This window comes from Enterobacter cloacae complex sp. OE43NF, from assembly GCF_023544405.1.
Taxonomy (GTDB): Bacteria; Pseudomonadota; Gammaproteobacteria; order Enterobacterales; family Enterobacteriaceae; genus Enterobacter; species Enterobacter cloacae.
In genome coordinates this window covers 1-57,261 of the sequence record NZ_JAMJFW010000033.1, presented here as the reverse complement: position 1 = coordinate 57,261, position 57,261 = coordinate 1, and the positions used below count along the sequence as shown (strand labels likewise).

Genomic DNA, 57,261 nt, shown 5'->3' with positions numbered 1-57,261 from the left:
TGGAGCAACTGGTTATCTCGTTCAATCATATGATTGGAAAGATTGAGGATGTCTTTACCCGCCAGGCCAATTTCTCTGCCGATATCGCGCATGAGATCAGAACGCCCATCACCAATCTGGTGACGCAGACTGAAATCGCACTGAGTCAGGATCGAACACAGAGGGAACTTGAGGATGTCCTCTATTCCAGTCTTGAAGAGTATAACCGGATGACCAAAATGGTCAGCGATATGCTGTTCCTGGCACAGGCAGATAATAATCAGCTGATACCTGACAGGGTCATGTTTGACCTCAGAGCGGAAGTCATGAAAGTCTTCGAGTTTTTCGAAGCCTGGGCCGAAGAACGCAATATCACGCTCAAATTTAACGGGATGCCCTGCCTGGTTGAGGGAGATCCACAAATGTTCAGAAGGGCGATCAATAATCTGTTATCCAATGCCCTGCGTTATACCCCGGAGGGACAGGCAATCACCGTCTCAATAAGAGAGCAGGAGAGCTTTTTTGACCTTGTGATTGAAAATCCGGGGAAACCAATCCCTGAAGAGCATTTATCAAGGTTGTTTGACCGTTTTTATCGGGTGGATCCGTCCAGACAACGAAAAGGAGAAGGCAGCGGCATCGGCCTTGCGATTGTGAAGTCAATCGTGGAAGCACATCACGGAAGAGTGCAGGTGGAATCGGACGTACACTCAACGCGTTTTATCTTATCCGTGCCCAGACTGGAGAAAATGATTCCGGACACCCAGTGCTGGGAATAAAGATTTAAATGACAAAGATGTCATTAGCCTGTCATGCAGCAAACAGAAGCCATTCGATATAATTAGTGCAACTTATCAGGAAGGCTGGATTGCTTTATCAATATCCGGCGTCAGTGGACGCCAGGAAATGAATATCCAGTCCCCTCCCGGAGAAATAAACACTTCCGAACCTGTTTCAGTTATGGAACTGAAAACACCGGTTGTACTCCCCCGGACATCACTAATTAAGAAATGGAGAGTTATCATGAAAAATATCGTATTAGCATCCTTGCTGGGCTTTGGCTTAATTTCTTCGGCCTGGGCCACTGAAACCGTGAATATCCATGAGCGGGTCAACAATGCACAGGCACCTGCTCACCAGATGCAGTCTGCTGCGGCTCCTGTCGGGATCCAGGGGACTGCACCTCGTATGGCCGGTATGGACCAGCATGAACAGGCCATTATTGCTCATGAAACCATGACGAACGGGTCGGCGGATGCGCACCAGAAAATGGTGGAAAGTCATCAGAGGATGATGGGAAGTCAGACCGTTTCCCCTACCGGGCCGTCGAAGTCATTAGCGGCAATGAATGAGCATGAAAGAGCTGCAGTTGCCCATGAATTTATGAATAACGGTCAGTCTGGCCCACATCAGGCCATGGCCGAAGCGCATCGTCGCATGCTCAGTGCAGGCTGACGGCGAGGGAAGTATCTGTGCTGTCCTTATTTCCTTGATAGATTTTTCCGTAACCGGATATATGGCAACATCTTTGCCCCCTACAGGGGGCATTTTTATCAGATTCTGCTACAGTTAACGGGCATCAACGCTAAAAGGATATTTTTTATGAAAGCCAGAAACACTTTATTTGCAGTATTAATGTTATCCCTGCCAGCGATTTCAGCAGAACATTCAGAAATGAAAATGACTGATATGTCTACCTCGGCTTCGTCACAGGAATATATGGCTGGCATGAAAGACATGCATGACAAAATGATGGCTGCCGTAAATGAGTCCGATCCCGACAAGGCTTTTGCGAAAGGCATGGTAGCGCACCATGAAGGGGCAATAGCAATGGCTGAGACCGAGCTCAAATACGGAAAAGATCCGAAAATGAGAAAGCTCGCGCAGGACATCATTAAAGCTCAAAAAGGTGAAATTGAGCAGATGAATAAATGGCTTGATAGTCAAAAGTAAACATTGTAGAAATGTCACGACAAGCGTGATTTTACATCGTTCCTGGGCGCGGGAGTCGGTTAATCTTTATATAATTCAAACCCGATTAATTTCGGGTTTTTACTACTCTGTACTCCGGTCCTTTGTTGAGGACCGGAATATATGCACCTGAGATGCTTATTTAATACATTATCTCGTCATGGATACAATGTCGCTCAGGATCTCAACCAGCTCGCTTCTCTCCTGCGTTCCGTCATGATAGGTTGATCTTGAGATGATTCTTTCTGATGTCATCTGAGGCCAGAATTTATCTAGTACATTATCGGGTTTCATTCCCACAGCCCGGCCGATTATTTTTTTAGCGTCACAGGTGTCCGTAAACGTGACGGCTACACCAGTAATTTCCTCGATAAGATCCGGGCACAGATAGTTTTCTATCTCACGTTTGCGCGTAGCGAAAAATACCTTACCGGCCTCCTCTACTTCTTTTTTACGCTTCTGGATGGACAGAACCTGTGCAGGGTCTCCCCCAATATCGGAGTCCAGAAATACGCACCAGGGAAGCCCCAGATCTTTGGCCAGATTCAATGTAACCCAGTGTTTGACGCTACCACACCCTCCTATGAGGACTGGCACTATTTTCACGTCCTCCAGAGAGGCTGGCAGCGCACCTGACTGTTTTAATGAACTGGCCGCATGCCTCAGGAAAGTAACATCCGACTTTCCCTCTACCAGAACAATCCCCTGCGCCCTTTCCATACCGGTCTCTGGCAGCACCCCCAGGCTTTCAGTGGCTTCCTTCAGCACTGCGTCATCCGGCATTTTTACTACGGGTTCACCCGCCTCATTTCGGGTAACATAACGTACGCCTTCGACAGGGATTAATCCGGCCAGCGCCGGGACATGGGTGGTGACGATAATCTGACGGTGCGGCTGGCCTGCCAGTGCCAGTAACGCTTTCATCAGCATCATCTGATAGTTCGGATGCTGTGACGTTTCAGGCTCCTCTATGGCATAAATCACATTTCTGGGCGTCCCCGCGACATTCTTTTCAGCCTCAGCCCGAAAAAAATTCAACAGGATAAGCCTCCTTATCCCGCTGCCGCGCTTATTGATGGGGATGCCATTTTCCCCGTCCAGGGTGAAATTGAAGGTCCACTTGGGTTTCTCCTTAAATCGTGGAGTCAGTTCACTGGCGAGTTCGGGGGCCATTTCACGTAATTTATCCAGCGTTCTCTGTGCGACATCCAGGACGCTGTCCTGAATCTCATTTTCCAGCGCTGTAATTTTGTCCTGCAGCGCAGCCTGAGCGTCTTTTACGGCCTGCTGTAAGGGGTTTTTAGCTTCGGAATCCCCGTCGCTGCTTTCCCTGTCGGCTTTGAAAATCGCATACGTGGGCAGCAAATCGAGGATCTTACCCCATAATGATTTTGTGTCGGTTCCGAACTCTTTATCGACATCCAGCATAATTTCCGAACAGGTATAGGGGGCTGCGGCTTCCCTGATGGCCTGACGCCATAACGATGCAGTGCGTTTATCCGCCACATTTTTTTCAACTTCTTTTCCCACCGCCTTGAGCTCAGAAATTTTCATGCCCAGTAAATTTCTCAGGGGCTCCTCATCCGGGTGGATGCAGCGGATGCAGGTCTGCTCCGGTTTTCCTGAGGTCGTTGCTTTAAACGTTTTGACGATTTCAAAATTGCCGTCCTCATTCAGCAGATGTTCTGAGGCGAGCGTGGTCTGCACCCTGTCGTCGATCATGATAAAATCGGGCAGGTCATCAAATTCACAGGCTATTTCAAAACGGCCGTCCCCTTCTCTTAGGCTGAAACAGTTCATGTCATTCTTGTCAGCCTTCATTCCTTCTGTTTCAAAAAAAATAGCCAGCGCTTCCAGAAGCGTTGATTTCCCAAAGTCATTACGACCGACAATACCCGTCATGCTTTCATCAATAATGATTTCAGTAGAGTTTCTGTAGCCTCTGAAGTTTTTCAGTTTTAATTTTCTGAGCCGCATATGAAGTCCTGTGTGTAAGAAAGCGTTTTGCTGCAACCTGAATACAAAATATATTTTCAAATGCCTGCCAACAAGCAGGGATAACCGTTATTCAGAATATCTTAACGACATTTCGGGATTATGATCTGGTCGCGCTTTCAGAACTTTACTGCCCCTCAAAACACCGGAAACTAACTTGTGGTTGGTTACATGGCAAAGTTAAAACTCCAGAATCACGGGTAATGATTTCAATGCTTATTATATTTTTTGGAATTGACTCATGAGCTTTATAATTTAAATGATAATAATAACCATTCTTTTATGCGTAATATTTGCTACTGACACTGATGAATTTAAAAGAAGATAGATTTTCATTTACGGATTATTTCCTAAATTCATCGATAATGTGATCGACATAAAATTTTCACTGAAGAATGAAGAGATAATTTAAGGCCGAGCGAAATAGCTCAAAATGGTGTATTTAACATAACAGAAGAAATGAAAGGCTCTATCGCAACCTGATACTTCAGGCCGCTAAGGGGTTAATCTTGTTGAAGAAAAATTAGACCGGGAAGCGCCAGGCGTCACCATTTCTCCCGCCTGGCTGGAAGTGAAGAATAATTGTGCATAGCTCCGTATTCGGGCTTTGCATCTGACAATGGTTCCCTGGATGAAAGTACGATCTCCACTCCAAGGACGCTGAACACCCTAAACAAACGCTCAAAACCCGCACTTGCAGGGTTGGCCTCTAGTCGGGCATAAGTTTGCTGTGTTATACCCAAACGTTCAGAAACATCTTTTTGCGTCAGTCCATTGGCTTTGCGAAAGCCGATTAAAACAGGACGTAACTGATTCAAAGTCTTCAAAGCGTATTGAGTGTTCATAAGTGACCTTCCGTATCGACGAGTTAACAAGCATAACGCAGGGATTTACAGCATATAGGCTGTAATGCTCATTAACAGACTATAGGCTGTAATACGAATCCTGCCAAGATGCGGCATCTTTCAAATACAAGGCCGTATTGGGTAAGCAGTACACCGTTATATAGCACCCCTTGCCCCTTTGCTGGAGAGGGACCCACGTGATCGCAGGTCTTTTAGACGTTGTTGCTAACCGGCATCATACACAGGTGGTAACCCCCAGGGAAACTCTATGAGTGATAATTTATTCCTGCCCCAGTCAAAATATAAAACCTTATCTAACTAGCTTTCTTAGTATTTTATAAATGAAGTGAAATTAGCGAAGAAGTTTTACATTGTAAAGTGAGCAAAAATATTTACCATTCAACTGGCAAAATTTACAATCTGCAGCCCTTAGCCTGAGAAAATGCACATTAACAGAATAATCATCAAGTCCGATAGAGGCATAACTTACGTCCTCAAAAATATCAGAAATAAATGAGTTGAAATTACAAAAATTAACTTCACTTAACATCTTGAACACCGCAGAAATATATCTATCATGCATTATCTTGACTTCGATAACCTTAGATAAACTTGAATGCGACTTACATTTGAAGAGATCAAAGAGAAAGTAAATCAGCATATTTTTATTGTCCGAAATCCATTTTAAAATTTTATTACGTGCACATGGTAATATATACACTGGATTTTTGAAAGGGTTTGAAACGTCAACCACAAGGGAACAATAACCATGAGGATTTATTCCACTTATAATTAAGTCACTAAGTCCTTTCACTGCATTCAAATAGTTATCAAAACAAACCTCATATAAACTGGTACTATGAACTGCACATTTAGATTCAAACAAACATCTATGACGCAGATAACCAATGCCTTTAGAGTGTATATCTTCAACAATACATTTGTGACAGTAACGAATGTTTGAGATGTTTACCAATGGATATGAATTAGTTATGTGAAAATTTTTCCGACAGGCATCTTCAACAGCGTTAAAATACCCGTAAACACCAGAAGATAACGACACTATATTGGAAGTTAGTATATAACCATTTCTAGTGGCAAGAATGTCATATATATCCTGCAAGCTATGCAATTTGTACATATCAATCAGTTCGAAACGAGGAAAGGCATCGTACCTTAGTGCGCCATGCTTTGATATTATGTTCCTGCAATTGGATAAGTTATACATTATCTGTGAACGCAGAAGAAAACTGTGCCACAATTCATTTTCGTAAACCATATAACTCCCTCTTATTTAATTAGTTCCATTTTTCTGAGAAGTATCATTGTCATTGGTAGTTTATCTCTGTATTTCAAAAGCCAGCCATGCCCTCCCAGTAAAGCATCTAGACTTGTAAGTGACATCGAGTACTGCCCCTGAGATAAAACATCATTTATTAATGATGATGAGATAATATCTCTCTCGCTCCAGTCTACTCTTTTATTTTTATAGCATCGTATTGTTTTAGGAAGACAGGAATTAAGCCAGTCACATTCATGTTTATTTAGCCAATAGAAACTTGCATAACAACTTTCTTTGACTAACTTTCGTGTTATAGAAACGGATTGATTATGTATAAATCTTAATATTTTCTGCTTATGACGCCGTCTTAAAGAATCTTTTTTACATTTTTTACGCCATGAGCATAAACCGTAACAAGATGAAATTACAGAGGATACAGCTCCTTCCGATAATGAGTTTTTCTCAGCTATGGATGCCAGACTAAACCCCCTTACAGCCATAGACTTGATAAGCAATTCAGTGAATATATTAATTTATGTGTTTCGCTTAAACGCCCTCAGGTATTTTTTATAAATAAGTGTTTTAATGTAACATCTGCTGCGACTAAATTCCTTCCCAAGGTTGCTAACACTAGTATTATTTTCAACTATATGAAAACTGTATTTCTTATGACTTTTAAAGATTTCTTTCTTTTTATTAGTACGACTTCCTGCATACGTTGGCCAGCAAGTATTTAACAAACAATAACAAAGCAAAAGATGCTTTGTGGGATGCTGACAACATTTGTCTTTGAGTATAGGCTCCCAGTAATGATAATCAGTTAGGGATGTTGGTATAAGTCCCGATGAACCCTCCCCAAATAACTGGCACTTAGCATAAACATGTGCGTAGAATACATTTTTCTTTAAATTTCCATCCAATGATAATAAATTCAACTTTTTAAGTACATCCATGTAATTGGGGTGTGTAATATCTTTTCTTCTGATTATATTTAGGGACTCATAACAAAACTTAGCAAAATCGAAGTCTATCTCATTGCTAAGTTGTTCTGTATACGAAACAGGAGGCATCAGTCCAATACGTATGTGCGGTGAAGAAGGGACATGGATGCTTTCAAGCGCTACCGGATGCCGATGGCAGGTTGTAACCCCATGAAGCTGATGCGCCAGATGCCAATAAGTAACACCATAATGAAAAGTATCTTCACGAGCGCAAACCGGGCAAAACTTCAATAGTGTGCGCTGCCCTAGTGAAAAATTACTAAGGCGGCACAATCGATTAAGCCTGGCAGGGGTCGTGTTGAAATCCATAATTTCATTACGACTGATTGGTAGTGCCCAGGCAAAAAGAGGGAGTAAAGTCTGTTCATGCCAGAGCTGATCTGCACTTTCGGATGTATGAAGAGAAATAGCCTTTAATCCTGAATTGAGAATTGGATGGACGTTCATATCAGGTTTGTTGAAAATGATCGTTAACAGAGAAGATGGGGACATACCGTACACGGTAGTTGTCCGACAAAACCGGCTGAACAAGGATTCATCAGGCAAAACAGGCAACATTCTCATTTCCCACACCTCTCTTTGACCGTTACGAACTGTTACCTCATTACAATTTATTAAGTGGATCTATATTTATAAGCCCGCAACGCTGAAGAGCATCGTAGGTATTTTTCTTTTCAGCTGTTCTGTTGATAACAAGATCGTGGTCAAGAGACAGTATTTTCTCGTCGAAATTGCGCAAAACCTCGTCTATTTTTCCTACGAATTCCTTGTGCTGTGGCCTGTCTATATCCCCAGGGATCAAAGACTTTAGGGACTTCTCTGCCATGATTTTAGCCGAAGCATCACCCTCATTAGATGCAGAGAGCCATTTAGCTTCCTCATCTTCAGTCGCGGCCCCCGGGAGTGGAGTATCCTTATATTCCTCCGTATGACTCACGAGTACCGGTACAGAGGCCGACAAGACTGCGCCAGTGATGATTTCATTGCCGCTACCGATAACCTTTAATTGTGCCCCCCGATAAATCATCTGAGCCAATCCAATATTGCCTTTAGATAAAATGAATAATTTTTCGTTTAACTCATCATTTAATGGAGTTTCAACATTTGTCCATTGTAATGGCCATAAATAATGAATAAACGATTGCCAGTCTTGTGAATCGTATCTAACATTCTTAATTTTCATGTAACCACCAGACTCTGCCCGCCTGGCAATTCTCATTTTCTTTGTCAGCGTCTCGTCAAAAGGATGATTTCCACAAAAAACCATAGATACCCCCATGGAATCTACAATTTCATGTAAAAAATCAATCAACTTACTCTCACCCCCGGTTCTTGAAAATTTAAGCCTCTGCATTTCATCAATAACAAGGATACCCAAAAATGATGATTTAATTCTTTGTGCAATCTGGCGAGCCAGAGCACCATTTCTAATCTCAGGTGTAGTTCGTTCAATACCAATTGCATCATCTAATTTTTGTAAAATCTCTTCACAAAGGTCTCTCACACTTGAATTGTATGGACAATTAATCTTTACCCATACAATTTGCTTACTGAAGCCGGGAAAAACTCCTTTATAGCTGCTGTGTTCTATAATCTGAGGGAAATGATCCATGACTTGCTCAATCATGGTAGTTTTTCCAGAACCACTCATTCCAACTATCGTAATAGTTTCAGCCTGGGATTTAAAATATCCACTTTCTGGCTCAATATCAGGACGCTCATTTCCATAGTAATGAAGATATTGAATTGTTCCGCTTTTTAAAGGATTACGAGCTGCATAGCTTTCCCTAAGTGCCCGTAAGATCATCTTATAAGCCTGGATAAGATTGGTTTGAGGGCAACGGAATTTCTTTATACGTTCGACATACTGCTCTCTAACATTCGCCGGGGCAGTCCAGCGGATTTTTTCGTCAATTTCGGGGAAATAACTCATTTCCAGAAGTACTTCATCTTCCGTAAGCGCTTCAGGAAGTGCTTCAATTAAGGGATTGCCACGATACTCAGGTAACTCCTGTTCTTTATATATCGCTGAAACGCGCCGTATAAGATTCATTATTCTGCGTCCTCAGTCTTCTTCTTACCTTTTAACCATCTTTGTTTCTCCTCCCGGCCAGGCAAAAGCAGAACATTACTGGATGAAGGAAGTAGGGGTTCAGATCTTCCATTAGCAACATGAGTTCGCCCTAATGAATCAAGTTCATTTTTCCTGTTCTTTTTAATATCTTTACCATGTACCCGGCGAGATTCGTATATTTCATTTAATCTTTCGTTACCTTTCCTGTTAAATTCATCTTTATTATTGATATTGCTGAGCGAATCCAGAGTAAATAAATTAATTTCTTTTTGAGTATCTACCCAATCAGCCATTACATCTGTATCAAGATGAGCTTTCCCTTTAAATACATCTCTTTTCTTAAGTAGGTAATGTTTTTTGAAAATGCTATTTTTGTCAAATCTTACATATATATAATCTACGCAATTGTCATCTATTCTTGCTTCACAAGTGGTTCTTCCAAATACTCTGACACCTGATGCAATTTCAGGATCACATTCATAAAAAAGATTATTGTACTGAATCCCATCGGCGGTAATGTTAGCGTTCACAGGGATTAACAATCGTGCGATCACTTCGTCGGCCCCAACGGCTCTTGCGCTGAATCTCCCGTGCTTTAAGCTTATCATCCAACTATTTTTTGGTGATATTACGAGATCATTTTCAATCAGTAAGGGATTGATATAAGCCAGTTCCTCATACGTTCTCTGATTATGTGCAAGTATCTCCCGAATCAGTAAAGACGTGACCTCCTGAATCGTTAAACAAGCCCTGGATTGCGGTGTTGGCTCTCCTTTAACAATCTTTCCCCTTCGTGTTGTTCCAATAAGCCTATGAATAACCTCATCATTCAGAATGCCGAAACAGCGTTCAACAATGCTTTTTCTGTCGCCTCTACCGACTGGCGCAAACTCAAGTTTTGTCAGGGGGGTCATCTCTTCCTGAGGTTTAAGACCAATCATCTCCCCGTTGTCACACATCAATGTTAATGGAATGTGAGAACAAGGCCAATCATCATCAGTAATAGAGATTCCAAATAATCTACAATATTCTTTTTTTGGCATAAAGCAATTTGCTAACGCTTGTCGGGCGGCTCGCCATGAAGCATGGTATAAAGAAACATGAAGGCCAACAATCATTCTTGTTGCACGATCCACCACTGTATAAATAGTAGGACGCCCAATGACTTTTCGTCTGTTTAAACTCGAAATAAGATGTACATCAGCGACAGTTGAGTCTATTTCGAAAACATCACCCGGCAAAACAGTTGTATTAGCCACACTACCTAAAAGCGCCCGCATTTTGAGGTCTATTTCTTTTTTCGTGTTCTTCTTATTTATCGAGAAATCTTTAGTGAAGAGTTTTTTATTCCAGTATGAAAATTGTTTTAAAGAAGGAACATATGGAGCTCTATTTTCTAGGTTTGCTGTTTTAATTTCATCCCTAAAATACAAATCAATATGTCTCTCTAATGTTTTCTTTATCGTATCTCCGTTAACTTTATAATGATACGTAATGAGAGATTTTCTAATATTATTTATATCTCTTTCATTAAGAATGAAAACACGTGATCGTTCATTAGGTAATGCTCTGTTTTTTTTGGAATTCCCAAGTTTAATTTCATGTTTGATTCTACTTTTCCCAGCGGCGCCACAGTTCGAGAATGCGGGTAGCAATGCATAAATATCCTGCCCATGTCGCCAATACAACGCCAGAAGCGTTCTGATAGTATATTGTGATATTTTTTTATTTCTTGAGTAATCCATTAAAAGGTGCGACTTTTTATGTAATGCATAGTCGAACAGAAACATTCTGTCATCTACAAGATCTTTAATGATATTGTAATTTTCATCTCGCCTTCCTCTGTCTTTATCTGTTAATTCTTTCTCATCTACTAACATATATGAAGGATATATATAATCTTTACAAGTTATGCTATTTGATTCAATATAATATTTAAACATTGAAAATGAGAAAGGGATTGGCTTACCCGTTCTTTCTGATTTTATTTTAAACAAAATTAACAAATCGACCTTTCTGTCAAAATCCAAAACACGGTAAAGTCCCTCTGCAAGCAAATCAGTGCCTTGAGAGAGCCAGACTGAATTCCTAATAATATCCATTTGCGTTCAGTCCTATATAGTGGTCATTGGAAATTATCTTTATCAGACCGGTTTCGAGTATTGGATATGATAAATCAACATTTATCATTTTTAATCCAATCATTGCCTGCAATAACATCATCGCTTCTTGTGCGTCTACCCCAAAGATTGATGAAATCATTGCACGTAGTCCTACTATGGGATAAACATCTGGTTTAAGCTTCCATAGGATTTTATCAAGAGGATATTTATCATAAATTTCAGAACCATCTCTTAATACAGAAGTAGCCCAGCAAATGTTTTTACCGACGACGTTATTGAGTTCCGAGCCAACATAAATTTGAAACTCAACATCAATCAACTGCCAAAACATCCTCTCTATTTCAAGTTTTTGGGCTTCGCGTTCAGGTATGCTCTCGTTATGTTTTACTGCTATAGCTTTGTATCGAAGTCCGCCTTCAGGAGTTCTCAAGGTCAGTAAAAAATCGGTTGTCATAACATTCAGAACTTCGACAGGTACTCCTCTTACTCCCCTCACCATAGGATGTTGAAAATGTAGATGATTTGCTATTTGTTGGGTAAGCCGGAGAGGAAAGAGTGGGAATTGTTCCCGGATATCAATCACCGAGTCATTAAACTCAGCCAGATAGAAAAAGTTACTTTCGACAGAAGAAAGGAGATGATGGTTTCGAAACGTCTTAAGGCCAAAGACTATCGAACGGTTTCCACGGGATTTAACGTCCTGAGCTCTAAGCCAGGGCTGATAACTTTGGCCATAGCCCACTCCTATGCCGTCACCTAGCGCATTTTCATAATCCAAATAGGATTTGAGACGCCTACCCCTAGCCATGATCGTACCCTAAAAACGACATTGATACGTACCTATATGTGCATTTTATAGTCTCCAACCCTATAACCACACATTCAGTAAGTATACAACATTAGCGTCGTTTTTTGAGAATGGTTACAACTTTAGTGCTTTGTGTACAACTTTATTGTCCTCGGACATCGGCCAGCGCCTGCGCACACGCCCAGGCACTGGCCCACGCCCACTGGAAGTTATACCCGCCGAGCCAGCCGGTCACATCCATAACTTCACCGATGAAGTAGAGGCCCGGCACGTTGCGTGCCTCCATCGTGCGCGAGGAGAGCTCATTCGTGTCGACACCGCCCAGCGTGACCTCCGCCGTGCGGTAGCCTTCGGTGCCGTTGGGCTGCACGCACCAGTTTGTCAGGGTCTCTACCAGCGTCTCCTGCTCGCGGCTGTTAAGCTGCTTAAGGGAAACATCCGGGATCTGCCCTAACCCCTGCAAACACTCCACCAGACGCTTCGGCAACTGCATCGCCAGGGTATTTTTCAGGCTCTGATTCGGGTGCGCCGCACGCTGTTCATTGAGGAACGCATCCAGATCGCACTCCGGCAGCAGGTTAACCGTGACGAACTCGCCCGGCTGCCAGTAGCTGGAGATTTGCAGCACCGCCGGGCCGGAGAGGCCGCGGTGGGTAAAGAGGAGGTTTTCGCGGAACACCGTTCCGTCTTCGGCGGTAATAACGGAAGGAACAGAAACGCCAGAAAGCGTCTGAAGCTGTTCCAGAAGCGGTTTGTGCAGAGTAAAAGGAACCAGTCCCGCACGCGTTGGCAGCACCTTCAGGCCAAACTGCTCGGCAATTTTGTAGCCGAACGGCGAGGCGCCCAGCCCCGGCATCGACAGACCGCCGCTGGCAATGACCAGGTTATCGGCGCTGACGCTTTCGCCGTTGAGCTGCAGCGTATAGCCCTGCTCGTCGCGGGATACGTCCAGCACCTCTGTACGCAGGCGCATTACCACGCCGCCCTTCTCGCACTCGGCCACCAGCATATCGACAATCTGCTGCGCGGAGTCGTCGCAGAACAGCTGTCCCAAGGTCTTCTCATGCCACGCGATACCGTGCTTACCCACAAGATCGATAAAATCCCACTGGGTATAACGCGCCAGCGCAGATTTACAAAAATGGCGGTTCTGGCTCAGATAGGCCGCAGGTTCGACATACAGGTTCGTAAAGTTGCAGCGCCCGCCGCCAGACATCAGGATCTTGCGCCCAGGCTTTTTACCGTTATCCAGCAGCAGCACGCGACGACCCGCCTGTCCGGCCATCGCCGCACAAAACATACCCGCCGCACCGGCGCCAATTACCACGGCATCAAACCTTTCCACGTCAAAACCCTCTTTGTTCACTGCCGCGGATTGTAAAGTTTCCTCTGTGGTCACACCAGCGTAAAAAGATATTACAAAGCCATTTCATTGAAATTTAAAGAATATCCTTTCAGGCACTTTTCCCAAATCAGGTGGTATGTCAAAAAAAGTCTATATTTCACTTTGCCCGCCGCGCATTTGTCCTGGATAATGCGCCGCGTTCATGTCCTCAAAATGGCGTAACGTCCTATGCTACATTTGTTTGCCGGCCTGGATTTACATACCGGGCTTTTATTATTGCTTGCTCTGGTTTTTGTACTGTTTTACGAAGCGATCAACGGCTTCCACGACACTGCAAACGCAGTAGCAACGGTTATCTACACTCGCGCAATGCGATCGCAACTGGCGGTCGTTATGGCGGCGGTATTTAACTTTTTTGGTGTCCTTCTGGGCGGACTGAGCGTTGCGTATGCCATTGTGCATATGCTGCCAACGGATCTGCTGCTTAACGTAAGTTCTGGCCATGGCCTCGCTATGGTGTTCTCAATGCTGCTTGCTGCAATTATCTGGAACCTCGGTACCTGGTATTTCGGCCTGCCTGCATCCAGTTCTCACACCCTCATCGGTGCCATTATCGGTATCGGGTTAACCAACGCCCTGATGACCGGTACCTCGGTTGTTGATGCGCTTAACCTGCCTAAAGTACTGGGTATTTTCGGTTCTCTGATCATCTCCCCTATCGTCGGTCTGGTGGTTGCGGGTGGATTGATTTTCATCCTGCGTCGCTACTGGAGCAACACGAAAAAACGTGCGCGTATCCACCTGACGCCAGCAGAGCGTGAGAAGAAAGACGGCAAGAAAAAGCCACCATTCTGGACGCGTATCGCCCTGATCATTTCCGCCATCGGCGTGGCCTTCTCTCACGGCGCGAACGACGGGCAGAAAGGCATCGGTCTGGTGATGCTGGTTCTGATTGGCGTTGCACCGGCGGGCTTCGTGGTTAACATGAATGCCTCCGGTTATGAAATCACCCGTACCCGTGATGCGGTCAATAACGTTGAAACCTATTTCCAGCAGCACCCTGAACTGCTGAAAAAAGCGACCGGCGTTGACCAGTTGATCCCGTCGCCTGAAGCGGGTGCGACCACCGCGCCGGGCGAGTTCCACTGCCACCCGGCAAACGCGATTAACGCGCTGGAACGTGCAAAAGGCATGCTGGGCGATATCGAAAGCTACGACAAACTGGCCGTTGAACAGCGTGGTCAGCTGCGTCGCATTATGCTCTGCATCTCTGACGTGACCGACAAAGTCGCGAAGCTGCCAGACGTGAATGCTGACGACAAGCGTCTGCTGAAGAAACTGAAAAGCGATATGCTCAACACCATTGAGTACGCGCCAATCTGGATCATCATGGCTGTCGCGCTGGCACTGGGTATCGGTACGATGATTGGCTGGCGTCGTGTGGCAACCACCATCGGCGAGAAGATCGGTAAGAAAGGCATGACCTATGCGCAGGGCATGTCCGCGCAGATGACGGCGGCGGTCTCTATCGGTCTGGCAAGCTACACCGGAATGCCGGTCTCCACCACCCACGTACTCTCTTCGTCCGTGGCAGGTACCATGATTGTTGATGGCGGCGGTCTGCAACGCAAAACCGTGACCAACATTCTGATGGCCTGGGTGTTTACGCTTCCGGCGTCTATCCTGCTCTCGGGTGGGTTGTACTGGATTGCGCTGAAGCTGATTTAATTGGCTGAAGGCGACAAAAAAGCGGGTCAGGAAACTGACCCGCTTTTTTTATGCTCAGTGCCAAATCATTAAGGCAATCATACTGACGACGACCAGGCCACACAGGGCGCTGGTCAAAATGAACTGGCGACGCAGGCGCTCGCAGCGGCGGATAAACTCTTCATCGTGATGATCCCGGTAGCGCTGGTAGTAGATATACCCGACCAGGCGCATCTGTTTGCTGGGCTGTCCATGCGAGGTGAAGAACCCTCCACCGTCCACATACTGATAAAGCAACGGATCGCAACCACGAAGTACCACTAACAGCGCACGTAACGATGAGAAGTAGCGCGCCATATTCACTATGCAAACTACGCATAACGCCCAAAACAATGCGACGGTGCTAATCATACATCCTCCCCGGCGTCCGCCCACGAAGCAAGGCTTCTGAGCTACCGCACCCCAATGCCCTGACAGACAGTTCAGTGAAAGAATGACCAAAAGTCGATCCGGTTCGCGTTTTAATATCCGAACGGTTCATTAAATAGTGTAGGAGATCCGTTAATTTTTTTGCCACAAGGTTAATCGTTATCAACACCAAAGCTTGAAAAATATGTTTAACTGGGCCGTAATGAAAGCATCAGACGACGGCTTTCTGTTTAGTCATCGATAACTTAAGGAAGGAGTAACACTATGGCTTACAAACACATTCTCATCGCGGTAGACCTCTCCCCGGAGAGCAAAGTGCTGGTTGATAAAGCAGTATCCATGGCACGCCCTTACAACGCGAAAGTTTCGCTGATTCACGTTGATGTGAATTACTCCGACCTTTACACCGGTCTGATCGACGTGAATCTCGGCGATATGCAAAAACGCATCTCCGAAGAGACACACCACGCCCTGAGCGAGCTGTCCACCAACGCAGGTTACCCGATCACTGAAACCTTAAGCGGTAGCGGCGATCTGGGCCAGGTGCTGGTCGATGCGATTAAGAAATATGATATGGACCTGGTGGTTTGCGGTCATCACCAGGACTTCTGGAGCAAGCTGATGTCCTCAGCGCGTCAGCTGATCAATACCGTTCACGTGGATATGCTGATTGTTCCGCTGCGTGACGAAGAAGACGAGTAAGTGCAAAAAAGCCCGGTGGCGCTAACGCTTACCGGGCCTACAAATGGCACTGAACGTAGGCCGGGTAAGGCGAAGCCGCCACCCGGCTTTTTTATTCCGGCGTACCCGAATAAATATCAAACCGGTGCCCTTTGGTGGTCACCGCGTTGGTCGTCGCAACGTCCGCCAGCGGCGGCGCGTAATCCGGGCGTTTCACCACCACCCGCTTCGTTGCAAGCTGACGGGCAGGCTCAAGCAGGCCGTCCGCATCCAGATCCGGCCCCACCAGCGACTGAAACACCCGCATCTCTTTTTTCACCAGCGCGCTTTTCTGCTTATGCGGGAACATCGGATCGAGATAGACCACCTGCGGGCGCGGGGTGATATCGGTCAACGCCGTCAGGCTGGAGGCGTGGATCAGCTGTAAACGTTCCTGCAACCACGGGCCGATTTCCGGGTCCGCGTAACCACGAGTCAGGCCGTCATCCAACAACGCGGCCACCACCGGGTTGCGCTCCAGCATCCGCACGCGGCAGCCGACAGACGCCAGCACAAACGCATCGCGCCCCAGCCCCGCCGTGGCATCCACCACATCCGGAAGATAGCTCCCTTTGATGCCGACGGCTTTGGCAACAGCCTCACCGCGTCCGCCGCCAAACTTGCGCCGGTGCGCCATCGCGCCCCCGACAAAATCGACAAAAATCCCGCCGAGTTTCGGTTCGTCGCGTTTACGTAATTCGAGATGCTCTGGCGTCATCACCAGCGCCATGAGGTTGTCATCATCGTGCTCCAGCCCCCAACGGGCGGCCAGAACAGATAAGGCGCCGTCTCCGGCGCCTGTTTCATCCACTAAGCAGATCTTCACGTAGCAATCAGCCTTTGATCCCGTAATGCTCAAGCATCGCATCCAGCTGCGGCTCGCGGCCACGGAAGCGTTTGAACAGCTCCATCGGCTCTTCTGAGCCGCCGCGGGTCAGGATGTTATCGAGGAACGACTGACCGGTTTCACGGTTAAAAATCCCCTCTTCTTCAAAGCGAGAGAAAGCATCCGCCGCCAGGACATCGGCCCACAGGTAGCTGTAATAACCTGCCGCATAGCCGCCCGCGAAGATGTGGCTGAACGCGTGCGGGAAGCGACCCCAGGTTGGCCCTGGAATAACCGCGACCTGCTTTTTAATCTCAGCCAGGGTTTCGAGGATTTTTGCCCCCTGCTCCGGGCTAAACTCGGCGTGCAGGCGGAAGTCGAACAGGCCGAACTCCAGCTGGCGCAGAATAAACATTGCCGCCTGGTAGTTCTTGGCTGCCAGCATTTTATCCAGCAGTTCTTTCGGCAGCGGTTCGCCGGTTTCGTAGTGGCCGGAGATAAACGCCAGTGCGTCCGGCTCCCAGCACCAGTTTTCCATAAACTGGCTCGGCAGCTCGACCGCATCCCACGGCACACCGCTAATACCGGCCACGCCTGCGGTTTCGATGCGGGTCAGCATATGGTGCAGACCGTGACCGAACTCATGGAACAGGGTGATCACTTCGTCGTGGGTGAACAGCGCCGGCTTGCCGTTGACAGGGCGGTTGAAATTACAGGTCAGGTAAGCGACAGGCTTTTGCAGGGAACCGTCGGCTTTACGCATCTGGCCAACGCAGTCATCCATCCACGCCCCGCCGCGCTTGTTCTCACGCGCGTAGAGATCGAGGTAGAAGCTGCCGCGCAGTTCGTTTTTCTCGTCATACAGCTCGAAGAAGCGCACGTCCGGGTGCCAGACGTCGATATCAGTACGCTCTTTGGCGGTGATGCCGTAGATGCGTTTCACCACTTCGAACAGGCCGTTAACGGCTTTGTTTTCCGGGAAGTACGGGCGCAGCTGCTCGTCGCTGATGCTGTAGAGGTGCTGCTTCTGTTTTTCGCTGTAATACGCGATGTCCCACGGCTGCAGCTCATCCACGCCGAACTCCGCTTTGGCGAAGGCGCGCAGCTGGGCCAGCTCTTTTTCACCCTGAGGACGGGCGCGTTTCGCCAGATCGGTCAGGAAATCGAGCACCTGCTGCGGGTTCTCGGCCATTTTGGTGGCGAGGGATTTGTCCGCGTAGCTGTCAAAGCCCAGCAGCTGTGCCAGCTCGTGACGCAGGGCGAGGATTTCCGCCATCACCGGGCTGTTATCCCACTTACCGGCATTCGGCCCCTGATCGGAGGCGCGGGTGCTGTAGGCGCGGTACATCTCTTCACGCAATGCCTGGTTGTCGCAGTAGGTCATCACCGGCAGATAGCTTGGGATATCCAGCGTTAACAGGAAACCTTCTTGCTCTTTCGCTTCGGCCTGGGCTTTTGCCGCCGCCAGTGCGCTTTCCGGCATACCCGCCAGCTCTGCTTCGTCGGTAATCAGCTTCGTCCAGCCCATGGTGGCGTCGAGCACGTTGTTGCTGTACTGGTTACCCAGCTCAGACAGGCGCGCCGCGATTTTGCCGTAGCGAACCTGCTTCTCTTTTGGCAGGCCAATCCCGGAAAGCTCGAAATCACGCAGGGCGTTATCGACGGATTTTTTCTGCGCGGTGTTCAGTTCAGCATAGTGGTCGCCGTCGCGCAGATCGCGATAGGCCTTGTAGAGCCCTTCGTGCTGGCCGACCCAGGTGCTGTACTCGGAGAGCAGCGGCAGGGTTTGTTCGTAGGCTTCACGCAGCTCCGGGCTGTTTTTTACCGAGTTGAGGTGGCTTACCGGGGAGAAGATACGCCCCAGCACGTCATCCACTTCGGCCAGCGGCTGACACAGATTTTCCCAGGTGTACGGCGCGCCCTGCGCGACCACGCTTTCTACCGCCGCGCGGCAGTTGTCCAGCGCTTGCGTAACGGCTGGAACCACATGCTCAGGGAGGATTTTAGAAAACGGTGGCAACGAAAAAGGCGTCAGTAATGGATTGGTCATAAACGCTGTCCTGTTGAATTTGATGAATGAAGCGCGCATCCGGCGCTGTGCATATGGTTCAGTAATGGGGTTAAGTGTAGAGGATTTCAATGCCGGGCGTTGCGCTTTCGCGGCCGTGGAAACTTTTCTGTATACTGTGGCGATACGCTCTATTTTTGCCCGATGGCGCTACGCTTATCGGGCCTACGTTGACTACCCGGAACACATTCATCCATGCTCAGTTATCGCCACAGCTTTCACGCAGGCAACCACGCCGACGTCCTCAAACACACCGTTCAGAGCCTGATCATCGAATCACTCAAAGAGAAAGAGAAGCCGTTTCTTTATCTGGACACCCACGCGGGCGCGGGCCGCTATCAGCTGAGCGGCGAACACGCCGAGCGTACCGGTGAATATCTGGAAGGGATCGCCCGTATCTGGCAGCAGGACGATCTGCCTGCCGAACTGGAACCGTACATTGGTGTGGTGAATCATTTCAACCGCAACGGCCAGTTGCGCTACTACCCGGGCTCGCCATTGATTGCCCGTCAGCTGCTGCGTGAGCAGGACAGCCTGCAGTTGACCGAGCTGCACCCAAGCGATTTCCCGCTGCTGCGTTCTGAGTTTCAGAAAGACAGCCGCGCCCGCGTGGACAAAGCCGATGGCTACCTGCAGCTGAAAGCCAAACTGCCGCCGGTCTCCCGTCGCGGCCTGGTGCTGATAGACCCGCCATACGAAATCAAAACCGACTATCAGGCGGTGGTCACCGGCATTAACGAAGGTTACAAACGTTTTGCGACCGGCACCTACGCCCTGTGGTACCCGGTGGTTCTGCGCGCGCAGATCAAGCGCATGATCAAAGACCTGGAAGCGACCGGCATCCGCAAAATCCTGCAGATTGAGCTGGCCGTCCGTCCGGACAGCGACCAGCGCGGCATGACCGCCTCCGGCATGATTGTCATTAACCCGCCATGGAAGCTCGAAGCGCAGATGAACAACGTTCTGCCGTGGCTGCATAAAACGCTGGTACCTGCCGGGACAGGTCACGCCACCGTCAGCTGGATTGTGCCAGAATAATCGCAGCCATCGGTGGAAACTATTGATTTCAGGTATACAATCGCGGCAATTCACGATTAAGGATAAAAGCTATGACTAAGCATTATGACTACATCGCAATCGGCGGCGGTAGCGGCGGCATCGCCTCCATCAACCGTGCGGCCATGTATGGCCAAAAGTGTGCGCTGATTGAAGCCAAAGCGCTGGGCGGCACCTGCGTCAACGTGGGTTGTGTACCGAAAAAGGTGATGTGGCATGCGGCGCAAATCCGTGAAGCCATCCATATGTATGGCCCGGATTACGGCTTTGACACCACGATCAACCACTTCGACTGGGAGAAGCTGATCGCCAGCCGTACCGCCTACATCGACCGCATTCACACCTCGTACGATAACGTGCTGGGTAAGAACAACGTAGATGTGATCCACGGCTTCGCCCGCTTTGTGGACGCGAAAACGATCGAAGTGAACGGGGAGACGATCACTGCCGATCATATCCTGATCGCTACCGGCGGCCGTCCGAGCCACCCGAACATCCCGGGTGCCGAATACGGCATCGACTCTGACGGTTTCTTCGAGCTGCCAGCCCTGCCAGAGCGCGTTGCGGTGGTGGGCGCGGGTTATATCGCGGTCGAGCTGGCCGGTGTGATTAACGGTCTGGGCGCTGAAGCGCACCTGTTCGTGCGTAAACATGCGCCGCTGCGCAGCTTTGATCCGCTGATCGTCGACACCTTAGTAGAAGTGATGAACACCGAAGGTCCAACCCTGCATACCAACGCCGTGCCAAAAGCGGTGATTAAAAATGCAGACGGCAGCCTGACCCTGGAGCTGGAAGATGGCCGCAGCCAGACCGTCGACTGCCTGATCTGGGCGATTGGCCGTGAACCGGCGAATGACAACTTCAACCTGGCCGTAACCGGCGTGAAAACCGATGAAAAAGGCTATATCGTCGTCGATAAATTCCAGAACACCAGCGTACCGGGCATTTACGCGGTGGGCGATAACACCGGTGCCGTTGAACTGACCCCGGTGGCCGTTGCGGCGGGGCGTCGCCTTTCCGAACGTCTGTTCAACAACAAGCCGGACGAGCACCTGGATTACAGCAACATCCCGACCGTGGTCTTCAGCCACCCGCCTATCGGCACCGTCGGTTTAACCGAGCCGCAGGCGCGCGAGCAGTATGGCGACGATCAGGTGAAAGTGTATAAATCTGCGTTTACCGCAATGTATACCGCCGTCACCTCGCACCGTCAGCCGTGCCGCATGAAGCTGGTCTGCGTGGGCCCGGAAGAGAAGATTGTCGGTATCCACGGCATTGGCTTTGGCATGGATGAGATCCTGCAGGGCTTTGCAGTGGCGCTGAAGATGGGCGCGACGAAGAAAGACTTCGATAACACCGTGGCGATCCACCCGACCGCGGCCGAAGAGTTTGTGACTATGCGCTAGTGCTGATGCCCCTCCACTGAGGGGCATTCTTTTTTACATTCACAAATCGTTGCAAAACGAATGCTCCGAAAAGAGTGATCTACCGCACATATTCCTCCCCATCTACCGAAGCGAATGTCTACGCTTATAAGACGCCCGGATAAACCTGTCTTCAAGAACACCTAACCGGAGGTCCTTATCATTATGTTCAACCAGAAACTACAGGCTAACGAGAACATCGCGTTCGAGATCGCAGAAGAGCTGCGCTACGAGACCGATCCCTGCGAGTTGAAACTGGATGAGATGATTGAGGCGGAGCCGGAGCCAGAAATGATCGAGGGGCTACCCGCCTCTGATGCCCTGACCCCCGCTGACCGTTACCTTGAGCTGTTCGAACATGTGCAGTCAACAAGGCTGTTTGCGGATAGCAAAACCTTTCCCGACTGCGCGCCGAAGATGGATCCGCTGGATATTTTGATCCGCTATCGTAAGGTGCGACGCCACCGGGATTTCGACCTGCGCCAGTTCGTGGAGAATCACTTCTGGCTGCCCGAGACCTATAGCACGGAGTATGTGTCCGACCCGGGGCTGTCGCTTAAAGAGCATATCGACAGCCTGTGGCCCGTGCTGACGCGCGAGCCGCAGGACCATATCCCCTGGTCTTCACTGCTGGCCCTGCCGCAGGCCTATATCGTCCCCGGCGGACGATTCAGTGAGACCTACTACTGGGATTCCTACTTCTCGATGCTGGGGCTGGCCGAGAGCGGCCGTAACGATCTGCTGAAGTGTATGGCGGATAACTTCGCGTGGCTGATCGAGCGTTACGGCCATATCCCGAACGGCAACCGAACCTACTACCTCAGCCGCTCCCAGCCGCCGGTCTTTGCCCTGATGGTGGAGCTGTTTGAAGAGGACGGGGTGCGCGGTGCGAAGCGCTACCTTGAGCACCTCAAAATGGAGCACGCCTTCTGGATGGACGGCGCGGAGTCGCTGCTGCTGAATCAGGCCTATCGCAGCGCGGTGCGTATGCCGGATGGCTCATTGCTGAACCGCTACTGGGATGACCGTGACACCCCGCGCGACGAATCGTGGATTGAGGACGTGGAGACGGCCCGCCATTCCGGTCGACCACCCAATGAGGTGTATCGCGATCTGCGTGCAGGGGCGGCCTCCGGCTGGGATTACTCCTCCCGCTGGCTGCGCGAACCGGGCCGACTGGCCAGCATTCGCACCACGCAGTTTATCCCTATCGACCTGAACGCCTTCCTGTTCAAGCTGGAAAGCGCTATCGCCAATATCTCAGCGTCGAAAGGAGATAAGGAGACGGCTGACCTGTTCCGCCAGAAAGCCAGCGATCGCCGGGCAGCGGTGAACCGCTACCTGTGGGATGAAGAGAATGGCTGCTACCGCGATTACGACTGGCGTCGGGAAAATATGGCGCTGTTCTCTGCGGCGAGCATTGTGCCGCTGTATGTCGGAATGGCGACCCATGAGCAGGCAGAACGCTTGTCTGATGCGGTTAAATCACGTCTGCTCACCCCGGGCGGTATCCTGGCGACCGAGTACGAAACCGGTGAGCAGTGGGATAAACCCAATGGCTGGGCACCGCTGCAATGGATGGCCATTCAGGGCTTCAAGCAGTACGGCAACGACTCACTGGGCGATGAGATCGCCTGGAGCTGGCTGCATACGGTGAATCATTTTTATAAGACTCACCATAAGCTGATTGAGAAGTATCACATCGCCAGCAGTACCCCACGCGAAGGGGGCGGCGGTGAGTATCCATTGCAGGATGGCTTTGGCTGGACGAATGGCGTGGTACGGCGGTTGATTGGGTTGTATGGGGAGCCTTGAGTGGGGTGCGGTCTGGTGCCCTCACCCCGCCCTCTCCCACCGGGAGAGGGCGTTACGATCAGCGGATCACCTCATAAATGGCAGACTGAATAGCCTGCCATTTTTTTGTGCTGGCATTCGGCTGTGACTCGGCGCGGCGCGTTGCCATATCCAAATCGTGCTGCTGGCGTTTCACCACGGCCGGGACGGTACAAAACGCTTTCAGGTACTGTTTACGCAGGGATGTCAGCGATTCGCCATTCGCCATGGCATGGGTGAGCGTATTGATAAACCGGCGGCACGGCTTCTCTTCCACCATGTGCTGTCGGTAGCGCAACATCAGCTCCAGCACGTCGTCATGGTTGGATGACATCGCCTCTTCGGTCCATGACAGCTTCCAGTCCATTCCACCCTGCAAAAAGAGCTGCGCGATGCGGGTGTCGTTGCGGTTGATGGCCGAGCGGAAATTATTCTCGTCCCAGGTGATGCCCATGCGCGTCAGCGTCTCCCGCGAGGAGGGCGTTTCCCGCATCTCCTGCGGCGCAGGCGTTTCGGTGGCGGCCACAGCAGTCTCTGCTGGCGAGCTGCTGGTCACCAGCCAGAATCCTCCCACAACAATCGCAATGACCATCACGCCCACTGCGCCCCATAACACGCCGGAGATGAGCTGCTCGCGTTGTTCTGGCGTGCGCGGGGCGCGCTGGGTCGGTTTTTCGATGGTGTCACGTACTTCAAATAGATCCCCGCCGGTGACCCGATCCCTTTTCTGTGCTTTTTCCCAGAAAGCGTGCAGTTCGCTGGCATCCACCGCCATTATCCCGGCCGGGTTGACGCGGGTTCGCCCCTCTTCAAACGCACGCTGAACGGGCCGGGTGATTTGGGTGTAGTAGTTGTCGAGTAGCTGGGTTTGCGCCGAGGTTAACGCTTTCTGAACGGTAAGGCTGTTGCGGATCTGGCGGATGTCATCAAGGAAGGTTTGCAGCGTTTTGCGCGGCTCCACCAGCAGCGTCAGCATGGACGGATCGCTGAACAGCGACGCGTAGTAGCGGCTGTACTCTTTTTTATCCACCAGCATCTGGGCCAGCTCGCTGAACATCATGCCGCTTAGCACATCGTTGATGTCGCCAAGCTTCAGCCAGCGCCGCACGCGGTCAGCGTTAAACAGGGTCTTCAGGTGGTTGTTCAGACGGACCTGATCGGGCCACGCCTGCTGGATAAGCCCTTTAATCATCAGTTCAATTGCACGCACCTGCTTGTGCGCCTGCTGCTGTTCAAGATCGCTGCCCGGCGCCAGCTCGGTACTGTAGGTGAGAAGAGGCTGTTGCAGACGAAGATGTTCCAGCGCGGTGACAAACCGCATTGCCGCAATAAGCTGATTTTCACTGACATCCTGCCCGCTTTCATACTGCGGTACGCGCTGCTGCAACAGGCGCAGTTGCAGGGTAAATTCTGACATCTCGGCATCGTTCAGGTTGAGCTTCTTCGCCACGGCCCCCCATCCGCCCAGGCCTAAACGGGCGCTATCCAGCTGCTCCAGAAACCAGCGTGGATCTTTTCCCTCAGAAACATGTACATTCAGGAGAAGCAATATTTCCACAGAGGCCTGACGAATGACCGCCAGACAGTGTTCAAACTGTTCGCGGTTATGGTGTGATGTGCTGAGCGTCATTGTTTTCCTTAAAAGACCACGAAGACATCCAAAAGGGGCCCGGAACGGCCGTTTTTCTTTTTATTTATACGCGCTTAACCATACCTGACTTTCTGTTGAAATAAAGTGACAGTCCTAAAATCATTTATATTGTTTCAGGAGAATCTGAATGCCTCAGCTAACCACCTCGCGTCTTATCTGCTCGCCGTTACAGGAAGATGACTGGCCCTTTTTTCTGGCGCTACAGCAAGACCCGGATGTGATGCGCTTTGTCGCGCAGGATCGCACTGTGGCGGACATTCGTGAGGCCTTCGACTCCCGACTGACGCCATGGACGTCCGGCTGCATGCACTGGCTCTGCCTCGTGGTTCGCGATAACGCCAGCCAGACTCCGCTGGGGGTGACCGGCTACAAACACCACGAAGCAGATTGCGCCGAAGTCGGTTTCCTTTTCGCTCCCTCGGCTCAGGGAAAAGGCTACGGCTTTGAATCCCTGCAGGCACTCTGTGATTATGCCTTCCACCAGGGGGGGATCCGCCGCCTCACCGCCACCGTCACGGCAGGGAATATCGCCTCCCGGCGTCTGCTGGAAAAAGCCCGCTTCCGGCTGGAGGGTGAGCTGCGTGAGAGTTATTACCTTGGCGGCCGCTGGCATAATGACTGGCTATTCGGTTTATTACAGCGCGACTATCTGGAAAATATCAGCTGAGCAACGGCCATTTGGCGGATATGTCTCGTGCCGTATTTCCTCTACAGTAGCGTCTGAAAGAGGAAAATACCATGTTGAAGCTATCTTCTGCTGCCGTTGAATTAATTAAAAAACAGCAAGGGCTGTCTCTGGAAAAATACCGTGATGAGCACGGTACTGAGGTTATTGGGTATGGTCACGTTATTCAGCAATGGGAGAAGTTCCATGGTCTTATTACCGTTGCTGAAGCAGAGCGCTTGTTAGATAACGATATTCAGATTTATGAGACGTTAATTCAGGAAAATATCGCCCAGCCATTAACGCAACACCAGCACGATGCGCTGGTGTTGTTAATGTTCAGTTTTACTGACACACCGTGTCCGATAAACGCCATCGCTCAGGCGGTGAGCCGGGTATAGCACATTGCCGCCTGCGTGCGATTTTTTACATCCAGCCGCCGGAAAAGTGACTCCAGATGGGCCTTTACCGTTGCCGCACTGATATTGAGCGTGCGGCCAATCTCTTTATTAGACTCCCCGGCGGCCAGTAACTTGAGCACTTCACGCTGGCGCTCGCTTAAGGATAACAATGCCTGGTGTGACGCCTGCTGCGCAAGCCATTCGCCGGGAAAACAGACCATCCCCCGGGAGACCGAATCCAGCACTGCGGCAAACCGCTCGGGACTGGCATTACGGGGAATAATCGCCTTCACGTTGCGCTGAAACATCTGTTCAGCCCATCGGGTCTCTTTTTTCGTCAGCACCATCACGACACGTATCGCAGGGAAACGCGTGATAATGTCTTTCAGAAAGCTGATGCCCTCATTCTGAATTAATGCGCCGTCAATCATGACGATAGCGGATGGCGACGCGGACAATTGCGCCCATAATTCATCTGCCTGACGGGTTCCTGTCATATTTATTTCAGGAATTAACGTCTGCAAACTGTTTATCGCTCCATGAATAAATATCGACTGCCTGTCAAACATGATTACTCGCATCGTTTTTCTCCCTCTGAGAATAGCGAGGGGGGATTGTATAGAGGCGTTATTTGAGAAAAAACTCAATGAACGGAGAGGTTACAAATTCATCGCCGTTCTTTATATCTGCCCGTATCTGGACACATCTCTTTTAAGGATTTCCTTAAGGGGTTCCGTCCCCTTAAGGAGGCGTATTACAGGAACATCCCACCAGACACTTCAATACGTTGCGCATTCATCCAGCCCAGTTTGTCGCTGAGCAGCGCGGCGATGGCATCACCAATATCATCCGGCAGGCCAACACGCCCCAGCGCGGTTTGCGAAGCCAGCAACTGATTAAGCTGCGCGTCATCGCGTACGCGTCCGCCGCCAAAGTCGGTTTCAATTGCCCCCGGCGCGATGATATTGACGGAGATCCCGCGTGCGCCCAGCTCTTTGGCCTGATAGCGGGTCAGTACTTCCATCGCCCCTTTCATGGCCGCATAGGTCGCGGAGCCTGGCTGTGTAAAACGCGCCAGCCCGCTGGAGACGTTGAGGATCCGTCCGCCATCTTTCAGCAACGGCAGCAGGCGCTGGGTCAGGAAAAATGGCCCTTTTAAATGTACATTCATTACCTCATCGAACTGCGCTTCTGTCGTCTCGGTATAGGGGGCGTATAAACCCGTTCCGGCATTGTTCAATAAATAATCAAAGGTATCACGCTGCCAGACGGTTCGGAGAGTTTCCTGCAACTGTTGAGCAAAATGTTCGAAATGGGTGATATCTCCGACGTTAAGCTGTAATGCCGCCGCGTTTACCCCTTTTCCCTGAATTTCTTGCACAACATCCAGCGCATCCTGCTGATTGTGATGATAAGTCAGGACAATACCTGTTCCCTCTGCTGCCAGCTTCAGGGCCGCGTTTTTACCCAAACCACGGCTACCACCGGTCACTAAAGCGATACGTTCAGTCATAAGAAACCTCATTTCGGTTGTCAGGGAGATTGAGAAAGAGCTTATTAGCTGATAGAAGATCAATAAAGATGTGACAGAACGCTTCACTGTTTCATTTACAACAACAATGAGCGCTACCGATGGATAAAATTAACGCAATGCAGTTGTTTGTTCGGGTCGCGGAGCTGGAGAGTTTTTCCCGCGCAGCGGAGACGTTAACCCTGCCAAGAGGCAGCGTGTCGCGGCAGATTCAGGCGCTGGAAAACCGCCTGGGCACGCAACTGCTGCACCGCACCACGCGCCGCGTCAGCCTCACGCAGGACGGCATGGTCTATTACGAACGGGCAAAAGATCTGCTGGCGAACCTTGATGAACTGGACGGTATGTTCCAGCACGATCCCTCCAGTATCAGCGGGCGGCTACGCGTCGATATGCCGGTGGGGGTTGCACGAAATTTAGTCATCCCCAAACTGCCTGCGTTTTTGCAGCAGTATCCGGGTATTGAACTGGAGCTCAGCAGCAGCGATCGTCTGGTGGATGTGATCCGCGAGGGGTTCGACTGCGTGGTGCGCGTCGGCACCCTGAAAGATTCCGGGCTTATCGCCCGCCCGCTGGGCAAGCTTACGGTTATCAACTGCGCCAGCCCGGATTATCTGACGCGGTTTGGTTATCCGGAAACGCTGGACGATTTGGCCTCACACGCGGTAATCCATTACGCCGCGATGCTGGGCACGCGCCCGCAGGGCTTTGAGTTTTATAACGGCAGTGCGACCCAGTGGGTTAAAACGGGCGGCGTCTTAACGGTCAACAGTACCGAGACGTACCATGCCGCCTGCATCGCCGGGCTGGGTATTATCCAGGTTCCCCGCGTGGGCGTTCGTGATTCTCTGCGCACGAAAAAGCTGATTGAAGTTCTGCCGCAATACCGGGCTGAACCCATGCCGGTTTCCCTGATTTACCCCCACCGCCGTAACCTCTCCCGCCGGGTACACCTGTTTATGGAGTGGCTTACGGAAATCACAAAAGCTTACGTGGATTAGTCGCAAGCTATAATTCAATGACATCCAGCTCAACGAAAAGGAAAAAACGCGTGACGCCGGAAAATAACCCGCAACGACCGACTCAACAATTAGATTACGATCCCATCAAGAAGATGGAGACCGGGCCCGAAGAGCCCAGCACACCCGGCAAAGCCAGCAAAGCGCTGGGGACGGTCACTACGCTGGCGGAGAGAGTTCAGCAGATCCCCGTGATTGCGCACCTGATACGCGCCGCGGAACGTTTCAACGACCGGATGGGAAATCAGTTTGGTGCAGCGATTACCTATTTTTCCTTTTTGTCGATGATCCCGATCCTGATGGTCTCGTTCGCGGCAGCCGGTTTTGTGCTCGCGTCTCATCCGACGCTGCTGCAGGATATTTTTAATAAGATCCTGAATAACGTCAGTGACCCGACCCTCGCCACCACGCTAAAAAGCACCATCAATACTGCCGTGCAGCAGCGCACCACGGTGGGTATTGTCGGTTTGCTGATTGCGCTCTATTCCGGTGTGAACTGGATGGGTAACCTGCGCGAGGCCATTCGCGCCCAGTCGCGCGAAGTATGGGAGCGTAAGCCTCAGGATCAGGAGAAAATTTGGGTTAAGTATTTCCGCGATTTTGTTTCGCTGATTGGTCTGCTGGTGGCGCTGGTTGTCACGCTCTCCATCACCTCGGTCGCCGGTTCCGCGCAGCAGATGATTATCTCCGCGCTCTATCTGGATTACATCGACTGGCTCAAGCCTGCGTGGCGCGGCATCGGGCTGGCGATTTCCATTTTCGCCAACTACCTGCTGTTCTTCTGGATCTTCTGGCGCTTGCCGCGTCATCGTCCGCGCAAAAAAGCGCTGATCCGCGGAACACTGCTCGCGGCAATAGGCTTTGAGGTGATTAAAATCGTGATGACTTATACCCTGCCATCACTGGTGAAATCCCCTTCTGGCGCCGCGTTTGGCTCCGTTCTGGGGCTGATGGCGTTCTTCTACTTCTTTGCCCGCCTGACGCTGTTCTGCGCGGCGTGGATTGCCACCGCCGAATACAAAGGCGACACGCGCATGCCGGGGAAAACACACCGCTAATTCCCCCTTTCGGGCTGAAAGTTTCAGCCCGATTCATCATTTCAGCATATATATCCAGTCCGTAACTTTTATTTAACTGAAAACCAGTTTTATCAACTGATATTTAAATTCTGTGAAGCATTTCATGGAAGTGTTTTGGCTGGTCTGAACATTATCCGCTTTTTGTTGCTTTTATCACCGGTTCGCGGCTTTGTTACAGATTGAAATGTCGCTTTTGCTGTGCGTAATATGGCCTTTCGTCCGACATAAAATAAGAAAATATTATGCAAGCCACCGCCACAACACTCGATTCCGGGAGCGAAAACGTTCCGGTCAACTCACGCAATAAAGTTGTCGTCGCCTCGCTGATTGGCACCGCCATCGAGTTCTTCGACTTTTACATTTACGCCACCGCGGCGGTCATCGTCTTCCCGCATATTTTCTTCCCGCAGGGCGACCCGACGGCGGCCACGCTACAGTCTCTGGCAACCTTTGCTATCGCCTTCGTCGCGCGTCCGATTGGCTCTGCGCTGTTTGGTCATTTTGGCGATCGCATCGGGCGTAAAGTGACGCTTGTGGCCTCGTTGCTGACGATGGGTATTTCTACCGTCGCCATCGGCCTGCTGCCCACCTACGAGACCATTGGCATTCTGGCACCGGTGCTGCTGGCGCTGGCGCGTTTTGGTCAGGGTCTGGGTCTGGGCGGTGAATGGGGCGGCGCGGCACTGCTGGCGACCGAGAACGCCCCGGCGCGTAAACGGGCGCTGTATGGCTCCTTCCCGCAGCTTGGCGCACCGATTGGCTTCTTCTTTGCGAACGGCACCTTCCTGCTGCTCTCCTGGCTGCTGACCGATGAACAGTTCATGAGCTGGGGCTGGCGTATTCCGTTCGTCTTCTCGGCCGTACTGGTGCTGATTGGTCTGTATGTTCGCGTTTCTCTGCACGAAACGCCGGTATTCGCGAAAGTGGCGGCGGCAAAAAAACAGGTAAAAGTGCCGCTGGGCACGCTGCTGACCAAACATGTCCGCGTGACCGTGCTGGGCACCTTTATCATGCTGGCTACCTATACGCTGTTCTATATCATGACCGTCTACTCCATGACGTTCAGCACCGCTGCCGCGCCGGTTGGGCTGGGTCTGCCGCGTAACGAAGTGCTGTGGATGCTGATGATGGCGGTGATTGGGTTTGGCGTCATGGTGCCGATTGCCGGCCTGCTGGCGGATAAATTTGGCCGTCGCTCCAGCATGATCACCATCACGACGCTTATCATTCTGTTCGCCCTGTTTGTCTTCCCGCCGCTGTTAGGCTCGGGCAGCCCGGCGCTGGTGATGGCGTATCTGCTGATTGGTCTGAGCCTGATGGGATTAACCTTCGGCCCGATGGGCGCGCTGCTGCCGGAGCTGTTCCCGACGGAAGTGCGTTATACCGGCGCGTCGTTCTCCTATAACGTCTCGTCGATTCTGGGAGCGTCCGTTGCGCCGTATATCGCCACCTGGCTGCAGGCAAATTATGGCCTGTTCTACGTGGGCGTCTATCTGGCGGCCATGGCGGCACTGACGCTGATTGCGCTGCTACTGACGCACGAGACTAAGCATCAGGCGCTTTAAGCTAATGCCGGGTGGCGCTGCGCTTACCCGGCCTACATTTGAATCGTAGGCCGGGTAAGGCGTAGCCGCCACCCGGCAACAACAGACCGCACCTTACCTCTTCATCTGTGACAAAATCGTCCGGCACTGATTGGCTTCCCCTTCTGATGGCGAAATCAACGCCAGCAGCGCCGCGGCTGGCGTGACCAGCGTTGCGAGCGCTGCCGCCACCGCACCGCGTGCAATCAGCGGCCCGGGTTTTACCCCCGCCTGCGGATTTTTGAAGGTGCCGCGCACGTAGAGCGGCGAGCGCAGGGTGATGATACGGATCCCTTTGCTTTCCGGGTCGATGGTTAAATCAAGCTGCTCAGAGGCCATGCTGGCGGTTCCGGTCACGTTGATTACCGCGTTTTCCGTGTCGAAGGCAAAAATCTGCGGCCGCGCCACGCCGTTAACCAGATCCAGATTCGCCGCCGCGCAGTTCACCCGCACCTCATCGTCACCAAAGATCTGCCCGATGATGTAGTTCCCGACGTTCAGCCCCAGGATCTCCATCAGGTTGCGGCTCACCAGCCCGTCGTTCATCAGTAGCTTGAGGTTGCCGTTACTGCTCCCGAGCAGCGCCGCCACGGAGTTCCCCACCCCGCGAATGTCCGCGTCACCGTTCATTTCACCAAGGGTCTTCTGCATCAGCTCCACGTTGGGCATCAGCTCTTTCAGCTTAAGCCTGCGCGCCTGTATATCAGCCCGACCCTGCATCGGCTTTTTATCGCCTTCCAGATGAATGTTCGAGGAGATGGTTCCGCCCGCCATGCCAAACTTCAGCGGCTGCAGACGCAGGTCGGCATTTTTAAGCAGAATATGGGTTGAGAGGTTGCTGATCGGCAGCGTGCTGCCGTGCTCGATTTTTCGCCCTTTGAAGCGCACATCCGCATCCATTACATCCCACTTGTCGGTTTCAAAGCGATCGTAGGGCAGCACTTTCCCCGCGGGCTGAAGGTCTTTTTTGACCTCTTTCGACTTCGTGCCTTTGCCGGAATCAACGCCGATCAGAGGGCCCAAATCGGCAAGCCTCAGCTGGCGGGACTCCACATCCCCTTCCAGTTTCGGACGCGGTTTGCCAGTGGTGTAGGTCAACGTACCGTGGATATCGCTGTCGCCGATACGGCCGTTGAAATCCCGATAGTCAAAGACAGACGATTTTTCCGTATCGAGTTTGGCCACCAGATGCCCGTCCGTCTCAAACGGCGGCGTATCCGGCAGCAGCACGCCGGTGAGTTCGTAGAGCTCCCCCAGCGAATCTCCGGCGAACTTCAGCCGCAGATCGACCCCGCCCATGTTCATTGGATCGTTGACCGTGCCGGTAAAGGCGACTCGCGTGTTGCCGGAGCGGAAGTCCGCCTGCACCGGGAACGGGGTACCTGCGCTTCGCAGCGCCAGCATGCCGCCAATTTTACCGGTGCCGGTCAGTGGCTGTCCGTTGTAGCGCCCGGTGGCCCGCAGGCCGAAAACGTAATCGCCCGCGCTGGCGTTATCCCCTTTCGCTTTGGTGCCGGTCACTTCACTGAACGGCAGCGGCTTACCCAGCGGATCGACCAGGATCTCCACGTCGGCCTTGCTGACTTTATCGTCGATGGCGATCCGCCAGCGATCGAACAGAATGTTATCGAGACGGAATGACCACGAAGAGGGCTGGGCATTGGGATCTTTCTCGCCGCTGCTGGCGAGGTTAAAGGTCCAGTTATTGTTTTTTTCCGAGAGACGGATCAGGCGTGCATCGGGCTGCTGAAGCTTGATCCACGGCAGGTAGACGGTTTTTGTCAGAAGCGCTAACGGCGCCAGCGTGGCTTCAACCCGCGGAAGATGCACCATGGTGACGGCAGGAATATCCGGCGGATTGCCCAGAACGATGTCGTCGGCGTGAACGTGCGGCCAGGGGATCCAGCTTCGCCAGCCGGTCTCTTCTTTCTGACGCTCCCAGACCACGCCCAAATCACCGCGTATCGCGAAGGGGCGGTTCAGTTCAGTTGAGACTTTCTGGTTGATGGTCGGCTTAAGACGGTTCCAGTCGAATGTCGCAATAACGATGATAGCGACCACGATCAACAACAAGAAAATCCCTGCTGTCCAGGAGATTACCCTGGTTGTTTTAGTCATTTTGATCCCCTTTTCCTGATGACCTGTCCTGTAAAACTATAGTCCAGACAAAGGGAAACGGGCGGTTCAGAGGTTGGTTATCACACCGTCGAGGGTATCCATGGGCACCGGACGTGAGAGGTAATAGCCCTGCGCGGCGGCGGCGGGTGAGTTTTGCACATCGCGCCACTCTTCCAGCGTTTCCACACCTTCCACAATGACGCCTTTGCAATAGCGGTTCATCAGCTGCAATAACAGCGTAAACAGATTCCGCCCTTCCGGGGTCTGGCGCAACATAATGAACAGATCGCGGGCCACTTTGATGTAGTCGTAACGCACTTCGCTGAGGGCGGAGAAGTTCGCCATGCCGGTGCCAAAGTCATCCAGCCACAGGGGGCCAAATTCACACATCGAGGCAAAGGAGGATTCCTGCGGCAGGCGGACATGCTCCACCAGTTCAAAGCGCATCCACGGCAGGGTGGCGATAAGCTCCTGCAACTTCGCGTTCTGGCGCAGCGCCAGCAGGGTTGGGCCATCCACGTTGACCGAGGCCAGAATATCGTGCTGTTCGAAAAAGGCCTTTTTCGTTTCCAGCATGCGCAACTGCTCTTCCAGCACGTCCAGGCGCTGGCGCACGGCGACTTCGGCAAAATAGCGGTCCGGCGCGATACGCTGTGAAGGGTTAGAAGGGTGCGTAACGACCGTCAAAATTTCAATCGCCATCAGTCGACCGTCGGTACGATAGATCGGCTGGTAGGTATACACACGCTCACATTGCAGCCAGTAGCGATGCTCCTGCAAGTTCTCAATACTTGCCTCAGGCGTAGTGCTCAGCCGCTGGATAACCTGCTCTGACTTCATTTCAGATGTCCTGTTGTTGGGATGGCCTTTCTGGACTCGTCACTGGGTTATCGGCGCGATAATTGAGAACTTTATGTTCAATTCACCGGGAAAATGAAATTAAGATGACAGAAATGAACAGGAACACGCGCTGGTTCAAAAAAAATAATGGAACGATGTTTTAATATAGTTGACCTGATAATTCACACAGCGCACACTGCTTTTAAATACTCTGTTCAGGTTCATGATTATGTCCAAAAAAATTGCCGTTATTGGCGAATGCATGATTGAGCTGTCACAAAAAGGCGCGGACGTTAGCCGCGGTTTTGGTGGCGATACCTTAAACACCTCCGTGTATATTGCCCGTCAGGTGCCGCCGGAGGCCCTCACCGTGAACTACGTCACCGCACTGGGTACGGACAGTTTCAGCCAGCAAATGCTGGACGCCTGGCAGAGCGAACACATTGATACCTCGCTGATTCAGCGCATGGAAAACCGCCTGCCGGGTTTGTATTACATTGAAACCGATGATACCGGCGAGCGCACCTTCTACTACTGGCGAAACGAAGCTGCGGCCAAATACTGGCTGGAAAGCGACGACGCAGCCGCCATTTGCGAAACGCTGGCGACGTTTGATTATCTCTATCTGAGCGGGATTAGCCTCGCCATATTAAGCCCGACCAGTCGTGAAAAGCTGCTGTCGCTGCTGCGCGAATGCCGCGCCAATGGCGGGAAGGTCATTTTTGATAACAACTACCGTCCGCGCCTGTGGGCCAGCCGTGAAGAGACGCAGCAGGTTTACCAGCAGATGCTGCAGTGCACCGACATCGCGTTCCTGACGCTCGACGACGAAGATGCCCTGTGGGGCGAGAAACCTGTTGATGAGGTTATTGCGCGCACCCAGGCCGCTGGCGTGAGCGAAGTGGTGATTAAGCGCGGCGCGGCATCGTGCCTGGTGGCCGTAGCAGGTGAGGCGGTGATTGACGTCCCGGCGGTGAAACTGGCGAAGGACAAAGTGGTGGATACTACGGCAGCGGGAGATTCCTTCAGCGCGGGCTATCTGGCGGTGCGCCTGACGGGCGGCACGCCTGAAGCGGCTGCACAGCGCGGGCACCTGACGGCCAGCACGGTGATTCAGTATCGCGGGGCGATTATTCCGCGTGAGGCGATGCCTGCTTAAATAAGGTGCGGGCTGGTGCCCTCACCCTGACCCTCTCCCACCGGGAGAGGGAATTTTTTAGATTACTGCCCCTGTGGAATATCCGTCGCGTCCTGATGCAGATCATCAGACGTTGCCGCCTGCGTAGGTTGCGGCGCGGCGGTCATGATTGAATCCCATGTCGCCTGCAGCTCCTTCATGTTGTATTCCGGCTCGCCTTTCGGCTGCAGAAGGACTAATCCCATATCCTGCGACAGCTGCTGACGTAAATCCTGATTTAACATATCGACGGTCAGCCCATTCAGGAAGTCCTGACGGAGCTTCTGGTACTGTTCCGGTGCGATGTCCACCACCTGATTCTGCAAGGAGCGAATACGCTGGCTGATCAGGATATCCGTATCGGCGCGGGCATAGGTGGCAAACAGCTTCTGCAGTTCCAGCTTTTTCTGCGCGACCAGCGCGTTGAACTCTTCTTCAGACAGGCCCTCTTTGCGCACTTTTGCCAGCTCTTTCGCCACCACGCCCAGATTGGCATTCAGCTTATCGCCAGGCGATTCGATATTAATGGCGCACTGGGCGCGCTGGAACAGCACCCGGCAGTCGAAGCCCAGCGCAATGTTCTTCACGCTGTTCTTACTGAGGCTCTGCTGAACGTGCCAGAACAACGCCTCACGCGTCAGATCCGCACGCCAGTAGCGTAACAGCGCGGCGGATTCTCGGATGGGCTGCCAGGCGGTATCCCACATCATGGAGAGCCGGTCCTGACGCACGGCATCAGTGGAGATGCTGACTGGCTCCGTCCGCAGCGGGGAGAGCGTCGGGACAGGAGCAGGCGTTTCACGCTTGCCTTTCAGCTCGCCGAAGGCTTTGTTGATCTGCTCAACCACCGCGCGGCTATCCACATTCCCGACCACGATCAGCGTCATCGCGTCCGGGGTGTACCATTTCTGATAGAACGATTTTACCTGTTCGGCATCGACCGGCTGTTTCAGCGGCTCTGCCGGGTCGTGCCCAAGCAGCGCTGAGCCTTTCAGGCGATAACGCCACCAGCCCTCTTTGGTATCCGCAGGCCAGGTCGCCACCATATCGCTGTTGCTCAGCGCATAGTTAATGGTTTCCGGCGTGATCGCCAGATTGCCAGTGGCATCGGAGAGATACGTAAGGGCTTCTTTGAGCAGATCGTTACGGTTATTCGGCAGGCTCAGGTTAAACATGGTGTAGTCATACGAGACGACAGCCGGCGGCAATGGACGCTTCGGGTCAATGCCCTGCTGCCAGAGCGAACGCACCTGAACAGCCTGTAAACTGCCGCTCTGGGTGAGCGCCAGTCGGGGAATAAAATGGCTAAAGCCGGTCTGCTGGGTGCTTTCAGTGAGGGAGCCGGTATTCACAGACAGACGGATCTCAATACGATCGCTGGGACGCTGCGGCGTGGCTAACACCTGCCACTGAAAACCATTCGCCAGGGTCCCTTGTTGCCATGCCGGGTCTGGCTGGAGCGCATCTGCCTGCACATAACTGGCTGCTGCCATCATCAGCAAACCGCCGGTTAAGAGTCGAATTTTTGTGCCCTGCATGTGAACCCCTGATCAACATTCCTGGTTAAAAAGAGTGTCTCGCGACGCGCTTCACTCTAAAAGATGACGATGAAAACACGTCGATTAGACCGCGCGTTCGGCAAAACGTCACGGTGAGAAGTGCAATATACCCAAAAAAAATCTTGTCGAATTATGACAGGTACGAACAGTCATTATGCGCAGGAGCCCGCATTCCGACAAGGGAATGCGGGAATTTAGCGGAAAATCAGGAGGATAAACCCGGGTTTTTGCTATCAGAAGAGCGATTATTCAGCGTATCGTCGAGCTTTTTGTGATCCAGCTCTTTAACCCATTTTGCCACCACAACCGTAGCCACGCCGTTACCCACCAGGTTGGTTAACGCACGCGCTTCAGACATAAAGCGGTCAATACCGAGAATCAACGCCAGACCGGCCACCGGCAGATGTCCCACTGCGGAAATGGTCGCCGCCAGCACGATAAAGCCACTGCCCGTTACGCCCGCAGCCCCTTTCGACGAAAGCAGCAGCACCACCAGCAGGGTGATCTGATGGAAGATATCCATATGGCTGTTGGTTGCCTGTGCAATAAACACTGCCGCCATGGTCAGGTATATCGAGGTACCGTCGAGGTTAAAGGAGTACCCTGTCGGGATCACCAGCCCCACCACCGATTTACGACAACCCAGCTTCTCCATCTTATCGAGCATGCGCGGCAGCGCCGACTCAGAGGAGGAGGTCCCCAGCACAATCAGCAGCTCTTCGCGGATATAGCGGATAAATTTGAAGATGCTGAAACCGGCCGCGCGGGCAATCGAACCCAGCACCACCACCACAAACAGAATACAGGTGATATAGAAGCAGATAATCAGCTGGCCGAGCTGTACCAGCGTGCCGACGCCGTATTTACCGATGGTGAACGCCATTGCCCCGAAGGCACCAATCGGCGCCAGGCGCATGATCATATTGATGATGCCAAAGATGACCTGCGAGAAGCTTTCAATGACGTTAAAGATCAGCTGGCCTTTGCTGCCCAGACGATGCAGGGCAAAACCAAACATGACGGCGAACAGCAGCACCTGCAGAATGTTTCCGCTGGCAAACGCCCCGATCACGCTGCCGGGAATGACGTCCAGCAGGAAGGCGACCACGCCCTGATCTTTCGCCTGCTCAGCGTAAACCGCCACCGCTTTGGCATCCAGCGTCGACGGGTCGACGTTCATGCCAGCGCCAGGCTGCACCACGTTAACAATGATCAGACCGATAATCAGTGCCAGGGTGCTGACCACTTCGAAGTAAAGCAGCGCCACTGCACCGGTACGCCCTACCGCCTTCATGCTTTCCATGCCAGCGATACCGGTCACCACCGTACAGAAGATCACCGGGGCGATGACCATTTTAATGAGCTTAACGAACGCGTCGCCAAGCGGTTTCATTTGCGCACCCAGTTCCGGGTAGTAGTGACCCAGTAAAATACCGATTGCGATGGCTGTCAGGACCTGGAAATAAAGACTTTTGAAGAGTGAGGTTTTCATAGAATGTCCTTGGGAAGAAAAACCACAGGCTTTGTAAGGTTATGGTTAACCTGCGGCTCTAAAATAACACCCGCATAACAGGACAGAAATAAACTCAGTTCAAATTTGAAACACAAATGTTAAGAACTTTGAGCTGGCTCGCACAAGCCAGCAACAAAATTACACTTTTGCGTTATTGCCAGCGCCGGAAAGGTACCGTTGTTCAAAGACATCCGACGGGACGGCACGGGCAAACAGGAAGCCCTGGCCTTTCCCGACACCCGCCTCAGCCAGCCAGCGGCGCTGCGCTTCCGTTTCGATACCCTCAGCAATCAGATTCAGGTTGAGACTACGCGCCATCTGAATAATGGCTTGCACCATGCTGCTGTCTTCCGGCAGCCCATCGACAAACGCTTTGTCGATTTTCAGGACATCCACCGGCAGCGTTTTCATGTGCTGAAGCTGACGCAGTCCGGCATAGCCCATGCCAAAATCATCCAGCGCGATGCGGATACCGGCGTTGCGCAGCGGTTTGAGGATCGCGACCGCCTCATTCGGGTCGTCAATACGACGGTTTTCCGTCACTTCCAGAATCAGCGTATCCGGCTGGATCCGGTAGCGATTGATGAGCTCCAGCATCTCCGAGACCATAGTGGGATGCATCAACTGCAGGGCAGAGAGATTGACCGACAGCGGCAGGTTGACACCACGCTCCTGCCAGGCGGCAAGCTGGCGGCATGACTCCTCAAGCACCCAGTAGCCCACCGTGACCATCAGGCCACAGGACTCAATACGTTCGATTAACCCTTCCGGCAGCTCCCAGCTGCCATCCGGCTGCTGCACGCGCAACAGCGCTTCCGCGCTTTCCACTTCACCCGTCAGCAAATTGACCTGCGGCTGAAGCCAGAGGGCAAACTGGTGGTTATCCAGCGCGGTGAGGATGTCGCTCTCTTCCGTTAGACGCTGCTGCGCCTTTTCCATCTGATCCGGGTCGAAGAACTGGATCTGGTTTTTCCCTTTGCGACGGGCGGTGAATGCCGCCGAGAAGGCGCGACGATAGAGCTGCTCTGCGGTCAGATCGCCATAGAACATGGCAATTCCGATACTGGCGCTGGGGCGAAGCTGAATACCCTGAATGGGCAGCCGCTCATTAATGACAGTGAGTACTTGCTGACCTAACGTGATCGCATGCCACGGCTCTTTCACGCCGTTCGCAATCACCACCAGGTCATAACCGCTGACCTGAGTCAGCACCATACGTGGAGCAAGCACCGATTTAACCTTTTCGACCAGCGTCAGTAACAGCATTTCACGCTGGCTCTCCTTGAGCACCCCAGCGGTATCCTGCAGGGTTTCACAGGCGATGACCATCAGCGCCGTGGTCTGCTGGCGCGCCACGGTCTGCTCCAGCATCGCCATCAGGAACGCTTTATTAGGAAGCTCCGACACCGGAAAACGGGTGGCGCTACTGTTCAGTTCATCCTGCTGACGCTGAATGCGCTGCTGGTTGAGGTTGTAGCTGCGCACCAGCATGCCGATCTCATCGTCATGATGCAGGCGGGGGAGCTCAAGCTGATGACCCATCTGCTCCTGGGGAGAAAGCGCGTTCAGCTCCCGGGCGATACGCCGCAGCGGGTGGACAATCAGCCGGTTAATGCACCAGGTCAGCGCCACGCTCAGTATCAGCGTCATAAGTAAGCAAGTGGTCACTAACGTGATAAACCAACTCATGACGAATTTATACATGCGGTACGAGTCCGCCTGCAGAACAAGATAGGCCAGCGGCTGCGGATTCGCAGGGCGTTCAAGCGAGTAGATGGGAAGCGAAATTTGTACCGGCAGTTCAAACAGGCGCATCACCATCATCGGGACGGGACGTTCGGGGATAAAACTCATCCGCAGCGCCTGGAACTGGTTTGGCAGCACCACGTCTGCGCGGCTGACGACGCCCGCAGGCTGAATACGTTTTAAAATGGTTTCCGCTTCGGGAATATCGCCTTTCAGAATAGAAGCCGAAAGCGGGCCACGCACCGAGCGGGCAATACTTTCTAATTGCGAAGCCGTGTTATAGCGATTCTGCTGTACGGAATGAAACAGCAAAATGACGCAAAATAGCAGTACAAACAGCAAGGTGACAGCAGAAACCATCGCCATCTGTTTGATCGTTAAGGAACGGCTGACACGCAAAATGACTCTCCACAGAACTCGAAGCGCAGGGCGCACCAGGGTGTAAACCTGGCGCGCCTGAGTATACCCGATCGCCGCACTTTTAAGAGAGACTTACAAATGGATTAAGTAAAATCCGATTACCAGTCCGCGTAGGGAATGAGCGGCTGTGGCGGTAAGTCCATATCACCCTGCCAGCCTGCGGCGGAGTAGCGTACATAGAGCAGCGCATGGCTTGGGGTATAGTCTTTCGCTTCCTGAATATCCACGCCAAGACCCACAAACCAGTTGGACGTGACCCGGCGCTCGACAATGGCCCGCGCGGTATAACCGGTGCCTGAGGAGCTGCTGCCGGTTTCCATCGCCCCCCTGTCGGTGTAGCGGCCTGGCTCATCGACGGGAATGAGTCCCTGAAGGGGATAGCGCAGCACATCGTTGGTTTTGGAGTGAGACCATGAGACAGATCCGCCCAGCTCCCAGGACCAGTTCTCCGTGCGTTTACGCCAGGTGACCGGCAGCGCAAAGGAGACATATTCCTGCGGGCTATAATAGCCGCCCTGACCCAGGGTATAGCCGCTCAGATCTTTATCGTAGTGCCAGAGCATGTTAGAGACACCGACAGTCAGGCGCTCGTTGTTTTTATTAATCAGCTTGTAGTAGTAACCGGTCATCCAGCGGACGCGCCAGTTATCCTCTACATTTTTCCCGGTCAGCGATTCTGCGTTCAGGCTTGACCAGATGCCGTTCGCCTCGCCTTTATCGTAGCTGATGCTCACGCCACCGCCGGTGGCGCGCACGCCGCCCCAGGTGGTGCCGGTATTGGTGTCTTTTTGCCCGGCAAAGGCCAGCAGAGAGCTGGAGATCGGGCGACGGTGGGCGTTAATGGTGTAGCCGATAGGACCGAGATCGTTGCTATAGCTCACCCCGCCGACCACATCCACCACGTCAAAGCCCATTGGCGTGGTGCCGATATCCCATGCCCAGGTTTTATTCTGCCAGCCCACGGCCACGCTTGCGCCGTTTGACGTCTGACTGGTGTTGCCGCGACATGGCGTTTCGGCACAGGTCCCCCATTTGGGATCGTAGGTGCCGTTGTTGGTGGCAAACGAACCGGCATCCATATTGACCAGATCGCTGCGGAGGAACATCCGTCCATCAGAGAGCGGCGCATCCACCTGCAGCATGGTGGTGTGGGCTTTCAGGTCGGAGTAGCCGCCGGTACCGCTGGATCCCCAGTAGTCGTGCTGCAGCGTAACGTTAACATCCTGCTGGCGATACAAATCACCGGCATCGCTACGCACGCCGCGCTTCAGCCAGTCATCTTTTTCGTCGTTACGCGTCAGGCGCGTAAAGGTGTCATTGTCTGCCGGACGGGTGGTGGTGATGCCAGAGGAGACCATGGCATCTTTATAGGTCTCCAGCGCCTGCTGAGGCTGGCCGTTTTGCGTCTGAAAACGTGCCGCATCACGCAGCACCAGCGCGTTTTCCATTGACGCAGGCTGTGATTTTGCCTGCGGAATGATGCTGTTGAACGTCTTTTCTGCGGCAGCAGAATCACCCAGCCCCGCCTGCGCCATCGCGATGCGGCGCTGCATGTTGAGCGACAACGGCTGGCCATTTTGCGTCGCAGGCAGTTTCGCCAGTTCGGCACGCGCAGCGTCTTTGTCGCCCTGCGCACTGTAGATTTCGGTCAGGCCGAGGATCGCATCTTCGTTTTGTGGCTCGCGCTGCAACACGCCGCTGTATGCCGTTTTTGCTGCACTGAGATCGCCCCGCTGCTGCGCCCAGTCCGCCAGGGTTAAATCGATACGGGTAGAAGCAGGTTGCTGACGAAGAAGATTTTCCGCCTCCTGCTCTTTGCCACTGTCGCGCAGGCGATTGGCGGTTTCGAGCACCTGATTACTTTGCAGGCGGTCGGCAAGCTCCTGAATATTGCCGTTCCACTGGCTGCGCGGCAGCGTCTCCAGCTGGGCCAGCGCGGCACGATCCTGGTCGTTACCGGAAAGATAGAGCCCGTTGGCATACACCTGATCCGGGTCGGTCGGTTTCTGGCTGGCAAGCTGACGCATCAGGGTATCTGCCTGACTGCGCTGGCCTGCGCTGTAGAGATCGCGCGACAGGCGATAGGTGATCCACACGTCGCCTGGAGAGAGCGCCAGACGACGACGCTGAACCTCGGCGGCCTGGGCGTATTTGCCCTGGTTCTCCAGCTGCTCGGCCTGGGCGGAGAGCTGTTCGTTGGTCAGGCTACGTTCAATATCATCAATGCTGCGACGCTGGCTGGCGGAGAGCGACTGGATAAACTGCGAGGCTTTCTCCGGCGACTGTGCACGATAAATATTGGCCAGTCCGCGGACCGCGTTACTGTTGCCGCTGTCCATGCGTAATGCCTGCCGATAATAGCGCTCGGCGGCGTCGTTATCTTTACGTGCCGCTGCAGCATCACCCAGCCCCAGCACCGCATAACTGTCGCTATTGTCGATAGTGCGCGCCTGTTGATAATAGCGCTCCGCCTGTGCCGGGTTATTCGCTTTCAGCGCCGCATCCCCCTGCTGGATCAGCAGCCAGTAACGGTTCACCTTCAGCAAGCTGTCCCATTTGCCGCGGTTATCGCTCTGCGGATCGAGGGCGATCGCCTTTTCAAACTGTGCCACCGCGCGAGCACGGTCGCCTTTCTGGGAGTATGCCTGGCCCAGCGCGCCAATGGCTTCGCTGTCGGCATGGTTTGCGCTGACCGCCTTTTGCAGTTCCGCCACCGCCTTATCACCCTGTCCGGCATTCACTGCCGCCAGGCCTTGCGCTTTCGCACGGAAAGTTGGATCGGCGAGCTGTTTTTGCTGCGCTTCAAGCTGTGAACGCGCGGCGGTTACGTTCTCACCGTCACTGAATACGCTCAGGTACTTTTGCAGCGCGGAGACGCTGGCATTGCTGACAGGCTGGTCTTTGATCTGCGCATACCACATATCCGACGCCTGGCTGCGGCCATTGCTGGATTTGGCCATCTCATGCAGCACCGCAAAGCCTTCATCACGGCGCCCGGTCTGGAACAGCAGCTGGGCCAGCGTCGACTGCAGCTGCGTATTGCCAGGGCTGCTGCTGTTGATCTTTTTCAACTGGTTAATGGCCGCATTGCGGCGAGCGGGATCTTTCGCCACCACATTCCAGTATTCCGTTGCCACGTCGCCGCCCGGCGGGTTGCCGTCGAACAGCTTGTCATAGGCGGCAATCGCTTCCTGGGTATGGCCTGTCGTGGCGAGTAAGCGAGCCTGCTGTAACTGCTGGCGGCCATCCGGCGTGGAAAGCAGCATCGTGTTGCGCGAGGACTGGTACGCGCTGGAACCGGGGGCGATCCCTTTCAGTCTATCCAGCTCTTTTTGCGCGCCGGCGTTGTCGCCCTGACGAAGCAGATAGCGAAAACGTGCCGCAATAACGTCAGGGTTGTTCGGGTCGATCAGCTCAAGACGATAGAGCGACTGACGCACCAAATCTTCACGCTGCGTCGATTCCCCCAGGCGCACCTGTTCCAGCAGCTGTTGCTGCTGCGGAGAGTTGACGGCCTGAGCCAGCGGCATCAGCGCCAGGCCAAGCGATAAACTGAGTAGATTTACTGTGAACTTGCGCATTCCTGGCCCCAATCCGGTATTAATTCACCTTTTGTGGTGAAACGAAAACGATGCTGATCCCATCCTTGTCCAAAGAGAGTCAGTACATAACTGTAGTAAGCATTATTATCAGGAAAGTGGTCAGCCACGCGCTGGCGCTGGACGGCCTGCGCATCACGCTGTTGTAAAAAAGGCAGCATGGCGGCAGAGAAGCCGACCGGGCCATTACCCGTGCGTGCTCCACTCACCACATTCACTTTTTCCGGTGGTACACCCTGTTTTGTTGTGGTGGCGGCCATCGGCCTGAAGCGCGCCAGCAGCCGGGCTTTTTGAGGATCGTTATCGTTCATCATCCCCACCCAGAGATAGACGCGGATGGCGTCATATCCCCCCACCAGCGGCGGCTCCTGCTGTAACCGCCAGCCTTTGTTTTTCTGGTATTGCACCCAGTCCGGCGAAAAACCTTTCGGCGCACTCTCCAGCAGCAAGCGCAGATTGGTCTCACGCAGGGTGGTCCACGGGGCGCCAAAACGCGTGAAGTAGCTTGCGAGCTGTGGAGGAAGATAGCTGGGATTAAAACGCCAGGCGTTCTCATCGACAAAGCCAACTTTACCGGGCAGCAGCATCAGACCGAGGCCAGGTACTTTCACCACTTCTTCGCGGGCGATGCGCTCGAGTAGCGTCTTGCCCGTACGGGTATAGTCAGCGTCTTTCCATAACCGCCCCGCTTCAAGCAGGGACCAGGCGATCCAGATATCGGCATCCGAGGCGGAATTGGTATCGATAACCGCCCAGGTGTCTTTGTCTTTTTGCCCCCATAACCAGGCGGGGAGCGTGTCGTCGAGATGCCCCCCGGCAAGGTTATCCCGCGTCCATGCCAGCACCTTGTCGAACGCTTTACGGTCATTCGCAGCGAGGGCAAAGAACAGCGCGTAGCTTTGCCCTTCCGAGGTAGTGATTTTACGCGTGTCGCTGGGATCAATGACCCGCCCGCCCTCGCTGATGTAATCCTGTTTAAATTTCTCCCAGGCAGGCCAGGTACAGGCGGCGCGCAGAGGCGCCGCTGCCAGCATCAACGCAATGACACACCAGCGAAAGGCTTTCATCACATCTTACTCATGATCCGGATTCAGGCGACGACGGCTGATGATACGCAGCAGACGCCACAGCACCCAGGCCAGCAGCACCACGCTGACGGCGGCCAGGATAGCGAGCAGAATCGGATGGTTAGAGAGCGCATACCACAGACGTTCGAACCATGGCAGATGCCCTACATAGTACACATCGCCTACGCGCAGGCTGTTCACGCCCGACTCACGGATCACCGACACAGAGCCGAACATCGCGGCACGTTTACCGCTGTCGTTCATCGCACTGTTGAGCAGTTCGTAGCCACGCGGGCTGTCTGCGAGCAGGGCAATCACGCTACGCTGATCGTTATACGGAGACTGGAAGCCGACCACGGCCGCCATCGCCCCCTGAGACGTGACAGCCGTCTGCGCGCTGGCTTTACGATCGTTGATATCCGGCATGATGCTCGGGAACTCGGTCTGACGCAGCGGCGTGTTAACCCAGGACTGGGCTGCCTGAACCAGCAGATCGATACGCTTCTCATCCTTCAGCTTATCCGGGATGGAACCGATCACCATGATGTCCGCATCCTTGTTCTGAATTTGAGCGCCATCATCCGTCAGGGTAACGTTAATCGCCGGCAGGCCCGTTTGCGCGCCTACGGTCGCCATGGTGTCCAGCAGCGTCGTCACCTGCCCTTCATTTGGCGCTTTTGGCATCACAACAATGGATTCAGACAGGTCCGCCATACGGCTGAACGGGAAGCCCGCGTTAGCAAATGCCCGCAGATCCGGCATGGCGAGGAAGTGATAGTACTTCGAGAAGTCGATGGTCGATTCATCGCCAATCACGACGTGGTTCTGCACCGGCTGGAAGGTGATGCAGTTGTCCACCGAACCGCCCGGCATTGGATTCATGTACTGGAAATCAAAGCGCAGCTGGTTTACCGCCCCGAGCTTCAGCGCCGGGATGGAGACATCGGTTTTACCATCCAGCAGCCCCTGCAGTACCGGCAAACGCAGCAGCAGACGGTTTGTTTCCTTATTATTCATCAGATTAAACGACTGAAGGAACTGGTTATTCAGGCTGATATCCATGCGCGAACTGTCTTTGGTTGACGGCGCGGTGTAACGATAGTTGAGGTTCATATCGATACCGGTGGTGCGCAGCAGATACAGGTCCGGCGGCAGGTTCAGCGACAGGCTGACAGGAGACGGCTCAATCCCTGTCGACTGCAGCTGCTCTTCATAGGTTTTCAGCTCGCCGAAGGTGACGGCGCGGTCGGTACGTACCCAGTTTGGCGCGTCATAAGGTTTACGTGCCAGCAGCGGCTTGACCTCATCAACAACCACGCTGCTGCCGCGGAACAGGATATTCCCCTGCGCAATCGCTTTTGCCGCCTGCACCAGGTCTTTCTCATCACGCCCGAAAACCACCAGCAGCTTCACATATGGGTTATCCGGGTGGCTTATCATCTCAATGGTCGGCGCTTTGACATCCGGGTGCTCACGCAGGAAAGCAGGACGCTTCGCGTTGGTCGCAAAGATGATGGCATTTCTGTCAGGGATCTTGTCATACATAACCGGGAAATTCTGCCCGCGCCAGCCGGAACGGGAGCCGAACCAGGAGGCCACGATGGTCGCTGCCAGTTGCTCCGTGACGTCCGGTGAGGACGCAAAGACCATCGGCAGGTTTAACGGGCGATTATCACGCGGATCGAAGAACGGCACCGGGAACGCGGAGAGATCGTTTTTCAGCGCCAGCGACTGGTAGGTCATCTGCAGCGATGAGTTACGCCCGACATCCATCCACAGCGTGTTGCTGGCCGGGTTTTCGCACACGTCACGGTAATGGCCCACGAATTCCAGACGGATACGGTTAAAGTCGGTGATAAACAGCGGGTTGATCGGCACCTGAGCCAGGGTTTTCTTACCCAACTGCTCTTTGGTGACCGGCAGCACGTCCATCAGCTCGTCATTCAGATAGACCTTCAGCTGAGACTGGGTCGGCAGCAGCGAAGGAGAAGGGGTATATTCCAGGTTCAGCACCGCCTTCGACACAACCTCATCGCTGCGCATACCAAACTCAACGCCGCCTTTAGGATTGACGCCGCGCAGCACCATGCTGCCCGGAGGCGGCGCAATCTGCGCAAAGGTGAGCTTCACGTCCCGCGACGGGGCATTCTCCGTGACAACAGGCGCATTAGCCCCCGGAACGCCCGGCATCACCTGCCCCACAACCTGCGCGTCGGCCGGCAGGGTATTTCCCGCTGTCGGCTGGTTGGGAACGAGATTTTCTGTTTGACCGGGCGCCGCGGTGACAACCGGTTCGGTCGCTTGCGACACCACAGGCACCGTTGGAGCAGGCGTGGCCGCGGCGTTATCAGGCGCTGCGTTAGCCATTGTTGCGGGGAGCGTACTCATCCCCATTGCCACTGCACATAACCAGGAAAGTTTTGTTTTCATCGCGTTATCATCATTGTTGAGCCATAACCGGGTCCGCCTGCTTCGCCTCATCCCGCTCAGGACGACGAGGAATGAACGACACGACCCAGGAAACCAGCGAAGTAAGTGACCGGAAAATTATTTTCACCGACGACGGGGCAAATTCTGCAAGGTGACGATAGCCACGGAACCCCAGCTTCAGAATATCCAGCAGGCTTTCCAGAGGTTTATCTTCCGGGAAGCTGTCCTGCCAGAGAGCCCACGTATCCGCGCGGGCAAACGTACACTGCACAAAATCAATATGTTGCTTCCTGGTCAGCGGCATCAGCTGCAGACCCACTTCATTGCCTGCCACACGCACAACCTGTGTCGGGAAGACATACTCCTGCTGGCCACGCTTAAGCAACAGGTTAACCTTCTGCCCTTCCAGCACCTTCGCCTGTCCGTTGATTTTGATACCCAGACCACCGTCGGAGAAGTCATGAACGGTACAGGAGAAGAGATGACCATCTTCACGGGCTATCGCCGCAGGCATGCTGATTTCAACACGATGCGCGCGACGTACCTGCTTGCTTTCCACTGACACCGCCACTGCGCCGCCAAGGATAATCAGGTTGTAAAATACCCATGCCATACTGACGAACACCGTCAGGATTTCGTTTTCCGGACCGTAGAAGTAGCGCCAGATACCGGCAATTACCCCCACAATGTTCAGCAGCACCAGGAAGATGTACGGACGGGAGATCACCCAGTCGACATACTCCTCTTCCACCAGGCCACCCTTCGCGGTGACGTTAAACTTGCCTTTATGCGGGTTAATCAGCGCCACCATCGTTGGCGGCGCGATGTACCAGGCCAGCACCGTTTCGTAGATTTCACTCCAGAATGAGTGGCGATACTTGCCCTGAATCTTCGAGTTGGTCAGGCTCGCGTGGATCATGTGCGGCAGAACAAACAGCGCAATCATCAGCGCGGGCGCGTAGATGATATAGGCGTGAAGAAGCAGGAACGCCAGCGGCGCGGTCAGGAAGATCAGCCGCGGAATACCGGATAAGAAGTGGAACATGGCGTTGACGTAGCACAGACGTTGCGCCAGCTTGAGGCCTTTACCCAACAGCGGGTTATCAAGACGGAAAATCTGTACCATCCCGCGCGCCCAGCGAATACGCTGGCCGATATGCGCCGACAGGGATTCCGTCGCCAGACCGGCCGCCTGAGGAATACGCATATAGGCCGAGGTATAGCCGCGACGGTGCAGGCGTAGCGAGGTATGGGCATCTTCGGTAACCGTTTCAACCGCGATGCCGCCAATTTCATCCAGTGGTTTACGGCGGATAACCGCACAGGAACCGCAGAAGAAGGTCGCATCCCACATGTCGTTGCCGTCCTGCACCAGGCCATAGAACAGCGTGCCTTCGTTCGGGGTCTTACGGAAACGGCCGAGGTTACGTTCAAACGGATCCGGCGAGAAGAAATGGTGCGGCGTCTGCATCATCGCCAGCGCTTTCTCTTTCAGGAACCAGCCCATCGTCATCTGCAGGAACGAGCGCGTCGGCACGTGGTCGCAGTCAAAGATGGAGACAAACTCCCCTGTCGCATACTTCAGCGCGTTGTTGATGTTCCCGGCTTTGGCATGTTCGTGAGAGGTGCGGGCGATATACTCAACGCCCACCTCTTGCGCGAACTCACGGAACGCGGCCCGACCGCCGTCATCCAGGATCCAGATTTTGAGCTTATCTTTGGGCCAGTCGATACCCAGCGCGGCGTAAATGGTATTTTTCACCACGCTCAGATCTTCGTTATAGGTCGGTACAAAGAGATCGACAGTCGGCCACTGCGACGTATCTTTTGGCAGCGGAACCGGCTGGCGGTTGAGCGGCCAGATCACCTGGAAATAGCCCAACACCAGCACGATCCAGGCGTACGTTTCAGCAAACAGCAGCACCAGACCGCATACCAGACTAACCGGATCATCCCAGTTCAGCGTTGAGGTATAACGCCACCAGATATAGCGGCAGGAGACGGTCAGTGATAACACAATCAACATCAGGGCGGAGAAGCGCCCCGGTATACGCCGCACCAGCAGCGCCACGCCCCACAGCAGGATCAGGAAAGTGAACTGCGCCAGCGGGTTAAAGGGTTGCGTGATACAGACCAGCGCCAGAATGAGCGAGAAGACAACAATCACGCCCAGAATAAAACGCCGTAAACCCGGATGCAGATGCCCAAGTTCTTTATGGTTATCCAGATGGCTGGTCTTATCGCCCACGCGGTCAGGCAGCCTGTCCAGCCACTGATGATAGCGTTCGCGTAAAAGCTGGACCCGGCTGAAGCTGCGCCAGTGCGGCGTCTTTTTCTCCTGCCGCGGCGACGTAACCACCAGCCAGATGGCCTGAATGATGTACCGCGCCGGATCTAACGGCCGTGGACGGTCAGGATTAAGTGCGGATACAATTCACTGTGTCGCGCACGAATGCGCTGCCAGCGGGGGTGCTCGAGGGGGATGAACATCCAGGCCAGAATCATCCAGAAACAGCCGAACGCGGCGCTAAATACCGAGGCACCATGCCGGCGATAATGCCGGTAATGGTCGCTTAAACGCGAACTGACCGGTGGGATGAGTAACCAGCTGGCGAGTCGACTCATACCGTACCCCTGGCAGGATCCGCCTCTTGGGCGAAGTGCAGCAGACACCAGTTCGCCAGCGTCAGGATCTCTTCTGCCGCCAGCGAATCGCTACGATACTCGCCAAGTGGCTGTTTGGAGGCGAGGCATTCCGCCATCCCCTCATCACGATGGATCACAATCGGCAGCAGACGACGCTGGCTTTGCAGCCAGACCTGATACAGATCGTCCTGGATCTGGCTGCCAATGCGTAAATCGTTAATCAGGATATGGCTATTCTGTGGCAACCCCTGCTGATGTAGACGGATATGGCAATTGGCATCGACGTTCACAATGGAGAGCACGTGGTCGCACTGGGCAATCAGCTGTCGGGTCAGCGTGCCGGCACCGTGCGGCAGATCCAGCAGGATCCACTGATAATGGCCTTTTTCTTTGAGGCTCTGCAGCGCGAGTGTGAATTGCGAAAATAAACGCTGATAGGCGGCTTCATTCTCACGCTCTGTCGTGGTCAGTTGACCAAACGGCAGGAGATCGAGCTGGGAGGTGTAACGCAGACCCGCATCACGCCAGTCTTTATCATCAAGCAACGCGCGGGCCCAACCCTCTGTACGGGTAAAGTCGACGTTAAATGACATACGCAGCAAATTGTCGGCGCAGGCGTCAATCACCAGCACCGATTCACCTAAAAGCTGTAATGACCACGCCAGCGCCGCGGTAACGGATGTTGTACCCACTCCACCACGGACGCCCTGTAATCCGAGTATGGCCATCAATGGCTCCCTTATTGTTGTTGGGTAAATTCAGCTAATAACGGCCAACGTTTAATAGCCGCAGCCAACTGTTCCCGCTGGGAAATATCGGTGTAATCTATTTCAGGTAAAGAAAAGGCCTGCGTCAGCGCCAGAAAATCGTTTTGGAATGTGTAACCCAGGGTAGAATCGACTGGGGTTCCGGGTTCGTTATTATCCATTTTTTTCCATCCCTTTGAGTATCGTTTTACTCTCTGAAGTCGCGAGGCTTCCTGCCCTGTGAAATTTCATTTACATGCTAAATCTGATGCTCTTTAATTTCAATGTTAGGTTTATTTCTACGCTTTCGCTAGTAAACTGATATACAGATAAATTAGACGAAAAGAGGGACACCGTGGACTCCATATTTTCTATTGGCATCCAGTCATTATGGGACGAATTGCGCCACATGCCAGTCGGAGGAGTCTGGTGGGTTAATTCGGATCGTAATGAAGATGCTATCAGTCTGGTAAACCAGACAATTGCCGCGCAGGGTAAGGACTCCCGGGTCGCTGTCATTAGTATGGGCGAAGACCCGAAGCAAATTATTACGCTTGAGCGAGACCGCGGTCCACAGACGGTACGCTTGTTTTCCATGCCGTCGGAAGCAGATAGTCTATACTATTTGTCCCGCGACATTCAGTGTTCCATCAATCCAGACCGCTTTTTATTGATTCTTAAATGTTCACATAATGCCCTGCAAAATATCCCGACGGAGAAACTGCTGCAGTGGCTGGAAAAAATCAATAAATGGGCAAAATTTCAAAATTGCACGCTATTGATAATCAATCCCGGCAGTAATAACGACAAGCTGTTCTCACTTTTAATGGCGGAGTATCGCTCGCTATTCGGCCTGGCAAGTCTGCGCGACCAGGCGGGCAGCTATCTCTACGATATTGCATTCTGGTGTAATGAAAAAGGCGTGAGCGCCAGACAGCAACTTACGCTTAAACATATTGACGGCGAGTGGCACCTTGCCCAGCAAGAAGAAACCGTGGTGCAACCGCGCAGCGATGAAAAACGGATCCTGAGCCATATTGCGGTACTGGAGGGGGCGCCCGCGCTGTCTGAAAACTGGTCCCTGTTTGAGTCCAATGAAGCGCTTTTTCATGAAGCCCGCACGACGCAGGCAGCAACCCTTGTTTTCTCGCTGATGCAGAACAATCAGATTGAAACGCTGGCACGACAAATTCATACCTTACGTCGTCAACGCGGCAGCGCGTTAAAAATTGTGGTACGCGAAAACAATACCAGCCTGCGTGCCACGGACGAACGTCTGCTTTTGGGCTGTGGCGCAAACATGGTTATCCCGTGGAATGCACCTCTTTCACGCTGCCTGACGCTTATCGAAAGTGTCCAGGGGCAGCAGTTCAACCGCCACGTACCGGAAGATATTTCCACGCTGCTTTCCATGACGCAGCCGATGAAACTGCGTGGTTATCAGAAATGGGATACCTTCTGCGATGCCGTTGGCAACATGATGAACAACACGCTGCTTCCTGCAGACGGGAAAGGGGTAATGGTTGCCCTGCGACCTGTACCGGGGATCCGCGTGGAACAGGCGCTCACCTTATGCCGCCCGAACCGTACCGGGGACATCATGACGATTGGCGACAACCGCCTGGTTCTGTTTTTGTCTTTTTGTCGGGTGAACGATCTCGATACCGCACTGAACCATATCTTCCCGCTGCCTACCGGGGATATTTTCTCAAACCGTATGATTTGGTTCGAAGACAATCTGATCAGCGCTGAGCTGGTGCAGATGCGTGCCCTCGCGCCAGAAAACTGGGTGAAACCGCTGCCTGTCACGAGCGATATCAAACCGATCCTCAATGCACGGCATGACGGCCATATCTGGCGTCGGGTTCCGGAACCCCTTCGCTTATTAACTGAGAATGGGGAGAACGCACCATCATGAATATCAGCGATATCATTCAACTGGTTGTATTCTGTGCGATGATCTTTTTCCCGCTTGGTTATTATGCACGCCATTCACTGCGCCGTATTCGCGATACGGCCAGAATGGCGTTTGGCAAACCTCGCTATGTCAAACCAGCCGGAACACTGACACGGGCAACACACGTCAAGGCAGACCGAAAACATGACTAACTCAACTTATACCGCTTCGTCACCATCGCCTCTGTGGCAATACTGGCGCGGCCTTTCCGGCTGGAACTTCTACTTTCTGGTGAAGTTTGGTCTGCTGTGGGCTGGCTATCTGAACTTCCATCCTCTGCTGAACCTGGTGTTTATGGCCTTCCTGCTGATGCCGCTGCCCAATATCAGGCTGCATCGCTTGCGTCACTGGGTTGCCATCCCGCTGGGTTTTGCGCTGTTCTGGCATGATACCTGGCTGCCGGGGCCGGACAGCATCATGAGTCAGGGTTCGCAGGTCGCCGGGTTTAGCGCCAGCTATATCCTCGACCTGACCGAGCGCTTTATTAACTGGCAGATGATTGGCGCGGTCTTTGTGCTGCTGGTTGCCTGGCTGTTTCTGTCACAGTGGATCCGCGTCACGGTGTTTGTCGTTGCCATTATGATTTGGCTGAACGTTCTGACGCTGGCTGGGCCAAGTTTTTCCCTGTGGCCTGCCGGTCAACCGACCAGCACAGTAACCACCACCGGAGGAAGCGCGGCAGCAACCGTTGCCACGGCAGGCGACACGCCGGTGGTGGGCGATATTCCAGCACAGACCGCACCGCCGACCTCAACCAACCTGAATGCCTGGCTTTCCAGCTTCTACACCGCGGAAGATAAGCGTCAGACTAAGTTCCCGGATGCACTCCCGGCAGATGCTCAGCCGTTTGAACTGCTGGTAATTAACATCTGCTCCCTCTCCTGGGCTGACGTTGATGCGGCTGGTTTAATGTCACACCCGCTGTGGTCGCATTTCGATATCCAGTTTAAAGACTTTAACTCTGCCACCTCGTACAGCGGCCCGGCGGCCATCCGCCTGCTGCGAGCAAGCTGCGGCCAGCCATCGCACAAGAATTTGTATCAGCCCGCTGGCAACCAGTGTTATCTGTTCGATAACCTGGCGAAACTGGGCTTTACGCAGCATCTGATGCTGGGGCATAACGGTCAGTTCGGTAACTTCCTGAAAGAGGTACGTGAAGAAGGGGGTATGCAGGCACCGCTGATGGATCAAACCGGGCTGCCGGTCACGCTGCTGGGCTTCGACGGCTCGCCAGTCTATGACGATACCGCCGTGCTACAGCGCTGGCTGCAGACCATTGAAAAAGACAGCAATCCGCGCAGCGCCACGTTCTATAACACCCTGCCCCTTCACGACGGTAACCATTTCCCGGGCGTGAGCAAAACGGCAGATTACAAAGTGCGTGCGCAGAAGTTCTTTGATGAGCTGGATGCGTTCTTCACTGAGCTGGAAAAATCTGGCCGTAAAGTGATGGTGGTTGTCGTTCCGGAGCACGGTGGGGCGCTGAAAGGCGACAGAATGCAGGTGTCCGGCCTGCGCGATATCCCCAGCCCGTCCATTACCAACGTGCCTGCCGGGATTAAATTCTTTGGTATGAAGGCACCGCATCAGGGCGCACCGATTGAGATCACTCAGCCAGTCAGCTATCTGGCCATCTCTGAGCTTGTGGCCCGCGCGGTCGATGGTAAGCTGTTTGTGGAAGATAGCGTGAACTGGGATCAGCTCACCAGCAATCTGCCGCAAACCGCGGAAGTGTCAGAGAATGCGAATGCGGTTGTCATTCAGTACCAGAACAAACCGTACGTTCGCCTGAACGGCGGAGACTGGGTACCTTATCCGCAGTAAGTTCTCCAGACCCTCTTCCCCTCGGGGAGAGGGAATGATTGTTCCGCGAGCCAGACGAGCATTTTCAGGCTCGCGGAATATCCTCTAGGGCGCATACTCATTTATTCAGCGCTGCGCAGGGAGATCTCACCGCCCACCCAGGGCTTGATGACGCCATCCTGCTCCAGGAGCAGGGCACCCTGTGCATCAATGCCGCGAGAGATACCGTAGATCTCCTTATCACCAATCAGCAGTTTCACCGGCCGGTTGATAAAGTTATCAAGTTTTTCCCAGCGAGACAGGAACGATGCCAGCCCTTCCTGTTCAAAGAGAGACAAGGAGGTACGCAGCTCTTTAATCATACGCACGGCAAGCGTGTTGCGATCGATGGTGATCCCCGCTTCCTGCAGGTTGGTCCACGCCTGATTCACCACATCGCTTTGCACATTTCGCATTACCATATTGAGACCGGCACCAATGACAATTTGCGCCGCATCGCCTGTTTTTCCCGTCAGTTCGACCAGAATACCGGCAAGCTTACGATCGTTCAGGTAAAGGTCGTTTGGCCATTTTACCCGTACTTTATCCGCGCCAAGCTCGTGCAGAACTTCCGCCATAACGATACCAATCACCAGACTCAGACCCACTGCGGCGGCAGGCCCCTGCTCAAGGCGCCAGTACATGGAAAGATAGAGGTTTGCGCCAAACGGCGAGAACCACTTACGCCCGCGACGGCCGCGCCCGGCCTGCTGGTACTCTGCAACGCAGGCATCCCCTGATTCCAGCTCGCCTATCCGCTCCAGCAGGTACTGGTTTGTCGAATCGATGACCGGCAATACGGCCACGTTACCCTGCCCTATCTGGCTGCGGATGAGTTCTTCATTCAGGAGCTGAATAGGCTCCGGCAGGCTGTAGCCTTTTCCGGGCACGGTGAAGACATCAACCCCCCAGTCGCGGAGGGTCTGAATATGTTTATTAATGGCAGCACGGCTCATGCCCAATTGCTCGCCTAATTGCTCGCCAGAATGAAACTCACCGTCGGCAAGGATGCCAATCAGGGTTAACGGGATGGTATTGTCCTTCACGCGATAGCCTCCACAGCATTCACTTCACCCGTACGACCAATGAAGCGGACTTCCGGCTCCAGCCAGACGTTAAATTTCTCACCCACTTGCTGACGCACATGGTGCGCCAGTTGCACTACGTCGTCGCTGGTCGCATCGTGTTGATTGATCAGCACCAGTGCCTGCTGACGGTGAACCGCTGCGCCGCCCACGGCAGTACCTTTTAACTGGCACTGATCGATAAGCCACCCTGCGGCCAGCTTCACGCTGCCATCCGCCTGCGGGTAATGCGGGGCAGTAGGCCATTTAGCCAGCAATGCTTTCGCGTTTTCGCTGCTTATGACCGGGTTTTTGAAGAAACTGCCGGCATTTCCGTTTACTTTGGGATCGGGCAGTTTGGTCATGCGCATATGGCAAACCGAGTCAAACACATCGCGAGGGGTGACGGTTGCCGGATCGAGGCGCGTTAAATCACCATAGGTCAGCACCGGCTGCCAGGTTTTGGACAGACGCAGGCCCACAGCGACAATGACGTAGCGATCCTGATATTCATGTTTGAAGATGCTGTCACGGTAGCCAAAACGGCACTGCTCTGCCGTTAAACGCTGAGCCGTACCGGTCGCCAGCTCAATGCAGTCGACATAGTCGCACACGTGTTTGAGTTCGATGCCATACGCACCGATATTTTGAATGGGCGATGATCCCGCGCAGCCCGGGATGAGAGCCAGGTTTTCCAGTCCCGGCATCCCTTTTTCGAGGGTATATTGCACCAGTTGATGCCAGTTTTCGCCGGCACCTACGCGCAAACGCCAGCTATCGGCGCACTCTTCGACCTCAATTCCCATGATGCGGTTAATAATGACCGTCCCGGCAAAATCATCGAGAAACAGGACATTGCTGCCTTCGCCCAGAATCAGTACAGGTTCGTTGTTTTCTGTTGCGCGTTGCCATGCATCCAGCAGTTGCTGGGCCGTATCGGCGCGTACAATGTGATTAGCATTCCGTTGAATACCAAAGGTATTCCAGGGCTTAAGGGAGTGGTTCATAGGCGCTATCCTGATGCAAAAACGCAGGTAGTTTACCGTATAAGCAGTACGTTGTGGGGGATTAGTTTGTGCAACGCAGAAACGCAAAAAGGCCATCCTTTCGGATGGCCTCTTCA

General features: G+C 53.0%; 41 protein-coding genes and 3 pseudogenes. 17 read left to right on the top strand and 27 right to left on the bottom strand.

The annotated features are described in order from the left end of the window. The 3 genes and pseudogenes from silS to copM form a co-directional block, all read left to right on the top strand. A pseudogene (gene silS, locus M8370_RS15870) lies at positions 1 to 758 on the top strand (copper/silver sensor histidine kinase SilS); the annotation flags it as partial. Positions 759 to 1,002: 244 nt separating this feature from the next. Then, the gene (gene silE, locus M8370_RS15865; RefSeq protein ID WP_000790485.1) at positions 1,003 to 1,434 is read left to right on the top strand and encodes a silver-binding protein SilE; all 432 of its coding nucleotides are present in this window, start codon (positions 1,003 to 1,005) and stop codon (positions 1,432 to 1,434) included. Between the two features lie 147 nt (positions 1,435 to 1,581). Beyond that, complete coding sequence (copM, locus tag M8370_RS15860) at positions 1,582 to 1,932, top strand: CopM family metallochaperone (protein WP_000647571.1); 351 nt, start codon at positions 1,582 to 1,584, stop codon at positions 1,930 to 1,932. Between the two features lie 168 nt (positions 1,933 to 2,100). On the opposite strand, the gene M8370_RS15855 is transcribed toward copM, so the two are convergent. The 8 genes and pseudogenes from M8370_RS15855 to M8370_RS15815 all read right to left on the bottom strand — a co-directional run bounded on the left by M8370_RS15855 (position 2,101) and on the right by M8370_RS15815 (position 13,423). Further along, the gene (locus M8370_RS15855) at positions 2,101 to 3,927 is read right to left on the bottom strand and encodes an AAA family ATPase (protein ID WP_001239419.1); all 1,827 of its coding nucleotides are present in this window, start codon (positions 3,925 to 3,927) and stop codon (positions 2,101 to 2,103) included. A gap of 563 nt (positions 3,928 to 4,490) precedes the next feature. Beyond that, positions 4,491 to 4,790, bottom strand: coding sequence for a helix-turn-helix domain-containing protein (locus M8370_RS15850; protein WP_001097216.1), 300 nt, complete (start codon positions 4,788 to 4,790; stop codon positions 4,491 to 4,493). Positions 4,791 to 5,142: 352 nt separating this feature from the next. Next, positions 5,143 to 6,069 carry a hypothetical protein gene (locus tag M8370_RS15845; RefSeq protein WP_250021347.1) on the bottom strand — a complete coding sequence of 309 codons (927 nt, stop codon included), beginning with the start codon at positions 6,067 to 6,069 and terminating at the stop codon, positions 5,143 to 5,145. Positions 6,070 to 6,080: 11 nt separating this feature from the next. Next, positions 6,081 to 7,637 (bottom strand): annotated as a pseudogene (locus tag M8370_RS15835) (TnsD family Tn7-like transposition protein). 40 nt (positions 7,638 to 7,677) lie between these two features. Beyond that, positions 7,678 to 9,126, bottom strand: coding sequence for an ATP-binding protein (locus M8370_RS15830; RefSeq protein WP_001049180.1), 1,449 nt, complete (start codon positions 9,124 to 9,126; stop codon positions 7,678 to 7,680). Continuing rightward, positions 9,126 to 11,249, bottom strand: a complete 2,124-nt coding sequence (locus tag M8370_RS15825) for a TnsB C-terminal domain-containing protein (protein ID WP_250021343.1) — start codon at positions 11,247 to 11,249, stop codon at positions 9,126 to 9,128. The genes M8370_RS15830 and M8370_RS15825 overlap by 1 nt, the downstream gene beginning before the upstream one ends. After that, positions 11,236 to 12,078, bottom strand: coding sequence for a TnsA endonuclease N-terminal domain-containing protein (locus tag M8370_RS15820; protein WP_250021341.1), 843 nt, complete (start codon positions 12,076 to 12,078; stop codon positions 11,236 to 11,238). Before M8370_RS15820 ends, M8370_RS15825 begins: the two co-directional genes overlap by 14 nt. Positions 12,079 to 12,220: 142 nt before the next feature. Then, positions 12,221 to 13,423 (bottom strand): BaiN/RdsA family NAD(P)/FAD-dependent oxidoreductase, encoded by a 1,203-nt coding sequence (locus tag M8370_RS15815; RefSeq protein ID WP_250021339.1) that lies wholly within the window; start codon positions 13,421 to 13,423, stop codon positions 12,221 to 12,223. Positions 13,424 to 13,651: 228 nt separating this feature from the next. Between M8370_RS15815 and pitA the strand changes: the two genes are divergently transcribed. After that, entirely contained in the window at positions 13,652 to 15,151 is a 1,500-nt protein-coding gene (gene pitA / locus M8370_RS15810; protein WP_013099193.1) for an inorganic phosphate transporter PitA, read from the top strand. A gap of 54 nt (positions 15,152 to 15,205) precedes the next feature. On the opposite strand, the gene uspB is transcribed toward pitA, so the two are convergent. Beyond that, entirely contained in the window at positions 15,206 to 15,541 is a 336-nt protein-coding gene (uspB, locus tag M8370_RS15805; RefSeq protein WP_003861224.1) for a universal stress protein UspB, read from the bottom strand. Between the two features lie 282 nt (positions 15,542 to 15,823). Between uspB and uspA the strand changes: the two genes are divergently transcribed. After that, positions 15,824 to 16,261, top strand: a complete 438-nt coding sequence (gene uspA / locus M8370_RS15800; protein ID WP_003861223.1) for a universal stress protein UspA — start codon at positions 15,824 to 15,826, stop codon at positions 16,259 to 16,261. Between the two features lie 91 nt (positions 16,262 to 16,352). Here uspA and rsmJ read toward each other — a convergent pair whose 3' ends face one another. Together rsmJ and prlC are read right to left on the bottom strand one after the other, a co-directional pair. Further along, positions 16,353 to 17,105, bottom strand: a complete 753-nt coding sequence (gene rsmJ / locus M8370_RS15795) for a 16S rRNA (guanine(1516)-N(2))-methyltransferase RsmJ (RefSeq protein ID WP_044159163.1) — start codon at positions 17,103 to 17,105, stop codon at positions 16,353 to 16,355. Between the two features lie 7 nt (positions 17,106 to 17,112). Continuing rightward, entirely contained in the window at positions 17,113 to 19,155 is a 2,043-nt protein-coding gene (gene prlC / locus M8370_RS15790; RefSeq protein ID WP_250021337.1) for an oligopeptidase A, read from the bottom strand. 213 nt (positions 19,156 to 19,368) lie between these two features. On the opposite strand from prlC, the gene M8370_RS15785 reads away from it, so the two are divergent. The 3 genes from M8370_RS15785 to M8370_RS15775 all read left to right on the top strand — a co-directional run bounded on the left by M8370_RS15785 (position 19,369) and on the right by M8370_RS15775 (position 23,468). Then, positions 19,369 to 20,211 (top strand): 23S rRNA (adenine(2030)-N(6))-methyltransferase RlmJ, encoded by an 843-nt coding sequence (locus M8370_RS15785; protein WP_029883697.1) that lies wholly within the window; start codon positions 19,369 to 19,371, stop codon positions 20,209 to 20,211. 71 nt (positions 20,212 to 20,282) lie between these two features. Beyond that, the gene (gene gorA / locus M8370_RS15780; protein WP_020687710.1) at positions 20,283 to 21,635 is read left to right on the top strand and encodes a glutathione-disulfide reductase; all 1,353 of its coding nucleotides are present in this window, start codon (positions 20,283 to 20,285) and stop codon (positions 21,633 to 21,635) included. A gap of 183 nt (positions 21,636 to 21,818) precedes the next feature. Further along, positions 21,819 to 23,468, top strand: coding sequence for an alpha,alpha-trehalase (locus tag M8370_RS15775; protein ID WP_013099199.1), 1,650 nt, complete (start codon positions 21,819 to 21,821; stop codon positions 23,466 to 23,468). 58 nt (positions 23,469 to 23,526) lie between these two features. On the opposite strand, the gene M8370_RS15770 is transcribed toward M8370_RS15775, so the two are convergent. Continuing rightward, on the bottom strand, positions 23,527 to 25,116 hold the full coding sequence (locus tag M8370_RS15770; protein WP_250021335.1) for an STY4199 family HEPN domain-containing protein: 1,590 nt from the start codon (positions 25,114 to 25,116) through the stop codon (positions 23,527 to 23,529). Positions 25,117 to 25,264: 148 nt separating this feature from the next. On the opposite strand from M8370_RS15770, the gene M8370_RS15765 reads away from it, so the two are divergent. Beyond that, on the top strand, positions 25,265 to 25,804 hold the full coding sequence (locus M8370_RS15765; RefSeq protein WP_063252825.1) for a GNAT family N-acetyltransferase: 540 nt from the start codon (positions 25,265 to 25,267) through the stop codon (positions 25,802 to 25,804). Positions 25,805 to 25,875: 71 nt separating this feature from the next. Further along, positions 25,876 to 26,202 (top strand): lysozyme, encoded by a 327-nt coding sequence (locus tag M8370_RS15760; protein ID WP_038983931.1) that lies wholly within the window; start codon positions 25,876 to 25,878, stop codon positions 26,200 to 26,202. Here the strand turns inward: M8370_RS15760 and M8370_RS15755 are convergent. Together M8370_RS15755 and M8370_RS15750 are read right to left on the bottom strand one after the other, a co-directional pair. Continuing rightward, positions 26,181 to 26,783, bottom strand: a complete 603-nt coding sequence (locus M8370_RS15755; RefSeq protein ID WP_038420781.1) for a helix-turn-helix transcriptional regulator — start codon at positions 26,781 to 26,783, stop codon at positions 26,181 to 26,183. The two genes, M8370_RS15760 and M8370_RS15755, sit on opposite strands and share 22 nt — an antisense overlap. Positions 26,784 to 26,956: 173 nt before the next feature. Then, positions 26,957 to 27,715, bottom strand: a complete 759-nt coding sequence (locus tag M8370_RS15750; RefSeq protein WP_020686105.1) for an SDR family NAD(P)-dependent oxidoreductase — start codon at positions 27,713 to 27,715, stop codon at positions 26,957 to 26,959. A gap of 119 nt (positions 27,716 to 27,834) precedes the next feature. Between M8370_RS15750 and M8370_RS15745 the strand changes: the two genes are divergently transcribed. The 3 genes from M8370_RS15745 to M8370_RS15735 all read left to right on the top strand — a co-directional run bounded on the left by M8370_RS15745 (position 27,835) and on the right by M8370_RS15735 (position 31,396). Continuing rightward, on the top strand, positions 27,835 to 28,734 hold the full coding sequence (locus tag M8370_RS15745; protein ID WP_020686106.1) for a LysR family transcriptional regulator: 900 nt from the start codon (positions 27,835 to 27,837) through the stop codon (positions 28,732 to 28,734). A 50-nt stretch (positions 28,735 to 28,784) separates the two neighbouring features. After that, positions 28,785 to 29,810 carry an inner membrane protein YhjD gene (yhjD, locus tag M8370_RS15740; RefSeq protein ID WP_045901007.1) on the top strand — a complete coding sequence of 342 codons (1,026 nt, stop codon included), beginning with the start codon at positions 28,785 to 28,787 and terminating at the stop codon, positions 29,808 to 29,810. A 263-nt stretch (positions 29,811 to 30,073) separates the two neighbouring features. Beyond that, positions 30,074 to 31,396: an MFS transporter gene (locus M8370_RS15735; protein WP_013099207.1), complete on the top strand. Its 1,323-nt coding sequence runs from the start codon at positions 30,074 to 30,076 to the stop codon at positions 31,394 to 31,396. Between the two features lie 93 nt (positions 31,397 to 31,489). Here M8370_RS15735 and M8370_RS15730 read toward each other — a convergent pair whose 3' ends face one another. Continuing rightward, positions 31,490 to 33,532, bottom strand: a complete 2,043-nt coding sequence (locus M8370_RS15730; RefSeq protein ID WP_250021333.1) for an AsmA family protein — start codon at positions 33,530 to 33,532, stop codon at positions 31,490 to 31,492. A gap of 66 nt (positions 33,533 to 33,598) precedes the next feature. Then, complete coding sequence (pdeH, locus tag M8370_RS15725) at positions 33,599 to 34,372, bottom strand: cyclic-guanylate-specific phosphodiesterase (RefSeq protein ID WP_013099209.1); 774 nt, start codon at positions 34,370 to 34,372, stop codon at positions 33,599 to 33,601. A gap of 229 nt (positions 34,373 to 34,601) precedes the next feature. Between pdeH and kdgK the strand changes: the two genes are divergently transcribed. Next, positions 34,602 to 35,531, top strand: coding sequence for a 2-dehydro-3-deoxygluconokinase (kdgK, locus tag M8370_RS15720; RefSeq protein ID WP_013099211.1), 930 nt, complete (start codon positions 34,602 to 34,604; stop codon positions 35,529 to 35,531). A gap of 62 nt (positions 35,532 to 35,593) precedes the next feature. Here kdgK and M8370_RS15715 read toward each other — a convergent pair whose 3' ends face one another. The 9 genes and pseudogenes from M8370_RS15715 to bcsR form a co-directional block, all read right to left on the bottom strand. Then, a complete protein-coding gene (locus M8370_RS15715) occupies positions 35,594 to 37,087 on the bottom strand; it encodes a M16 family metallopeptidase (protein ID WP_058650541.1) in 1,494 nt (497 codons plus the stop codon). A gap of 226 nt (positions 37,088 to 37,313) precedes the next feature. After that, positions 37,314 to 38,600, bottom strand: coding sequence for a dicarboxylate/amino acid:cation symporter (locus M8370_RS15710; protein WP_013099213.1), 1,287 nt, complete (start codon positions 38,598 to 38,600; stop codon positions 37,314 to 37,316). Positions 38,601 to 38,759: 159 nt separating this feature from the next. Beyond that, a complete protein-coding gene (hmsP, locus tag M8370_RS15705; RefSeq protein WP_250021332.1) occupies positions 38,760 to 40,766 on the bottom strand; it encodes a biofilm formation regulator HmsP in 2,007 nt (668 codons plus the stop codon). A 119-nt stretch (positions 40,767 to 40,885) separates the two neighbouring features. Next, positions 40,886 to 44,368, bottom strand: coding sequence for a cellulose synthase complex outer membrane protein BcsC (gene bcsC / locus M8370_RS15700; RefSeq protein WP_250021325.1), 3,483 nt, complete (start codon positions 44,366 to 44,368; stop codon positions 40,886 to 40,888). Beyond that, on the bottom strand, positions 44,350 to 45,453 hold the full coding sequence (bcsZ, locus tag M8370_RS15695; RefSeq protein ID WP_038420784.1) for a cellulose synthase complex periplasmic endoglucanase BcsZ: 1,104 nt from the start codon (positions 45,451 to 45,453) through the stop codon (positions 44,350 to 44,352). Before bcsZ ends, bcsC begins: the two co-directional genes overlap by 19 nt. Positions 45,454 to 45,459: 6 nt before the next feature. Beyond that, positions 45,460 to 47,883 (bottom strand): cellulose biosynthesis cyclic di-GMP-binding regulatory protein BcsB, encoded by a 2,424-nt coding sequence (gene bcsB / locus M8370_RS15690; protein WP_250021318.1) that lies wholly within the window; start codon positions 47,881 to 47,883, stop codon positions 45,460 to 45,462. A 10-nt stretch (positions 47,884 to 47,893) separates the two neighbouring features. Continuing rightward, positions 47,894 to 50,508, bottom strand: a pseudogene (bcsA, locus tag M8370_RS15685) (UDP-forming cellulose synthase catalytic subunit). Then, a complete protein-coding gene (gene bcsQ, locus M8370_RS15680; protein ID WP_013099219.1) occupies positions 50,505 to 51,257 on the bottom strand; it encodes a cellulose biosynthesis protein BcsQ in 753 nt (250 codons plus the stop codon). The pseudogene bcsA and the gene bcsQ overlap by 4 nt, the downstream one beginning before the upstream one ends. Positions 51,258 to 51,268: 11 nt before the next feature. Further along, positions 51,269 to 51,457 carry a cellulose biosynthesis protein BcsR gene (gene bcsR, locus M8370_RS15675; RefSeq protein WP_013099220.1) on the bottom strand — a complete coding sequence of 63 codons (189 nt, stop codon included), beginning with the start codon at positions 51,455 to 51,457 and terminating at the stop codon, positions 51,269 to 51,271. A 173-nt stretch (positions 51,458 to 51,630) separates the two neighbouring features. Between bcsR and bcsE the strand changes: the two genes are divergently transcribed. The 3 genes from bcsE to bcsG are packed head-to-tail and all read left to right on the top strand — an operon-like array spanning position 51,631 to position 55,056. Further along, positions 51,631 to 53,193: a cellulose biosynthesis c-di-GMP-binding protein BcsE gene (gene bcsE, locus M8370_RS15670; RefSeq protein WP_126851053.1), complete on the top strand. Its 1,563-nt coding sequence runs from the start codon at positions 51,631 to 51,633 to the stop codon at positions 53,191 to 53,193. Continuing rightward, a complete protein-coding gene (bcsF, locus tag M8370_RS15665) occupies positions 53,187 to 53,384 on the top strand; it encodes a cellulose biosynthesis protein BcsF (protein ID WP_250021348.1) in 198 nt (65 codons plus the stop codon). The genes bcsE and bcsF overlap by 7 nt, the downstream gene beginning before the upstream one ends. Next, complete coding sequence (gene bcsG / locus M8370_RS15660) at positions 53,377 to 55,056, top strand: cellulose biosynthesis protein BcsG (protein WP_013099223.1); 1,680 nt, start codon at positions 53,377 to 53,379, stop codon at positions 55,054 to 55,056. Before bcsF ends, bcsG begins: the two co-directional genes overlap by 8 nt. 101 nt (positions 55,057 to 55,157) lie before the next feature. Here bcsG and birA read toward each other — a convergent pair whose 3' ends face one another. After that, positions 55,158 to 56,120: a bifunctional biotin--[acetyl-CoA-carboxylase] ligase/biotin operon repressor BirA gene (gene birA, locus M8370_RS15655; protein ID WP_013099224.1), complete on the bottom strand. Its 963-nt coding sequence runs from the start codon at positions 56,118 to 56,120 to the stop codon at positions 55,158 to 55,160. Next, on the bottom strand, positions 56,117 to 57,145 hold the full coding sequence (gene murB, locus M8370_RS15650; protein WP_058680820.1) for a UDP-N-acetylmuramate dehydrogenase: 1,029 nt from the start codon (positions 57,143 to 57,145) through the stop codon (positions 56,117 to 56,119). Before murB ends, birA begins: the two co-directional genes overlap by 4 nt. Between the last annotated feature and the right edge of the window lie 116 nt (positions 57,146 to 57,261).

Excerpts from the sequence above, each read along its gene's own strand:
- bcsZ (WP_038420784.1), bottom strand. The coding sequence starts at position 45,453 with ATGAAAGCCTTTCGCTGGTGTGTCATTGCGTTGATGCTGGCAGCGGCG.
- M8370_RS15820 (WP_250021341.1), bottom strand. The coding sequence starts at position 12,078 with ATGGCTAGGGGTAGGCGTCTCAAATCCTATTTGGATTATGAAAATGCG.
- M8370_RS15825 (WP_250021343.1), bottom strand. The coding sequence starts at position 11,249 with ATGGATATTATTAGGAATTCAGTCTGGCTCTCTCAAGGCACTGATTTG.
- kdgK (WP_013099211.1), top strand. The coding sequence starts at position 34,602 with ATGTCCAAAAAAATTGCCGTTATTGGCGAATGCATGATTGAGCTGTCA.
- pitA (WP_013099193.1), top strand. The coding sequence starts at position 13,652 with ATGCTACATTTGTTTGCCGGCCTGGATTTACATACCGGGCTTTTATTA.
- M8370_RS15715 (WP_058650541.1), bottom strand. The coding sequence starts at position 37,087 with ATGCAGGGCACAAAAATTCGACTCTTAACCGGCGGTTTGCTGATGATG.
- M8370_RS15850 (WP_001097216.1), bottom strand. The coding sequence starts at position 4,790 with ATGAACACTCAATACGCTTTGAAGACTTTGAATCAGTTACGTCCTGTT.
- bcsR (WP_013099220.1), bottom strand. The coding sequence starts at position 51,457 with ATGGATAATAACGAACCCGGAACCCCAGTCGATTCTACCCTGGGTTAC.
- copM (WP_000647571.1), top strand. The coding sequence starts at position 1,582 with ATGAAAGCCAGAAACACTTTATTTGCAGTATTAATGTTATCCCTGCCA.
- M8370_RS15845 (WP_250021347.1), bottom strand. The coding sequence starts at position 6,069 with ATGGTTTACGAAAATGAATTGTGGCACAGTTTTCTTCTGCGTTCACAG.
- M8370_RS15710 (WP_013099213.1), bottom strand. The coding sequence starts at position 38,600 with ATGAAAACCTCACTCTTCAAAAGTCTTTATTTCCAGGTCCTGACAGCC.
- silE (WP_000790485.1), top strand. The coding sequence starts at position 1,003 with ATGAAAAATATCGTATTAGCATCCTTGCTGGGCTTTGGCTTAATTTCT.
- M8370_RS15760 (WP_038983931.1), top strand. The coding sequence starts at position 25,876 with ATGTTGAAGCTATCTTCTGCTGCCGTTGAATTAATTAAAAAACAGCAA.
- M8370_RS15830 (WP_001049180.1), bottom strand. The coding sequence starts at position 9,126 with ATGAATCTTATACGGCGCGTTTCAGCGATATATAAAGAACAGGAGTTA.
- uspB (WP_003861224.1), bottom strand. The coding sequence starts at position 15,541 with ATGATTAGCACCGTCGCATTGTTTTGGGCGTTATGCGTAGTTTGCATA.
- M8370_RS15765 (WP_063252825.1), top strand. The coding sequence starts at position 25,265 with ATGCCTCAGCTAACCACCTCGCGTCTTATCTGCTCGCCGTTACAGGAA.
- M8370_RS15745 (WP_020686106.1), top strand. The coding sequence starts at position 27,835 with ATGGATAAAATTAACGCAATGCAGTTGTTTGTTCGGGTCGCGGAGCTG.
- pdeH (WP_013099209.1), bottom strand. The coding sequence starts at position 34,372 with ATGAAGTCAGAGCAGGTTATCCAGCGGCTGAGCACTACGCCTGAGGCA.
- M8370_RS15770 (WP_250021335.1), bottom strand. The coding sequence starts at position 25,116 with ATGACGCTCAGCACATCACACCATAACCGCGAACAGTTTGAACACTGT.
- gorA (WP_020687710.1), top strand. The coding sequence starts at position 20,283 with ATGACTAAGCATTATGACTACATCGCAATCGGCGGCGGTAGCGGCGGC.
- bcsQ (WP_013099219.1), bottom strand. The coding sequence starts at position 51,257 with ATGGCCATACTCGGATTACAGGGCGTCCGTGGTGGAGTGGGTACAACA.
- bcsG (WP_013099223.1), top strand. The coding sequence starts at position 53,377 with ATGACTAACTCAACTTATACCGCTTCGTCACCATCGCCTCTGTGGCAA.
- M8370_RS15785 (WP_029883697.1), top strand. The coding sequence starts at position 19,369 with ATGCTCAGTTATCGCCACAGCTTTCACGCAGGCAACCACGCCGACGTC.
- M8370_RS15755 (WP_038420781.1), bottom strand. The coding sequence starts at position 26,783 with ATGCGAGTAATCATGTTTGACAGGCAGTCGATATTTATTCATGGAGCG.
- M8370_RS15775 (WP_013099199.1), top strand. The coding sequence starts at position 21,819 with ATGTTCAACCAGAAACTACAGGCTAACGAGAACATCGCGTTCGAGATC.
- M8370_RS15730 (WP_250021333.1), bottom strand. The coding sequence starts at position 33,532 with ATGACTAAAACAACCAGGGTAATCTCCTGGACAGCAGGGATTTTCTTG.
- bcsC (WP_250021325.1), bottom strand. The coding sequence starts at position 44,368 with ATGCGCAAGTTCACAGTAAATCTACTCAGTTTATCGCTTGGCCTGGCG.
- uspA (WP_003861223.1), top strand. The coding sequence starts at position 15,824 with ATGGCTTACAAACACATTCTCATCGCGGTAGACCTCTCCCCGGAGAGC.
- M8370_RS15750 (WP_020686105.1), bottom strand. The coding sequence starts at position 27,715 with ATGACTGAACGTATCGCTTTAGTGACCGGTGGTAGCCGTGGTTTGGGT.
- M8370_RS15735 (WP_013099207.1), top strand. The coding sequence starts at position 30,074 with ATGCAAGCCACCGCCACAACACTCGATTCCGGGAGCGAAAACGTTCCG.
- bcsB (WP_250021318.1), bottom strand. The coding sequence starts at position 47,883 with ATGAAAACAAAACTTTCCTGGTTATGTGCAGTGGCAATGGGGATGAGT.
- prlC (WP_250021337.1), bottom strand. The coding sequence starts at position 19,155 with ATGACCAATCCATTACTGACGCCTTTTTCGTTGCCACCGTTTTCTAAA.
- M8370_RS15855 (WP_001239419.1), bottom strand. The coding sequence starts at position 3,927 with ATGCGGCTCAGAAAATTAAAACTGAAAAACTTCAGAGGCTACAGAAAC.
- murB (WP_058680820.1), bottom strand. The coding sequence starts at position 57,145 with ATGAACCACTCCCTTAAGCCCTGGAATACCTTTGGTATTCAACGGAAT.